The sequence below is a fragment of the Allobosea sp. OK403 genome, from assembly GCF_900113835.1.
Taxonomy (GTDB): Bacteria; Pseudomonadota; Alphaproteobacteria; order Rhizobiales; family Beijerinckiaceae; genus Allobosea.
In genome coordinates, this window is the sequence record NZ_FOQV01000007.1 from 120951 (window position 1) to 177477 (window position 56527).

Below are 56527 nucleotides of genomic sequence, written 5' to 3' on the forward strand. Positions count from 1 at the left end.
GCCGGAGGGCAATCGCTCGCTCGAGCAGATCCCGGTCAGGCTCACGACCGCGACCAGCGAAGGCGCGAGCTTCACCGGCAAGCTGCGCTTCGTCGATAACGGCATCGACGCCGCCAGCGGCACGGTGCGCGTGCGCGCCGTGCTCGACAATCCCGGCGGCAAGCTGATGCCGGGCCAGTTCGTCCGGGTCCAGATGGGGCAGGCCCGTTCCGAGCCGGCGCTGGTCATCAATGAGCGCGCCGTCGGCACCGACCAGAACAAGAAGTTCGTCTTCGTCGTCGGCGCCGACAGCAAGGCCGCCTGGCGCGAGGTCACTCTCGGCGCGTCGAATGACGGGCTGCGCATCGTCACCAGCGGCCTGAAGGCCGGCGAGCGGATTATCGTCAACGGCCTGCAGCGCATCCGGCCGGGAGCGACCGTCGCGCCCGAATCCGTGCCGATGGCCGAAAAGTCCGAACTGCGCGCGGCCAAGACCGAACTCGCCCAACGTTAGACCGCGACCACACACGCCACGTCGTCCCGGGTCTCCCTTCGGTCGCCCGGGACGACGACGCGTTTCGTCTCAAAGACATCCGCTCCAAAGGGGGGCGTGCCATGAACCTGTCCAAATTCTTCATCGACCGGCCGATCTTCGCCGGCGTCCTCTCTGTGCTGATCCTCGTCGCAGGCCTGCTCTCCCTGCGGGTCCTGCCGATCTCGGAATATCCCGAGGTCGTGCCGCCGACCATCGTGGTGCGCGCGCAATATCCAGGCGCCAACCCGCGGGTCATCGCCGAGACGGTGGCCACGCCGATCGAGGAGCAGATCAACGGCGTCGAAGGCATGCTCTACATGTCGAGCCAGGCGACGACCGACGGCGTGATGACGCTGAACGTCACCTTCAAGCTTGGCACCGACCCCGACAAGGCCCAGCAGCTCGTCCAGAACCGCGTCAGCCAGGCCGAGCCGCGGTTGCCGGAAGAGGTCCGCCGCCTCGGCGTGACCACGATCAAGAGCTCGCCTGACCTGACGATGGTGGTCCACATCACCTCGCCGAACGGCCGCTACGACATGACCTATCTGCGCAACTACGCCGTCCTCAACGTCAAGGACCGGCTGGCGCGCATCGACGGCGTCGGCCAGGTCCAGCTCTTCGGCTCGGGCGATTATTCGCTGCGCGTCTGGCTCGATCCGCAGAGGATGGCCGAGCACGGCCTTTCGCCGAGCGACGTCGTCAACGAGATCCGCGCCCAGAACGTCCAGGCCGCCGCCGGCGTCATCGGCTCCTCGCCGAACGCGCCCGGGCTCGACCTGCAGCTTTCGGTCAATGCGCAGGGCCGCCTCCAGAGCGAGGAGGAGTTCGGCGACATCATCATCAAGACCAGCGCGTCGGGCGCAGTGACGCGCTTGCGCGACGTCGCACGCATTGAACTCGGTGCGGCCGAATACGCGCTGCGCTCGCTGCTCAACGGCAAATCGGCCGTCGCAGTGCCGATCTTCCAGGCCCCGAACTCGAACGCCATCGCCATTGCCGACCATGTCCGGGAGGTGATGCAGGAGATCAAGCAGAACATGCCGGAGGGCGTGGACTACTCGATCGTCTACGACACCACCCAGTTCGTCCGGGCCTCGATCGAGGCCGTCGTCCATACGCTGCTGGAGGCGATCGCGCTCGTCGTGCTCGTCGTCATCGTCTTCCTGCAGACCTGGCGGGCCTCGATCATCCCGCTCGTCGCCGTGCCGATCTCGGTCATCGGCACCTTCGCGGTGATGTATCTCTTCGGCTTCTCGATCAATGCGCTCAGCCTCTTCGGCCTGGTGCTGGCGATCGGCATCGTCGTCGACGACGCCATCGTCGTGGTCGAGAATGTCGAGCGCAACATCGAGGGAGGCCTGGAGCCGCGCGAGGCGACCTACAAGGCGATGCGCGAGGTCTCCGGCCCGATCATCGCGATCGCGCTGGTGCTCGTCGCGGTCTTCGTGCCGCTGGCCTTCATCAGCGGCCTGACCGGCCAGTTCTACCGCCAGTTCGCGCTCACCATCGCAATCTCGACGGTGATCTCGGCGGTGAATTCGCTGACATTGTCGCCGGCGCTCGCCGCGCTGCTCTTGCGCTCGCACCATGCGCCCAAGGACCTGCTGACCCGCGTCATGGACGGCGTCTTCGGCTGGTTCTTCCGCGGCTTCAACCGCTTCTTCAACCGCTCCTCGCAGGCCTATGGCGGCGGCGTGAAGCGCATTCTCGGCCGCAAGACAGTGATGATGGTGGTCTATATCGGCCTGGTCGCGCTGACCGTCGGCCTGTTCCGCACCATCCCTGGCGGCTTCGTGCCCGGCCAGGACAAGCAGTACCTCGTCGGCTTCGCGCAGCTGCCTGACGCCGCGACGCTCGACCGCACGGAGGACGTCATCCGCCGCATGGACGAGATCGCCCTGAAGCATCCCGGCGTCGAGAACGCGATCTCCTTTCCCGGCCTCTCGATCAACGGCTTCACCAACTCCTCGAATGCCGGCATCGTCTTCGTCGGGCTGAAGTCGTTCGATCAGCGCAAGACGCCCGATCTCAATGGCGCCGCCATCGCCATGCAGCTCAACAAGGAGTTCGCCGGCATCAAGGAGGCGTTCATCGCCATGTTCCCGCCGCCGCCCGTCCAGGGGCTCGGCACCATCGGCGGCTTCAAGCTGCAGATCGAGGATCGTGCCGGCCTCGGCTACAAGGCGTTGGACGAGGCGACCAAGGCCTTCATGGCCAAGGCCGTGACGGCGCCTGAACTCGCGGGCATGTTCTCGAGCTTCCAGGTCAACGTCCCGCAGCTCTTCGCCGATATCGACCGCACCAAGGCGCGCCAGCTCGGCGTTGCCGTGACCGATGTCTTCGAGACGCTGCAGATCTATCTCGGCTCGTCCTATGTGAACGACTTCAACAAGTTCGGCCGCACCTACACCGTGCGCGTCCAGGCCGATGCGCCCTTCCGCGCCTATGCCGAGGATATCGGCAAGCTGAAGGTCCGCTCGAAATCGGGTGAGATGGTGCCGCTCAACGCCGTGCTGAACGTGCACAACGACACCGGGCCGGAACGCGCCATGCGCTATAATGGCTTCCTCAGCGCCGACATCAATGCCGGCGCCGCCCCGGGCTATTCCTCGGGGCAGGCCCAGGCCGCCGCCGAGCGCATCGCCAAGGAGACGCTGCCCAAGGGCTTCGCCTTCGAATGGACCGAGCTGACCTATCAGGAGATCCTGGCGGGCAACTCCGCCATGCTCGTCTTCCCGCTGGCGATCCTGCTCGTCTTCCTGGTGCTGGCGGCTCAGTATGAGAGCCTGACCCTGCCGATCGCGATCATCATGATCATCCCGATGGGCCTGCTCGCGGCGATGACCGGCGTCTGGTACACGGGCGGCGACAACAACGTCTTCACCCAGATCGGCCTCGTCGTTCTGGTTGGACTATCCGCCAAGAACGCGATCCTGATCGTCGAATTCGCTCGCGAACTGGAGTTCGAGGGCAGGACGCCGGTCCAGGCCTCGATCGAGGCGAGCCGCCTGCGTCTGCGGCCGATCCTGATGACCTCGCTTGCCTTCATCATGGGCGTGGTGCCGCTGGTGACGTCGACCGGCGCCGGAGCCGAGATGCGCCACGCCATGGGCGTCGCGGTCTTCGCCGGCATGATCGGCGTCACCGCCTTCGGCATCTTCCTGACGCCGGTGTTCTACGTGCTGATGCGCAAGTTGACCGGCAATAAGCCGCTGAAGCAGGTCGACCACCCGCCGGCCCAGAGGCTGGCCGAAGCAGCCTAAAGTCTCGAGCGGTCTCCGATCAAACTGGATCGGAAACCGCCCTAGCGCTTTGTTTTAACGCGTTTTCTTCACGCGAACCGGTGTCCACTTCGCTCGAAAACGCTCTTGAAAGACACAATCGCCGGAGCGTTTCCCGCTCCGGCGATTTTTCGTTCAGACGACGAGATCGAGCGGCGGCACCGGCTCGCCGCGCGAGACATGGGCCATATTGGCGAACATCCGCGTCACCGTCGGCGCGAAATTATCGGCGGCCATGGCGGCGAGATGCGGCGTCACGACGATGTTGTCGAGCGTCAGCAATTCGCTCTCGGCCGGCAGCGGCTCGACCGAGTAGACATCCATCGCCGCGCCGGCGATGTCCTTGGCGCGCAGCGCCACCACCAGGTCGGCCTCGTTGACGACGCCACCGCGCGCGACATTGATCAGCACGGCGGTCTTCTTCATCGCAGCCAAGGCAGCCTTGTCGATCAGATTGGTGGTCTCCGGCGTCAGCGGGCAATGCAGCGAGACGACGTCGGACTGGGCCAGAAGCTCGGCCATCGTGGCGTGCTTCACGCCGAGTGCGGCTTCCTCAGCGGCGCTGAGCGGCTGGCGCTTGGAATAGAGGATGGTGCAGCCGAAACCCTTGAGCAGCTTGGCGACATTCTTGCCGATGGCGCCAAAGCCGACGATGCCGACCGTCTTGCCCGAGAGCATGAAGGTCTCGCCCGGCAGATGTCCGGTGGCCCAATGCCCCTTCTTCAGCTCGGCATGGCCATAGCCGATATAGCGCAGCGCCGAGAGCATCAGTCCGAGCGTGAATTCGGCGACCGGAACGGCATTGCTGCCGGTGGTGCGGGCGACCTTGATGCCAAGCTCCTTCGCCGCGGCGACGTCGATATTATCGACGCCGACGCCCCATTTATGCAGCAGCTTCAGCTTCTTCGCCGCGCGCAGCACATCGGCGGAAACACCGACCTGGCCGGAGATGGCGTAGTCGGCCTCGGCGATGATCTCCTTCATGTGCTCGTCGCCGCGCGCCGTGCCGTGGGTCAGCACAAAACCGGGCGGCAGGAGGGCGCGCAGCTTCGTGGCGCGGTCGGGAGAGGTCATATCGAGCAGAACGATGGTTTCGGGCATGGTCAGGGATCCGGTCGCAGATGGGTCAGATGGTGAAGCGCACGCCGGCGCGAGCGAGCCCGCCGGAGATCGCGACGGGGGTGCCGTCGGCGCGCCAGCAGGCGGCGCCCGTCAGCGTGCCGTCGGGGTTGAAGGAGATGGCGTTCATGCCACCGGCGATGCGCGGCATGCGGACGATCCTGTGGCCGCGCGCCGTGAGCTCGTCGGCGACGCTGTCGGGGATCGCGGCCTCCAGTTCCAGCGCGCCGCCCTCGGTCCAGACGCGCGGCGCCTCGACCGCCTCCTGCAGGCTCATGCCGTGGTCGATCAGGTTGACGATCGCCTGCAGCGCCGAGGGGAAGATGCGCAGCGCGCCGGGCAGGCCGAGTGCGAAGGCGAGCTTGCCGTCGCGCAGCGCCATCATCGGCGCCATCGAGGTGAAGACGCGCTTGCCGGGCGCGATCGAGAGGGCGCGGCCGGGATGCGGGTCGAAGTTGAACATATAGTTGTTGGTCAGCATCCCAGTGCCGGGAATCTGCGTGCAGGCGCCGAAGAGGCCATTGATCGTCTGGGTCGAGGTGACGACATTGCCCTGGGCATCGGCGACCGTGACATGGGTCGTGTCGGCGGATTCGCCGCCCGAGAGCCCCGCGCTCCAGCTCTTGGCCTTGTCCATCGCGATCAGCGCACGCCGCTCGCTGGCATAGGCCTTGTCGATCAGGCGCTCGACCGGGACCTTGATGAAGGCGGGGTCGGCGGTGGCCACGGCCCGGTCGGCGAAGGCGATTTTCAAAGCTTCCGCCAGCAGGTGGACTGCATCCGCCGAGCCGAAGCCGAGCGAGCCGATGTCGTAGCCCTCGAGGATGTTGAGCATCTGCACGATATGCACGCCCGAGGAGGAGGGCGGCGGCGGGCCGACGATCTCGTAGTCGCGATAGGAGCCGCGCACCGGCTCGCGCGTCGCGACCTTGTAGGCGGCAAGGTCCGCCTGCTCGATCAGGCCGCCATTCGCCGCCATGAAATCGGTCAGCGCCTTGCCGAGCGGACCGTCATAGAGCGCAGCCGGTCCCTGCTTGGCGATCAGGCGCAGACTCTTGGCGTAGTCGGCCTGAACCAGCCGCGTGCCGGGCTCTATCGCCTTGTCTCCCACCAGCAGCAGCGCCGAAAGACCAGGATCGCGCGCGAGGTCGGCGACGTTGTCGCTGATGCAGTTGGAGAGATAGGGCGTCGTGACGAAGCCGCGTTCGGCCAGTGCGATCGCCGGCTGCAGCACCTCCTCGAGCGAGAGCGTGCCGAAGCGCGCCAGGGCCTCGCACCAGCCGGCGAGCGCGCCGGGAACCGCGACCGCCTTCGGCCCGACGACGTTGAGCCGGTCGCGCACGTCGCGCTGCCGGCCGACCTCGTCGGAGAGACAGTCATACATCTCGGCGCTCGCCTTGAGCGGCGCGGTCGAGAGACCGTCGAGCACGACATGGCGGCCATCGGCCATGCGGATATGCGCGACGCCGCCGCCGAGGATGCCGACCATCATCGGTTCGACGACGGTGAGCGCGAAGAGCGAGGCGACGGCGGCATCGATGGCATTGCCGCCGGCCAGCAGCATCTGCGAGCCAGCTGCCGAGGCCAGCGGATGGTTCGTCACCACCATGCCGCGCGAGCCGGTGGCGGGCTTCTTCTCGCAGGCGAAGGTCGCGACGCGCGGAACGGGAGGAGAGGAGGTCACGGTGTCGCCTCAGCCCTTCGCCGCGGCGATGGCGTCGAGCACCATCTTGGTCGCGCCGGAGAGATCGCCGAGCTTTTCGCCGGCCTTGACGCGGTCCTGGCTGCGCTCGCCGCGCTCTTGCCGGGCAAGCGCGGCGTCGGCGATCGCCTCGGCCTCGCCGCGCGGCAGCACCAGCACGCCCGATTCATCGGCCAGGATGACGTCGCCGGCCTTGACCGGAACATTGCCGCAGGAGATCGGCAGGTTCAGCGTGCCGCCGAGATTGTAGAGCCGTGTCGTGATCGGCGACATGCCCCGGCACCACATCGGGAAATCGCTGTCCTCGATCTCGGTCAGGTCGGTGCAGGGCCCGTCGACGATGCCGCCGATCGCGCCTGCGGCCTTGGCCGCGACCGTGACGCCGCCGCCCCAGCAGGCATGCTTGTCGTCGCCGAGCCGGTCAACGACGAGGATGTCGCCGGGCCGCAGCAGGCCGAGCGTGTGGTGCAGCAGCGTTGAATCCTGGCCGGGGATGGCGAGCGTCACGGCGGCGCCGGCGATGCGCTTGCCGCGCAGCAACGGCTGGATGCCGCGATCCATGAAGCCCCAATGCTGGGAATGGCCGATGGTCGCGGTTTCGACCTTCTGGAGCTTCTCGACGAGCGCGGCCGGCAGCTGCTCGGGCATGGGGGCGATGCGGTAATCGGGCATGATGTTCTCCTATTTTCCAACGGCGCGCGCGACGCCGACGAGACGTTCCACGATGACGACGACGATCAGCGTCGCGACGATCAGCAAGACGGACAGGGCCGCGACCAGCGGGTCGGTGCGGCCCTCGACATAGCGCACCATCTCGACCGGCAAGGTCGCGGCGCGCGGCCCCGACAGGAACAGCGAGATCACCGTTTCGTCGAAGGACAAGAGGAAGGACAGGCAGGCGCAGGCGATCAGCCCCGGCGTCGCCAGCGGCAGGGTCACGCGCCAAACCACGCGCCAGGGCTTTGCTCCAAGCGTCGCGGCAGCAGCCTCGATATCATCGGGCAAGGTCGAGAAGGCGGTCGTCATCATCCGGATCACGAAGGGTACGGTCACGGTCATGTGCCCGAGCACGAGGCCGGGCAGCGTCGCGGTCAAGCGCAGGGGCGTGAAGAACAAGAGCAGCGCGAGGCCCGTGATCAGGGTCGGCAACAGCAGCGGCGCGAGGAAGAAATTGGTCAATGCGCCGCGCCAGCGGAACTGCCCCTTGTTCAGCGCCAGCGCCGCGGGCACGCCGAGCGCCAGCGACAGCAGCGTGACCACGCAGGCGATCTGCACGCTGAGCCACAGCGCGTTCAGCAGCGGCTCATTATGCTCGAGCTGGTTGAACCAGCGCAGCGAATAGCCCGACGGCGGGAAAACGATGAAATTATCGGCGGAGAAGGCAAGCGCCACCACGATCGCGATCGGCGCCAGGATCAGCACATAGACGATTGCCGCAAGGCTGGAGAGAACGCGTCCGGCGCCGTTCATCGCTGCAATCCTCGCGCGGCGATGTTGGAGGCGACGAGCAGCAGGAGCAAAAGCACGAGCGTGTAGATCGCCAGCACCGAGGCCACCGGCCAATTGGTGTTGGTCGTCGCCTGCTCGAAGATCTCCGTCGCCAGCACGAAGACGCGCCCGCCGCCGAGCAACTTTGGCGTGATATAGGCCGACATCGAGAGCACGAAGCCCAGCCCCGCCGCCAGCGCCAGCGCCGGCAGGCTGAGCGGCAGCGTCACGCGCCAGAAGGTGCGTGCCGGCGAGGCGCCCAGGCTGCGCGAGGCCTCTTCCAGCGTCCGGTCGAGCTGGCCGAAGCCGGCGAGCAGCGCCAGGATCATATAGGGCATGATGCTCTCGGCCAGGCCGATGGTGACGCCGGTCCAGTTGAAGACGAGCTTGACCGGCGTCGAGATCAGGCCGAGCGACTGGGCCAGCGTGTTGACGAGGCCGCGATCGCCCAGGATCGCGAGCCAGCCGAAGACGCGCACCACCCCCGAGATCAGCATCGGCATGATAGCGATCACGGCGAGCAGCCCGCGAAAGCGCGAAGTGGTGCGGAACAGGAACAGCGCGACCGGGTAGGACAACGTCAGCGCGATCAGCGTCGCACTGAGCGAGAGCCAGAGCGAATTCAGCGTCAATTCGAAGGTGAAGCCGTCGCTGAAGACCTCCTGCGCGGTTTTCAGCGACCAGGCCTCGATCATTGCGCCGGTCGGGCCGGTCTCATTGAAGGCGTTCCGAAACAGGCCAAGCGTCGGCCAGGCATAGACCGCGAGCACGAACAGCGCCGCGGGCAGGACCAGCAGCTTCAGGCGCGCCGTGCCGGTCATGGCGTCTCGCGGGCAGACGGCCGGGCGAAGGGCAATGTGTCCCGCGCCTGCCAGATCACCGCGACCTCGGCGCCTTCCGGCAAGGCCGCCGTGCCCGACTGCGTCTCGATCGTGAGTTGTCCGCCTGCCCCCTCGAGCAGAACCTCGACATGGTCGCCGACGAAGACGCTGCGCAGCACGCGGCCGGTCACGCGCGCCATGCCATCCGCAACGGGTTCGGAGACAGGCACGATCCGCATGCGTTGCGGCCGGACGAACAGGTCGAACTCGCCGCTTGCCGGGGCCTTGACCGGCAGAGCCTGGCCCCAGAGCACGGCGCGGCCTTCCGCGTCGCGCGCCGCCGGCAGCGCATTGGCGCGGCCGACGAATTCGGCGACGAAGCGGGTTGCCGGGCGCTCATAGATATCCTCGGGCGAACCGATCTGCGCAATCCGCCCGCGATTCATCACCGCGATCCGGTCGCACATCGTCAACGCCTCGACCTGGTCATGCGTGACGAACAGGGTGGTGATCCCGAGCGAACGCTGAATCGAGCGGATCTCGTGGCGCATCGTGTCGCGCAGCTTGGCATCGAGATTGGAGAGGGATTCGTCGAGCAGGAGCACGGCGGGCCGGATCACCAAGGCGCGCGCCAGCGCCACGCGCTGCTGCTGTCCGCCCGAGAGTTCGCGCGGCCGCCGCCCGTCGAGGCCAGCCAGCCGCACCAGCGCGAGTGCTTCCGTGACCTGCCGCGCGATCTCCGCCTTGTTGACGCCGCGCTCCTCCAGCCCGAAGCCGACATTGCGCGCGACGGACAGATGCGGAAACAGCGCGTAGGACTGGAAGACATAGCCCATATTGCGCCGATGCGCCGGCAGCCGCGTGATCTCGGTGCCGTCGAGGCGGATCGCGCCGCGATCGGGATCGACCAGCCCCGCCAGCATGCGCAAGGTCGTGGTCTTGCCGCAGCCGGAGGGGCCGAGCAGCGCGACGGCCTCGCCTTGCTCGACGGAGAGCGAGACGTCATCGACAGCGACGGAATCGCGATAGCGCTTCTGCAGGCCGGAGAGTTCGAGATAGCTCATCGGGTGGTTCTGCTCACCGTGCCGCCGCGATCACCTCGCGCCGCCAGCGGTTGTTCCACTGGTCGCGCACCTTGAGCACGTCGTTCCAATCGAGCCCGATCATGCGGGCGCGGCTTTCCGGCGCGGCGGCGGTGCGGGCGATGGCCTTGGGGTCGATCGCGGCCTGGGCGTTGGTCGGCGCGTAGAACATGCGCTCGGTGAAGGCCTTCTGTGCGGCTTGCGACAGGGCGTAGTTGACGAAGGCAGCCGCGGCCGCGCGGTTCTTCGAGCCGGCGGTCAAGTTGATCGTGTTGATCTGGAAGACCGAGCCCTCCGGCGGCAACAAGGCGCCGATCTTGCCGCCGGTCTGGTCAGCATAGAGCTGCGAGCGCGCATTCCAGCCGGTGGCGACCTTCACCACGCCGTTGAGGATCAGCGAGTAGCCGTCGGGATTGGGCTCGAAAGTGTTCACGGAAGGCGCGAGTTCGCGCAGCTTCTTGATCGCGCCGTCGATCGATTTGCGATAGTCGCCGCCGGTCATCTTCTCGACCATCGCGGTCAGCGCCAGGCCCTGGATATTGGGCGGGGCCGAAATGGCGAGCTGGCCCTTGAGGTCAGGCCGCCAGAGATCGGCAAGCGTCGTGAGCGGAGGCTTGAGGTTCTGGGTGTCGTAGACCAGCACGAGGTGGTCGAAGGTGACGGCCGGGCCGTATTCGCCGCCGGCCGCCCGCGCCTCGGGCAGGAGCTCGTTCAGCACCGGGAATTCCGCTGGCGTCAGCTTCTCGAACAGGCCCTCGCTATTGCCGATGCTCGAGGTCGTCACGTCCATGATCGCGACGTCGATCTGCGGGTCGGCCTTCTGGGCGCGCACGCTGCCGACCATCTGGGCCGAGGTGCCGCCGGGCGCGAAGTTCACCTTGATGCCGGGAAAGGCCTGCTGGAACGGCTCGATCACGGTCTTGGTGTAGTTGTCCTGGAAGATGCCGCTATAGGACATCAGCGTGATCGAGCCGCTGAGGCCCTGCGCTCGGACGATCGCGGGGGCGGCGATGCTGGCAAGGCCGGCCTGGATGACGAGACGCCGTGTCGGCATGGGGACACCTCCTGCAGGATTGTTGGCCGGCGGCGCCGATGCGCCGCCGGTCCTCATCGAAAACGGGAGCTCAGGCTTCGATCTTGCTGGCGAAATGCGCGATGAAGCGGGCGCAGATCTCGGTCAGCTTCTCGGTCAGCGCTGCCCCGGTCTCGGCCGAGCACAGCTTGGGATCGCCCTTGGCGACGCCGAGATTGTAGACCTCGTCATATTCGTTGGGCATCGCCACTTCCGCGCCCTCGAAGCTTGCGGTGCCGAGCCCCGTGAAGGGCAGGTCGAGGATGGGGTCGCGCTTCAGCGGCTTGCCCTCCGGGATCAAATCCTTGCGGATCAGTTCGGGGAAGAGATGCAGGCCGATCGAGGTCAGCGGGTCGGCGCCATGGCCGGAGACGGCAGCTGCCTTCTCGGCGCCGACGATCGAAGGCAACAGGCCGTAGCCGATGCGCCAGAGATAGAGGCTCGGCAGCACGATCTGCTCGCGCAGATAGAGCTCGCGCGCGACCTCGCCGATCGGCCCGACATTGCCGCCATGGCCGTTGATGACGATGATGCGGGTCAGGCCGTTGCGATGCAGGCTATCGACCATTTCGGCGATGACGGTGGTCAGCGTCGCCTGCGAGATGGCGATGCCGCCGGTCATCGAGCCGAACCAGTCGGCGCCGCCGAAGGGCAGGACCGGGGCGACGAGCGTGCGCGTGCCGGCCTTGGTGGCGCGGATGGCGGCGAGCTCGGCGATCTTCTCGGCCAGCAGGTAATCGCCCATCGGCGCATGCGGGCCCTGATCCTCATGGCTGCCCATCGGCAGCAGGATCACGGGATTGGTCTTCAGGATCTCGCGGGCTTCGCCGCCGGAGATCGTGCCCATATGGACGAGCGGATCGGTCTTTGCAGCCATGGGTCAGGTTCCTGTGTCGAGGCTGGTGGTAAAGAGGTCGCGGCGGGATCAGCGTCCCGACGTGCGTGGATCGACAGCGTCGCGCAGCGCGTCGCAGAGCAGGTTCATCGCGAGGATCGTCAGCGTCAGCGCGGCGCAGGGCCAGACCAGGAGCAGCGGCGCCTGTTCCATGGTGGCGCGCGCGCCCCGGATCATCAGGCCCCATGACGGAGCCGGCGGCACGACGCCGAGACCCAGGAAGGACAGGCCGCTCTCGAGCACCACCGCGGCGGCGACCGCCAGTGACAACTGCACCAGGATCGGTCCGGCGATATTGGGCAGCACCGTGCGCAGCAGGATGTACCAGGTGCGCCCGCCGAGCGCGCGCGTCGCCTCGACATAGTCGCGCCCGCGCACCGAGAGCACTTCGGAATAGGTCACACGCGCGAAGCCGGGCAGATACAGCACGGAGAGGACGAGGATCAGCGTCGCCGCGCCCGGTCCGAGCAAGGTCACCACGAGCAGCGCCAGCAGCACGGGCGGGAAGCACAGGATGATGTCCATGCTGCGCACCGACAGGAAGGCGGCGGTGCCACGCGACCAGCCGCCGATCAGGCCGAGCACGACGCCGATCAGGCCCGCCGTCAGCGCCGAGGCGAAGGCGACGCCCAGGCTGGTGCGCGCACCCCAGATCAAGCGGGAGAGCACGTCGCGGCCGAATTCGTCGCGGCCGAGCCAGGAGGTCGCGGTCGGCGCGGCCAGTCGCCGGGCGATGTCCTGCCGCACCGGATCGGGCAGGCCGAGCACGGGCGCGGCGATGGCGATGAGGATGATCAGCGCGACGAAGGCGCCGGGGAACCAGAGACGCTTCATGGTGCGCTGACCCGGGGATCGAGGACGGCGTGGATCAGTTCCACGATCAGGTTGATCAGCAGGAACAGCACCGAGATCGTCAGGACGATGCCGACCACCATCGGGTAGTCGCGCGCCTCGACCGCGCGCAGCAGCGGCGTCGAGAGACCTGGCCAGTTGAAGACGTATTCGACCAGAACGGTGCCCCCCAGCAACGTGCCCATCTGCAGGCCGAGCACGGTGACGACCGGGTTCAGCGCGTTGCGCAGCACATGGACGAAGAGCACGCGGCCGGGCGCGAGGCCCTTGGCGCGCGCGGTGCGGACATAGTCATTGGCCAGCGCGTCGAGCATCGAGGCCCGCGTCATCCTGAACAGCACGGCCGCCAGGCCCTTGCCGATGGCGATCGCGGGCAAGGTCAGGAGCTTGAGATGCAGGACGGGGTCCTGCGTCAGCGGCGTGAAGCCGCCGGCCGGCATCAATCGCAGGGTCTGCGCGAACAGCAGCACGAGCAGCGTGCCGACCACGAAGACCGGTATCGCCAGCAGCAGCGCGGTGACGCCCGACGCGATCCGGTCGAACCGGCCGCCGCGATGCAGCGCTGCATAGACGCCGGCCGGAACGCCGATCGCGATTGCAAGCAGCGTTCCGGCGAAGATCAGTTCTAGCGTGCGTGGCAGCCTGAGCGCGATCTCGCTCAGCACCGGATAATCGTCGACGAGCGAAGTGCCGAGATCGCCCCGGAGCAAGCCGCCGAGAAAGCTGCCATATTGCACGAGGATGGGCTGGTTGAGCCCAAGCTTCTCGCGCAGTTCCGCGACGGTCGCAGGGTCGGGCGAGGTGCCGCCGGTCGAGAGCAGGAGCTCGGCGGGATCTCCGGGCACCATGTGCAGTGCCATGAAGACGATCGTCGCGACGATCCAGGCCAGGACCAGCGCGATCAGGATACGGTGTGCGAACCAGACAGCGCTCATCCGAAGAAGGTCTCTTCAAGCATGCCGCCGGACGACGTCGTCAGCGCGCCGGGCAGGTTGGTGAAGCCCTTGACGCCCTTGTCCATACCGTACCCCTGTTCACGCCAGGCAAGACCGACAAGCGGCACTTCCTCCAGCGCCGCGCGCTGCATCACCTTATAGATCTCGACGCGCTTGGCCTGGTCGAATTCGCCGCGGCCTTTCGCCAGTGCGGCGACAGTGCGCGGCGCATCGACCTTGAAGGAGCGGCCATGGGTCGGCGAGAGCGAGGTGTCGAGCACCACGGTCAGCCCGTCCGGGTCGTTGTTGTCGGCGGAGACGCCGTGGATCGCCATGTCGTACTGGCCGCGCGAGCCTCTGGAGACGCGGGTCGACCAGTCCGGCAGCTGCAGCTCGCACTGGATGCCGATCGCTGCAAGATGCTGCTGCACGACCTCGGCGGTATCCTTGTGCATGCCGAACTGGGCGGTTGCGAGCAGCGTCGTCTGGAAGCCGTTGGCATAGCCCGCTTCGCTCAGCAGCGCCTTGGCCCGGGCAGGGTCGTAGTTCCAGCCATGTGCCAGCTCCTTGTCGTACCAGGGCGTGCCCTCGACGATCGGCAGGCCTTCGAGCGGCTTGCCGCGGCCGAAGAAGGCGACCTTGACGATATCCTCGCGTTTGATGGCGTGGGCGACGGCGCGGCGCACGCGCGCATCGTTGAAGGGCGGCTTCGTACCGTTGAAGAGCACGTCCATGAACGGCCCTTCGACAGTATCGAGCTTGAGGCGTTGATCGGCCTCGACTGCGGCCATGGACTGCCACGGCACATATTCGATCATGTCGACATCGCCGGACTGCAGCGCGGCGTTGCGCAGATTCTCGTCGGCATAGACGATGAACTTGATGCCCTTCAGCTTGGGGAAGCCGGGCTTGTAGAACTTGTCGAAGGCCACGAGGCTGAGTGAGCTGCCGCGCTCCTGCCCGGCGAGCCGGAAGGGGCCGGCGCCGATCGGCTCATTCGCCGTCGAGTTCCGCCAGATGATGAAGGTGTTGTAGTTGGCAAACCAGGTCGGCAGCGTCGCCTGGGGTTCCTTGATGACGATGCGGATGCTGCGCGGGTCGGGGATTTCGACCCGCTCGATGCCCTGGAACTGGGAGCGCATATAGGCCGTCGATTTCTCGCCGGCAATCTGCTCGATCGACCACTTCACGTCCTCGGCGGTGACCGGCTCGCCATTATGGAACAGGCAGCCCTGGCGCAGTTTGAAGATCCAGGCGCCGTCCCCGTCGATCGCCCAGGACTCCGCCAGTTCGCCGCGCAATTCGCCCTTGCTGTCATAGGTGACTAGGCTGCGATGCGTCAGCATCTTGACCGTGCCGGCCGATGCGCCGGTCGAGACCCAGGGCTGGAGGTTGGGCGGAAAGGCCGAGAGGCCGAAGCGGAGAATGCCGTTGGCGCGCTGTGCCGCCGCAGGCCGGGAGAGCAGGGGCGATGCCAGCAGCGGAGCTGCGAGGCCTGCTCCAAGGACGGTGCGGCGGGAGATCGTCATGCGCTGATCCTGTGCTTCGGGCCGCATTCGGCGCCGGTTTCGGGCGTCGCCGCGCTGAGCAAGAAAAGCGCCATCATGGTGCGGTGTGCCCGGCAGCCTGAGCCGGCACATCCTGCGCCAGTCCAGGCTGCGCGCAAGCCTCTATTCGATCTTTCCGCTCGTCGTGCAATTTCATGATGCTTCATGTATACGTGGCGGATGTTTTGATGTCTACGACCTCGCTCGCTATGAAGCGCGGTCGCATGCTGCAAACGGATGGAAACATGAAGCCGCGCCAGGCGCAGCCATCGGACGCGAAGCCCGCCCGTGAGCGGGTCTATCTTTATGTCCGGGAAGAGATCCTGCGCGGACATTTCGCCGGCGGCTCCTTCATCGAGGAGGAGCAGATCTCGTCTGCGATGAAGGTATCGCGTACGCCCGTCCGCGAGGCCTTCCACCGGCTGGAGGCCGAGCGCTTCATCGACCTGCTGCCGCGCCGCGGGGCGCTCGTTCGGCAGGTCACGGCGCAGGAGCTCGTCGACCTCTACGAGACCAGGCGCATGATCGAGGGCTATGCCGTCGCCCGGATCTGCCAGCAGAAGATTCCAATTCCCGCCGAGATGGCGACGATCCTCGATCAGATGGACGCGATTTCCAACAGCGATCATTTCCCGCGCGTCGAGCTCAACCGGCGCTTCCATTTCACCATGGTCGGCGCGCTCGGCAACGAGGTGTTGTCCGAGCTCTATCAATCGCTCGGCTCCCGGCAGCAGCGTGTCGCGATGACGGCGATGAGCGTCGATCCCAACCGGGTCGATCGCATCCGGATCGAGCATCGCGCTTTGCTCGCGGCCCTGCAGGCGGGCGACGAGGCACAGGCGCGCGCGGTGCTGGAGCAGCATCTGCGCCCGATCGTCGGCGTCGTCTCGCGGCTGCCGGGTTATGGGCCGGGCGAGGGCGACTGAGATGCGCTGCAGCCTAGAGCAATGTCCGATCCAGGTGGATCGTTCAATTGCTCTAGCCCCTTGTTTGAACACGTTTTCTTCACGCGAACCGGTGTCCACTTCGCTTGAAAACGCTATCGAGGACCGATGCGATTGGAGCGCGTTCATGCGGCCCCCGCATAGGCCTCGATCGTCTCGAACAGTTTGCGTGAGACTACGACGCCATCGCGCGCCGTGCGCTGGCGTGCGCCATTGCGCCTCTCGCCGGGAAGCCGCGCGCCCTCCTGCCCGGTGATCGCGCCGAAGAGGCGCTCCAGCCGGTCCGATGCGCCGGCCTCCGTCAGCGCCCCGAAATCGATCGCGATGAAGCATTGGCCCGTGCGGGGCGAGCCGCCGAGATTATCGGCGAAGGAGGAAGCGTCGATCGAGAGATTGGCGCCGGTCAGCCAGGCGGCGAAGATCTCGACGATGAGGGCAAGCCCCGCGCCCTTATAGCCGCCTGCCGGCACCATGGTGCCGCCCGCCAGCGCCGCCTTCGGATCGGTCGTCGGGTTACCGTCCCTGTCGAGCGCCCAGCCGAGCGGGATTGGCTCATTGCGCTGCTGATGGACGACGATCTCGCTCTTGGCGACGACACTCGAAGACTGGTCGAGCACGAGCGGCTCGCGGCCGGCGCGGGGCACGGCGATAGCGATCGGGTTGGTGCCGAAGACCGGCCTTGTACCGCCCATCGGCGCGATCGAGGCCGGCGCATTGACGAAGCCGAGCGCCAGCAGGCCCTCCCGAGCGATGCGCTCGACATGGTAGCCGACGACGCCGCAATTATAGGAATTGGTCACCGCCAGCGCAGCGATGCCCTGGGCCTTTGCCGCCTCGCACAGCGCCGGCAGGCCGAAATCGATCGCCGGATGGGCGAAACCGCCCTTGGCGTCGACGCGCACCAGGCCGGGCTTGGGGCTGTCGAGCACCGGCCGTGCCCGGCCGTCGATCTTGCCGACCCTGGCATGCTCGCAATAGGTCGGCAGCCGGGCGAGGCCGTGGCTATGGATGCCCTCGGCCTCGGCTGCGACCACGGAGGCGGTGATCGCAGCTTCGTTGCGCGGGTCGACGCCGCAGGCGAGCAAGGCCCGCCGCGTCAGCGTTTCGACCTGCGCGAGGCTGAGCGGAACGCCGTCCGCTGGCTGATGAGCGCTCATGCCGCGGCTCCCTTCTCTGTCTCGACGCCGTAGAGCGCGGCCGCCTGTTGCGAGCTGACCATGCCGTCGGCGAGATCCTTGGCGAGGCGCTGCGGGTCGCGCTTCTGCGGGTCGCCGAAGCCGCCGCCGCCGGAGGTCTCGATGGTGACGATGTCGCCGGACGTCAGCGGAATGCCGGAGACTTTCGAGCGCAAAGAGAGCTGCGAGCCGTCAGCGCGGGTCACCGTGGTCCGGCTGAGTGAGCCGGGCTCGCCGCCCTGGATGCCATAGGGGGCGTGCCGGAAGCGCTCGAAATTGGTCGAGAGCGAGCCTTCCGCCGCATCGAGCCGCCATTCGCGCACCAGGCCCAGCCCGCCGCGGAACTGGCCGGCACCGCCCGAATCCGGGATCAGCCCGTATTTGGTGAAGGTCACCGGATATTTCGCCTCGACCATCTCGATCGGCGCATTGGTGTTGTTGTGCAGGCCGCAGGACAGGGCGCTGGCGCCGTCACCCCCGGCATGGCCGCCCCAGCCGCCGACCTCGATGTCGAAATAGACCTGGCGCTTGCCGGCCGGGTTGGTCGTCTGCAGCGCGTAGACATAGGAGATCGCGTAATAGGCCGCCGGGATGCGCTCGGGCACGATCTGCGCCAGCGCGCCGAATACGGCCGTTGCGATGCGGTGGTTGACGACCATGCGACCCGCGACCGGCGCGGGGAAGGCGGCGTTGACGACGCTGCCTTCGGGCAGCGTCACCGTCACCGCGCGGTAGCAGCCGGAATTGGCCGGAATGTCGCCGCCCAGCGCCGCGAGCAGCGCGTAATACACCGCCGAGCAGGTCATCGCCGGCGTATTGTTGACGGGGCCGCGGACCTGACGGCTGGAGCCTGCGAAGTCGAGCCCGATCGTCTCGCCGGTCTTGGTGATCTTGACCTGGAGCCGGATCGGTTCGTCAGACTGGCCGTCATCATCGACCAGCTCGACGAAGGAGGCCTCGCCATCCGGCAATGCCTTCAGCGCGGCCCGCATCATCCGCTCCGAGCCGTCGAGGATCGCGGCCATCGCCGCGGCGAGAGGGTCCGAGCCATATTTCTTCGCCATGCGCGCGACCGCGCGCTCGCCGATGCCGAGCGCCGCGATCTGGGCGTTGAGGTCGCCTCGGGTCTCGTCGGGCTGGCGGACATTGTGCAGCAGCATCTCGAAGACGCCGCTGTTCAGCACGCCCTTGTCGACGAGCCTGAGCGGCGGGATGCGGATGCCTTCATGGAAGACCTCGGTCGCGCCGGCATAATAGCTGCCGGCCGCGCCGCCGCCGACATCGACATGGTGGCAGAGCGTGCCGACGATGGCGACGCGCCTGCCATCGACGAAGACCGGCCGGAAGGTCTGGATATCGGGCAGATGCTGGCCGCCGGAATAGGGATCGTTGGTGACGATGACGTCACCGTCGTTCCATTGCTCGAGCGGGATGAAGCGGTCGAGGATCGTGCGCAGACAGTCCGACATCGAGTTGAGATGGACCGGAATCCGTGCGGATTGGGCGATGTTGTTGCCCTGCGCATCGAAGACGGCGGTGGAGAAATCGAGGATCTCGCGCACCACGGTCGAACGGCTGGTGCGCCAGATCGTGATGCTCATCTCCTCGGACGCGGCGACGAGCGCGTTGCGGATGACTTCGAGGCGGATCGGGTCGATGCCGTGCTGAAGATCGCTCATGGTTTCAGACCTCAATGGCTGGCGCTGCGGTCGGCGACGAGCGCGCCCGATGCATGGGTGAGGATCGTCCAGCCGGCCGGCAGATAGACCGAGGTATAGGGTTCCTCGACGATGGCGGGGCCGGCGAGGGGCTGGCTGCTGCTGACCGCGTCACGATCCCAGACCGGCGTCGCGGCCGCGCCATGGCGACCATGGACGGGCCGGCTGCGGGTCGAGGCCTCCGCTTGATGAAGGCCGCCGCGCGCCGGCACGGGTTTCGCCAACCCGCCAACCGCCTTCAGCCTGAGCGCCACGATCTCGACCGCGACCTGTGGCTCGTCATAGGAGAAGCGCTGGCGATGCAGGTCGTGGAAGGCCGCGGTCGCCTTGGCGACGCCGGCGGCCGAGAAATCCGCCCCGTCCAAAGCCACGCGCAGATCGAAGGCCTGGCCGGCATAGCGCAGATCGACGGCCCATTCGAAGCGCTGTGCTTCTGTGGCGACGCCGTCCTCTGCCAGCAAGGCCTGCGCCTCGACGATGAGGCGCTTCGCCTTGTCACTGAGCGACGGCGCGAGCTCGGAAAAGAGCCCGATCTGCGTGGCGCTGAGATCATGGGCGATGTCGGACCAGAGGATGCCCCAGGCCGAGAGCGTCGAGGCATGAGCCGGGAAGATCACGCGACTGATGCCGAGCTCTTCGGCGACCTCGCAGGCATGCACTCCGCCGGCGCCCCCAAAAGAGAGCAGCGCGAAATCCTCGGGATCCATGCCCTTCTCGAAGAGCGAGAGCCGCGTCGCGGTCGCGAGCGCTGAATTGGCGACATCAATGACGCCCGCCGCGACCTGATCGATCGAAAGATCGAGCCTGGCGGCGATCTCTTGCGCCGCCTTGCGCGCGGCCTCGCGGTCGAGCGGCATCGCTCCACCCATGAAGCTCGCCCCGTCGAGACGGCCGAGCAAGAGGTTGGCGTCGGTCACGGTCAGGCGGGTGCCACCTTTGCCGTAGCAGGCCGGGCCGGGGTCCGCGCCGGCCGAATGCGGGCCGATGCGCAGGCGATAGCCGTCATCGACCCAGGCGATCGAGCCGCCGCCGGCGCCGATGGTGCGCATCTCGATCATCGGCAGGCGCACCGGCAGGCCGTCGACCTCGCCTTCATTGACCATCGAGATCTGGCCGTCATGGACGACCGAGACGTCGAAGGAGGTGCCCCCCATGTCGACGGCGACGAGATTGGGCTCGGCGAGTTCGACCGAGAGCCGCCTAGCCGCGGCCGCGCCGCCGCTCGGTCCTGAGAGCAGCAATCGCGCCGGCTCGCGCCCGGCCTTGGCAAGGCCCGAAACGCCGCCATTCGACTGCACGAGATAGACCTGGGCCTCGGGGATCTCATCCCTGAGCCGTCCGGCGAGCCGGTCGGTGTAACCCTGCACGATCGGCACCAGCATGGCGTTGAGCGCCGTCGTCGACATGCGCTCATATTCGCGGATTTCCGGCGAGATGTCGCAGGCAAGCGTGATCGCCACATTCGGCAGCAGCTCGCCGAGAAGCGCGCCAATGCGCCGTTCATGCGTGGGATTAGCGTAGCCGTGCAGCAGGCAGACCGCGACCGACTTCACCTCGGCCCTGGCGAGCTCGGTCGCGATGCGGCGCACGCCATCCTCGTCGAGCGGCACGGTGACTTCGCCGGCTGCGTTGACGCGTTCGGTCACGCCGAAACAGAACCGGCGCGCGACCAGTGGTTCGGGTTGGGCAAAGGTGATCGCATAGACATCGGTGCGACCATGCCGGCCGATCTGCATGATGTCCTCGAAGCCCGCCGTGGTGACGATGGCGCCTAGTGGCAGCTTGCGTTCGAGCACGGCATTGGTCGCGATCGTGGTGCCGTGCAGCAGGTATTGCACCGCCTGCATCGGAAAGCCGAAGCGCTCGGAGGCCTGACGGATGCCGGTCAACAGGCCGATCGAGGGATCGGCCGGCGTGCTCGGCGTCTTGATCTGATGGATCGCGCCGGAGCTTGCATCGAGGATTTCGATGTCGGTGAAGGTGCCGCCGATGTCGACGGCGATGCGGATATCTTGCTGCATGAGGCAAAGCTCCGGTGCTCCCGCTCGCCAGGGCGAGCAGGTCATGTCTTGCGAAATGAAATTCGGTTCGGCCGTTCTAGCGGCCCGTCTCAGCGGAAATGGGGACCATCTGGCCTCCCTGGTCGCGCGGCTTCCATGTGTTTGAAACTCATATGCGCGTCACTTCACGAAGGTCTTGGCGAGGCCGGATGTCCGGTCGACCACAAGCACGACGAGCAAGGTGAGGATGACGAGCAGGACCGAGAGCGACGCGACCAGCGGATCGGCCTGCTGCTCGACATGGTGATACATCGCCACCGGCAGCGTCGAGATGCGTGGGCCGGTCATGAACAGCGACAGCACGACCTCGTCGAACGAGACCAGGAAGCAGAGCGCCGTCGTACCGATCAGCCCCGACTTCATCATCGGCAGGGTGATGCGGCGGAACACGGTGAAGGGCGAGGCGCCAAGCGTCGCTGCCGCCTCCTCGATCGGGATCGGCAGGGTCGCAAGCGCGGTCGCCAGCACCCGGATCGCATAGGGCAATGTCACCACGAGATGAGCGGCGACCAGCCCCTGGAAGGTCGCGAGCAGGCCATAGCGCGAGAACACGATCAGGATGGCGAGGCCAAGCACGATGGTCGGCAGCAGCAGCGGCGCGGTGAACAGCGCGCTCATCGCCTCCGAGCCGCGGGGCTTGAGCCGCACCAGCGCATAGGCCGCCGGCAAGCCGATCAGCAGGCTTAAGGTCGTCACCACGAAGGCGAGCAGCAGGCTCGTCCAGAAGGCCGAGGTCATCTTCCCATCAGCGAAGATCGCCGGATACCATTTCAGGCTCCAGCTCGAGGGCGGGAACATCATGTAGCTGTCGCCGGAAAACGAGATCGGCACGACGACGATCAATGGCGCCAGCAGGAACACGAACATCGTGAGCGCCATGAGCTTCAGGGTAAGCGAGACGGGACGTTCATCCATGATCAGCCTCCCTCACATGATCGCGCGCAGCGCGCGGGTATAGAGCACGAGCGCGCCGCCGAAGATGACGAGCACCAGGATCGAGAGCGTCGCCGCGAGCGGCCAGTTCAGCGTCACGATCGCCTGGTCGTAGATCTCGGTGGCGAGCAGGAAGACGCGGCCGCCGCCAAGCAGCTTCGGCGTGATGAAGGAGGAGACCGCGAGCACGAAGCAGAGCAGGCAGCCGAGCGCGATGCCCGGCAGCGTCAATGGCAGGATGATGCGGCGGAAGATCGTGAAAGGTGGCGCGCCTAATGTGGAGGCGGCTTCCTCGATGCGCGGATCGAGCCGGCCGAAGCCGGCGAGCAGCGCCAGGATCATATAGGGCATCAGGATCTCGGTGAGGCCGATGACGACGCCGGTCTTGTTGAACATCAAGCGCAGCGGCGCGATGCCGATGGCGGAGAGCGCGTTGTTGACGAGCCCGCTATCGGAGAGGATCGCGATCCAGCCATAGGTGCGCACCACCGCCGAGGTCAGCAATGGCGAGATCACCAGCACCAGCAGGATGGTCCGCCAGGTACCGCTGGAGCGGTGCAGGTAAAGTGCGATCGGGTAGGAGCAGACCAGGGTCAGCAGCGTGATGCCGAGGCTGACCGTGATGCTGTTCAGGATCAATTCGGCGTAGAACGTGTCCTTGAAGACGGTGAGCCAGGTCGCGAGCGTGTAGACCTCGCGCATCGCGCCGGTCGGCTCGACCTCGTAGAACGACATCCGCGCCAGATTCAGCACCGGCACGAGGAAGCCGAGCGCATTGATCAGCGCGATCGGCGCGATCAGCAGGACGACCAGTGCAAGGCCGCTCCTGCGCGCTTCCGAGACTGGCGCGGGGGGCGCGATGGCGGCAGCCGCGCTCACGCCGCTGTTCCGTAGACGAAGACATCCTGCCGGCGCCAGGACAGGGTCACGGCGGCGCCCGGTTGCAGCACGGTCTCGCCGCCGCGCGTCGCCAGCTCGACCGAGACGATCTGCCCGGCGACATCGACGTCGTATTGCAGGATATCGCCGGCGAAGATGGTGCGCGCGACGATGCCGGAAACGCGATGGTCGCCGGCTGTCGCATCCGCGCCCGCAGCCGAGAGCACGACGCGGTGCGGGCGGACCATGATCTCGACGGGGCCGGAAAGGCCAGCTTGCGCGGCGAAGCTTTCGCCGGCGAATTCGGCCACGCCGTCCCGGGCCGTGGCCTTCAGCCGGTTGCTGCGGCCGACGAAGCCGGCGACGAAGGCGGTCTTCGGCGTCTCGTAGAGATCGACCGGCGTGCCGACCTGTTCGAGTCGGCCCTGGTTCATGACCACGACCTTGTCGCACATGGTCAAGGCCTCGACCTGATCATGCGTCACGAAGATCGCGGTGATGCCGAGCCGCTTCTGGATGTCGCGGATTTCATTGCGCATCTCATCGCGCAATTTGGCGTCGAGATTGGAGAGCGGCTCGTCGAGCAGGAGGATCGAGGGGCGCACGACGAGTGCGCGCGCCAGCGCCACACGCTGCTGCTGGCCGCCCGAAAGCTGGCTCGGCCGGTGTTCCTCCTTGCCGGAGAGGTGCACGAGCGCGATCGCCTCCTTCACGCGCTGGGCGATCTCGTCTTTGCCGACCTTGCGCATCTCCAGCCCGAAAGCGACGTTCCTGGCCACGCTCATATGCGGAAACAACGCATAGCTCTGGAAGACGAGGCCCATGTCGCGGCGATGCGTCGGGACCTCTGTCAGATCCTGCCCGCCGACGACGATGCGGCCCGATGTCGCCGGCACCAGGCCGGCGATCATCCTGAGCGAAGTCGTCTTGCCGCAGCCGGAGGGGCCGAGGAAGGCGACGAGCTCGCCCTTGGGAACCTCGAGATCGAGATTGTCGACCGCCGCAAAGCCGCCATAGCTCTTGGTCAGCCCCTTGAGCGAGAGAAAGCCCTCGCCGGCTTGGCCGGCGGCCGGAGCGGTGATGCGGTCGGTCATGATCGTGCAAGCCCTTATCGTACAAGCCCTTCGGTTCGATCAGCGGCTCAGCGGAATCACCTTGCGGCGCCACTGGTCCATGATCGGCTCGCGGACCTTGGCGAGCGCGATCCAGTCAACCGGGATGACCTTGTCCATCGACTTGACGGCGGTGCGGGCGATCGCCGCCTCCGAAATCAGCGCCTTGGCGTTGGTCGGAGCGTAGAACATGCTCTCGGTGAAGGCTTTCTGCGCCTCGGGGCTCAGCGCATAGTCGATGAACTTGGCGGTGGCCTCCTTGCCCGGCCCACCGGCGACATGGTTGATCGTGTTGATCTGGAAGACGCTGCCTTCCTGCGGCAACACGGCCTTGAGCTTGCCATTGGAGCTATCGGCATTGACCTGCGCGCGCGCGTTCCAGCCGGCTCCGATAACCGCCTGTCCGGAGATGATGACCGGATAGACCTCCGGCTTGGGCTCCCAGGTCTGGACGTTGGGAGCGATCTCGCCCATCGCCGCGATGCCCTTGTCGACGCTGCGGAGATGGTTGAAGCCGCCGCGCGCCTTCTCCAGGATCAGGACGAGCGAGAGACCCTGGATATCGGGCATGCCGGGGATCGCGACCTTGCCGGCATATTTCTTGTCGGCGAGGTCCAGCCAGCTCGTGGGAGCCTCTTTCACGATGTCGGAATTGTAAATCATCACCAGGTTGTCGAAGGTCACCGCGACGCCGTCGACATCGGCGATGCGCGCGGCCGAGAACAGGTCGGCGACGTTGGGGCTGGTCTTCTCGTCGATCTTGACCAGCAGCTTCTCGTCGGTCGCGGCCTTCGAGACCGAGACGTCCATGATCGCGACGTCGGCCTGCGGCGCCGCCTTCTGGGCGCGCAGATTACCCAGCATCTGGGCCGAGTTCGGCATCGGGAAATATTCGATCTTGATGCCGGGATTGGCCTTCATGAACGGCTCGACCACAGCCTTGGTGTAGCGCTCCTGGAACAGGCCGGAATAGGCCATCAGCGTCACGGTCTGCTGGGCCATGGCGGAATGGGACGAAAGCCCTGCCGCGATGGCGGCGGCAATGGCGAATTTGGTCGAAATCTGCATGCGAAATCCCCTCTCTTGTGATGCGCGGGCGGTTATCCGCCCGTCGTCAGGCTGTTCAGTCGGTTCGTCCCTCAGGCTTTGGCGAGCTTGCCTTCAACAATGGCGGTCGCGCCGGAGATGTCGGGCAGTTTCTCGCCCTTGCGCAGGCGCTCCAGCAGCACGAGCTCCTGCTGCTGCATCTCGATCGCGCGGCGGGCATAGGCTTCTGCGGTCGCGGCCTTGAGCACGACGACGCCGCTTTCATCGCAGAGCACGGCGTCGCCGGGCTCGATCGTTTGGCCACCGACGCTGACCGGCACGTTGATCGCTCCCTCGGTGCCGAGGATCTTGGTGGTGATCGGCGAGGGGCCGCGGCACCACATCGGCATGTCGGTCTTGACGATCTCGGAGAAGTCGGTCGCCGGGCCATCGATCACGCCCGCCGTCACGCCTGCGAGTTTCATGGAATGGGTCACGACGCCGCCCCAGCAGGCATGCTTGGTATCGCCGCAGCGGTCGATGACGACGACATCGCCCGGCCGCACCATTTTGGTCAGGTAGTGCAGGGCAGTCGAGTCCGCATGCGGGATGCGGATGGTGACGGCAGTGCCGGCGACCCGCTTGGTCGGCAGGACCGCGCGAATTTCACGATCGACGAAGCCGGAATGCAGCACATGGCCGATGGTCGCGACTTCGCATTGCTCGAGCAGGGCGACGAGGTCGGCGGAGATCTGCGCCGGCATGGGATTGACGATGAACATGATGGGCTTTCCGCTTAGGCGACGACGTGGTGGTTGGCGACCGGCACGGCCGCGCGGACCTTGGCCGTGTAATCGAAATCGAGCCTTGCACTGGTCGTGCCGACGCCGTCGGAGGCCTGCGCGGCGATATGGCCCCAGGGATTGATCACCATGGAGTGGCCGTAGCAGGCGTTCTTGCCCTGGGCGTGGGTGCCGGTCTGGCCGGTCGCCAGGAACCAGGTCTGCGTCTCGCAGGCGCGCGCCCTCGCCAGCAACTCCCAATGGTCCTTGCCGGTCATCAGCGTGAAGGCGGCGGGCAGGACGATGATGTCGGCGCCGGCGTCGCGCAATTTGCGGAAGAGCTCGGGGAAGCGGATGTCGTAGCAGATGGCGCAGCCGACGGTGGTGTCGTCGACCTTGTAGGTGACGATGTCCTTGCCGCGAGAGACCATGTTGGATTCGCGGTAGCTGACGCCGCCCGGCGCATCGACGTCGAACAGATGGATCTTGCGGTAATGCGCGATCTGCTTTCCGTCCGGCCCGAACACGATCGTGGCGTTGAAATAGTCATCGCCGTCGCGCTCGCAGACGCTGCCGGCATGCAGCGTGATGCCATGCTTCTCGGCCAGGCCCGACATCAGGCGGTAGCTCTCGCCATTGGGGAAGGTCTCGGCGCTGTTGCGCATCGCCTCCGGGCTGCCGTCGAGGAAGGCATAGTATTCCGGCAGCACGACGAGATCGGGATTCTCCTCGGCGACGACCTTCTCGATCAGCGCCTTGGCCATTTTGAGGTTCGCGGATTTGTCATCCTGCGAGTTCATCTGGACGAGCGAGACTTTCACCGGCGTTCTCCCTGCAAAGGCCGTGAGCGTGACGCGTGACGAGGAAGCCCGGTTGCCGGGCGACGTCATGCTCCATTGCGGCCGTCTCGCAGCAGACCAAACGCGGGCAAGCGCGGCAAACGCGAAATTCTTGTTCGCCTCGACAAGAATTGCTTATGAGACCGGCATGGTCAGAACCTGCCGCATTTGCGGGCAAGGTCCCGCGCCGTCATGCCGAGCCGGGGGAGGTCGCGATCTCGACCGCCATGTCCGCGATCAGCGCCGGCAGGGCGTTGCCGGGATTATCGGCGAAGACGGCATGGAAATGCAGTGCCGGCAGCCGGGCGTCGACATCGAGCGTGCGGAGTTCGCCGCTGTCGAGGAACTCCTGCACCACGACCTGCGCCAGCGCCGCGACGCCGACGCCGTCGCGCAGCAGCCGCGTGACGGTGGCGAGCGAGTTGGCGTTGAAGATGCGCACCGCCCCCGCATCGAGCCCGGCGAGTTCGATCGCGCGCAAAATGGCCTGATGGGGTTGGGAGCCCTTGGAATGGGCGAAGATCGGATAGTCGCCGAAATCGGAGATCGCTAGCCGACCCGGTTTCAGGGCAAGGCGCGGCGAGCCAACCCACACGCATTCGAAGATGCACAGCTCGATGTTGCGGATATGGGGCGCCACCACGGGGCCCATGATCAGGCCGAGATCGATCTGGCCGTCCTGGATCTGGCGGGCGAGGTTGAGGCTGGTGTCGACGTTCAGGTCGATCGTGACATTGGGATAAGCGACCTTCACCCGCTCGATCAGCCGCGGCAGCCAGGCATAGACGATCGAGTCGATCGCCCCGATCATGACGGTGCCGCGCATCTGCCCGGTATCGGCGATCAGCCGCTCCAATTCGCCGACCATGCGCACGATCGCCTCGGCCTGGGGCAAGGCGCGCTGACCGTGCGAGGTCAGGCTGACGGTGCGCAGATCGCGCTCGAACAGGCGCACGCCGAGCTCGCGCTCCAAGGTGGCGATCCGGTTCGAGACGGCGGCCTGGGTCGTGCAAAGCTTGTCGGCCGCGACCGAGAAATTCCGCAATCGCGCGACCCAAACGAAGGTTTCGAGGAATTTGAGGTTCAAATCGGAGCCGCTTCGCGTGTGGGCGCGGCGCGAGCCTGCGCCGCCCGCCCTGACTTAGCCCCGTTTGCCCCTCGCCGGGAAGGACCAGCTAGAGCGTTTTCGAGCGAAGTGGAGGCCGGTTCGCGTGAAGAAAACGCGTCACAACAAATGTTAGGGCAATTGAACGATCCAGTCGGATCGTTCAATTGCCCTAACGGCGCCAGCTAGCGCCGCCGGTTTGCCGCGGCGGGATCGGACTGCCATGTCGCGGCGGACATGGTCGGCAGGTCGAAATAGTCGCGCGTCGTCGCATAGCCATGGCCGCCCATGCGGCCCACGGCGTCGAGCGCGGCGGGATCGACATAGAGCTTCTCGGCATTGATCGTATCCGCGCGGAAATGCGCATAGACCACCTCGCCCAGGATGATCTCGCGCGAATTGCCGATGCCGAGCGTGGTGTGGTGGCGGCATTCGAACGCCGCCGGTGCCTGGCCGATCCAGGGGCAGGGCACCTTGACGCCTGGCATGGCGGTAAGGCCGGCCTGAGCCAGCTCGTCGGTCCCGGATTCGAACGGCACGGCGCAGATATTCATGCCCTCGACCAGCGCGTCGGAGACGATGTTGACGGTGAAGGCGAGCGTCTCGCGGACATTGCGGCCGGTGTCCTTCTGTCCGCCGGTCGGCCGGTACTCGACGCCGAGCGCCAGGATAGCCGGATCGGCCGAGAGGCAGTTGAAGAACGAGAACGGCGCGGCGTTGACGACGCCTTGCGCATCGACCGTCGTCACCAGCGCGATCGGGCGCGGCACGACCGCGCCGATCAGGAGCTTGTAGCGCTCGCGCGGCGAAAGCTTCGCGAAATCGAAGGTGACGACCTGCGGGGCAGCCTCGATGGGCTTCGGCTCTGTCGACAGCTCGGTCACGGCGGGTTCAGTCCTTCGCTGAGGGCATAGGGGGCGAGCAGGTCGCGGATGTCGCGCTCGGCGCGCGGCGTCAGCAGGGCCCGCGTCACGACGGATTGCAGATGGTGGTCCATGAGATGGGCGGCGCGCGCGCCATCGCCCGCCCGCAAGGCCTCGATCAACTGGCGATGCTCCGAGACCGCGCATTCCGAGGAATGCGGCCGGCCATAGATCGCCAGGATCAGCGAGCAGCGCGACGAGGCCTCCTGGACATAGCGCAGCAGCAGGGCGTTGCCGGTCATCTCGGCGAGCTTGATGTGGAATTCGCCGGAAAGCCGGATCGATTCCGGTCCGTCCTGGCCATGCGCCTTCTCTTCCTGGCGGACATGGGCTTCGAGCTCGGCGGCCTGTGCGGCGGTCAACCGGCCGGCGAGATTCTCGGCGACAAGGCGCTCGAGCCCCCGGCGCACGTCGAAGACGTCGCGCGCCTCCTCCAGCGTCGGATAGGCGACGGAAGCGCCGCGATTGGGCTTGAGCTCGACCAGCCCCTCGATCGCGAGGCGACCGAGCGCCTCGCGCACCAGGGTGCGGCTGACCCCGAGCTGCTCGCCGATCGAATCCTCCGGCAGCTTCATGCCGGGCTTCAGCGCCTGTTCGATGATGGCGCGCCGGAGCGCTCTGTATACCGATTGCGCGCGCAATCCGGGTTGGCGGGAATCGGTCATCGTCGCCCGTTTCTGTCCTGGTTCAGCCCTCTGAGGCTCACTCCATGTCACGGGATTCGGCTCCGCTCCAGTTTTTCGCTTGTCTTCAATAATCGTATACAATACGACATCTAGATAGTATGCAAGATTGATTATCAATCACACACGACGTGCCGCGGAAAACGCCAATCTGGTTGATAAAACGGCATCGGCGAGGGGCAGCGGGCCGGGCGAGCGCCAAAGACGCGCGGCGGGCTCATCGAAAGGGAGAGTTTCGATGAAGAGAGCTTGGATGCTGGCGGCCATTGCCGCTTTCGCGCTGACCGGCGCGGCCGAGGCGAAGACGCTGAAATGGGGCGCGGCGCGCGAGATCGCTTCGCTCGACCCCTATTCCTATGGCGACACCTTCACGCTTTCGGTGCTGAACCATGTCTATGAGGGGCTGGTGCGCTACACCGGCGATCTCAAGATCGAACCGGCATTGGCGGAGTCCTGGGAGACGGTCTCACCGACGGTCTGGCGCTTCAAGCTCCGCCAGGGCGTGAAGTTCCACAACGGCAACCCGTTCACGGCTGACGACGTCGTCGCCTCGCTGGAGCGCGTCACCAACGATGCCTCGCCGCTCAAGGGCAATCTGCCGGCCTATAAATCCTCGAAAAAGATCGACGACTACACCGTCGAGATCGAGGTCAACGGCCCTTATCCGCTGCTGCTCAACGACCTCACCAACATCTTCATCTTCAACAAGGCCTGGCTCGTCGCCAACAACTCGCTGCTGCCGACCGATTCCGGCAAGGGCGTGAAGGGCTACGCCACCGACAATGCCAACGGCACCGGCCCCTTCATCGTCGAGAGCCGCCGCGCCGACGCCAAGACCGTCTACGTCAAGAACCCGAACTGGTGGGACAAGCCCCAGCACAACATCGACACGATCGAGTTCCTGCCGATCGCCTCGGCCTCGACCCGTGTCGCGGCGCTGCTCTCGGGCGAGATCGACTTCACCAATGTCGCGCCCTTGCAGGACCTGCCGCGCCTCTCGGCCTCGCCCGAGGTCAAGGTGCTGCAGACCAATGAGCTGCGCACCGTGATCTTCGCGCTCAATCTCAAGGACACGCTGTTCGAGAGCGATGTGAAGGATAAAAACCCGCTCAAGGATATCCGCGTTCGCGAGGCGCTCTACCGCGCCATCGACATCGACGCGGTCCAGAAGCGCGCCATGCGCGGCCTGTCGCGCAATACCGGCGCCCTGATCGCTCCGGCCATTCCCGGCTATGAGCCCTCGCAGGATGTGCGCCTGCCCTTCGATCTCGATGGCGCCAAGAAGCTGCTGGCGGCGGCAGGCTATCCCAACGGCTTCTCCTTCCAGATGAACTGCCAGAGCGATGGTCTCGTCAATGAGGAGGAGTTCTGCCAGGCGGTCGCCTCGATGTGGTCGCGCGCCGGCTTGCGGCCCAATCTGAGCCTCGGCCCGCGCAGTCAGCAGACGCCCAAGCGCGTCAAGGGCGAGTTCGACGTGATTTCCTTCGGCTGGGCCAATGAGCCGATGATCGACGCCTATTCGATCCTGATCCAGGTGATGCGCTCGAAGAGCGGCTCGGGCGGCGTGTTCAACTGGGGCAATTGGGGTGATCCGCGCATCGACGCGCTGATCGACAAGGCCGGCGTCGAACTCGACAACAGCAAGCGCATCCCGATGATGATGGAGGCGCTGAAGATCGCCAAGGCCGAGCATCTCTTCATTCCGCTGCACCAGCAGCCGATGGCCTGGGCGATGCGCAATACCGTGGCCGCGACCGTGCAAGCGTCCGACAACAAGCCGAGGCTGTGGCTGACGACGATGAAGTGAGGGCTCTCGTCTCCCTCCCACGTCATCCTGGACAAGCCGCGCAGCGGCGCAGCTCCGGGATCCATCGTAGAGCTCCGGAGCCCTCCGATGGATCCCGGCCACCCTTCGGGTGCCCAGGATGACGGCGGGAGGGTGGCGAGCGACCAGACTGTCCGATCCGACGGAACCTTCCGCCTCCCCACCGGAGACGCACCATGCCGGCCTTCCTCTTCAAGCGCCTCCTGAACGCGGCCGGCGTCATGCTTGCGGTCGCCTTCCTCGCCTTCCTGATCTTCCGCTTCGTCGGCGATCCCGTCGAACTGATGCTGAACGAGCAGGCGAGCCAGGCGCAGCGCGACGAATTGCGGATCAGGCTCGGGCTCGACAAGGGCTTCGTCCTGCAGTTCGCGACCTTCGTCGGCAATGCGCTGCACGGTGATTTCGGCATCTCCTACCGCAACCAGCAGGAGGTCTTCACGCTGATCTCCGAGCGCTTCCCCGCGACCTTCGAGCTGGTGCTGGTGGCGACGTTTCTCTCGCTCGCGGTCGGGATTCCGTTGGGCGTCTACACCGCCATCAAGCGCGACAGCTGGCTCGCCAAATTCCTGCAATTCGTCTCAGTTCTCGGCGTCTCCTTGCCGAGCTTCGCGCTCGGCATCCTGTTCATCCTGCTGTTTTCGGTGACGCTGCAATGGCTGCCGGCCTTCGGGCGCGGCCAGGTCGTGCAGATCGGCTGGTGGAGCACGGGCTTCCTCACCCCTTCCGGCCGGTTGGCGCTGATCCTGCCCGGCATCACGCTTTCGCTCTTCCAGATCACGCTGGTGATGCGGTTGGTCCGGGCCGAGATGCTGGAGACGATGCGCACCGATTTCATCCGCTTCGCCCGGGCGCGCGGGCTGACGCTGCGCGCCGTCCACTTCCGCCACGCTTTGCGCAATTGCCTGATGCCGGTGATCACCGTGACGGGCCTGCAGATCGGCAATCTGATCGCCTTCGCGCTGGTCACGGAGACGGTGTTCCAGTGGCCGGGCATGGGCCTGCTCTTTGTCCAGGCGGTGACCTTCGTCGATATCCCGGTGATGGCGGCCTATCTGATCGTGGTCTCCTTCATCTTCGTCTCGCTGAACACGCTGGTCGACCTGCTCTACGCCTATGTCGATCCGCGCCTGCGCGAGGATGCGATCTCGGGAGCCGCCAATGCCCGCTGAGTCTGCAAAGGCCCTGGAGGCCGCGAAGCCAGGCCGCCTGCGCCGCTTCCTCGACAGCGATATCGGCTGGAGCTTCAGGCGCACGCCGGCGGCCTGGCTCTCGGCGATCGTGCTCGTCCTGCTGATCGCCACGGCGCTGCTGGCCCCGCTGATCGCAGTCCAGAACCCGTACGACCTCTCGCAGATCTTCATCGACAAGGCCGAGATCCCGCCGATCTGGGCCAGGGATGGCGAATGGCCCTTCCTGCTCGGTACCGATCCGCAGGGGCGCGACGTGCTCTCCGCCATCCTCTACGGTACGCGCGTCTCGCTGATCATTGGGCTCGCCGCCGTCATCGTTTCGATGGCGCTGGGCGTCAGCATCGGGCTGGTCTCCGGCTACTATGGCGGGCGCATCGACAATCTGCTGATGCGGCTCGGCGATACCGTGCTCTCGATCCCGACGCTGCTGATGGCGATCCTGGTCAGCGCGATTTTCCGCGAGCTTTTGCCGCCGGCGCTGCGCGAGCCCTTCGCCGCCGTCGTGCTCGTCGTCTCGATCTCGCTGACCAACTGGGTGCAATATGCCCGCACGGTCCGCGCCTCGACCATGGTCGAGCGTCGCAAGGAGTATGTGCTCGCCGCCCGCATCATCAAGGTCGCGGCGACACGCATCATGGCCCGCCATATCCTGCCCAACACGCTCACCCCGGTGATGGTGGCGGCAACGCTGAATCTCGGCCTCGCCATCCTGTCGGAGGCGACGCTCTCCTTTCTGGGCGTCGGCATGCCGATCACCCAGCCCTCGCTGGGCACGCTGATCCGCATCGGCAACCAGTATCTCTTCTCCGGCTCCTGGTGGCTGGTCGTCTTCCCCTCGCTCCAGCTCGGACTGATCGTGCTCTCGGTCAATTTGCTCGGCGACTGGCTGCGCGACGCGCTGAACCCGAAGCTGCGGTGATGACGGAGCGGCGAGCTCGACCGTGACGCTTAAAAAAACAACGAGGAAACGCCTGAGATGACCGCCTCCCTACTTCTCCGCAATGTCCGTCCCTATGCCGGTGCCACCACCGATATCCTGATCGAGAATGGCCGCATCAGCCGGGTCGCGCAAGGTATCGAGGCCCCTGCCGGTGTGCCGGTCGAGGACGGTCGCGGCGAGATCGTCATCCCCGGCCTCGTCGAGGCGCATACCCATCTCGACAAGAGCCTCTGGGGCCTGCCCTGGTACAAGAACGAGGTCGGACCCAAGCTCCTCGACAAGATCGACAACGAGCGCGAGAACAAGAAGCGCCTGAACATCGACCCCTATCGCCAGTCGGCCCGGCAGAGCATCCAGTCCTCGCTGATGGGCTCGACCCATATCCGCAGCCATGTCGATGTCGACACCGAGCATGGCCTATGGGGTGTCGAGGGCGTGATGCGCACCCGCGACGAGTATCGCGACATCGTCGACATCGAGCTCGTCGCCTTCCCGCAATCGGGGCTGCTGCGCCGGCCGGGCACGCTGGAGCTGATGGACCAGGCGATGAAGGCCGGTTGCGAGATCGTCGGCGGGCTCGACCCTTGCGCCATCGACCGCGATCCCAAGGGCCATCTCGATGCCGTTTTCGCGCTCTGCCAAAAATATGGCAAGCCGCTCGACATCCACCTGCACGAGCCCGGCGAAATGGGGCTGTTCTCCTTCGACCTGATCGTCGAGCGGACGCGTGCGCTTGGCATGAAAGGCAAGGTCACGGTCAGCCACGCCTTCTGCCTCGGTGTCGATGCAGCGCTGGTCGATCCGCTGATCGCGCAGCTCGCCGAGCTCGACATCGCCATCATGACGACGGCGCCCGCCAGCCGCCCGGCTCCGCCGGTGCGCAAGCTGATCGAAGCCGGTGTGCGCGTCTGCTCCGGCAATGACGGCATCCGCGACACCTGGGGGCCCTATGGCAACGCCGACATGCTGGAGCGCGCCATGTTCGTTGGCCTGCGCAACAATTTCCGCCGCGACGACGAACTCAGGATGGCGCTCGATGTCTGCACCAGCGAGGGCGCCAAGGTGATGGAGATCGAAGGCTACGGGCTGACTGAGGGCAGCACTGCCGATGTCGTGATCCTGCCGGGCGAGACGGTCGCGGAGGCGATCGTCACCCGCTCTTCCAAGCGTCGCGTCGTCAAGCGCGGCAAGGTCGTCGCGCGCGATGGCGTCTCGATCAGGACCGCGCCGTGAGCTTGCGCGCCGACAGACGCCCGGAAGGGCGCATCCTGCTCACCGCGCGCTGGCTCGTCGGTCACGCGCAGGGGCGCCATCGCCTCTATGAGAACGGCGAGATCGTCTTCGAGGATGGCGAAGTCGTCTTCACCGGCCATGGTTTTCCCGGCGAGGTCGCGCGCCGCATCGACTACGGCAATGCGCTGATCGGGCCGGGCTTCGTCGATTGCGATGCGCTCTCGGACCTCGACACCACGATCCTGGCCTATGACAATCAGCCGGCCTGGAAGAAGGGCCGCGTCTGGCCGCGCTCCTATCTCGAAGCCGGCCCCTACGAGATGTATTCGCGCGAGGAGCTTGCCTTCCAGAAGAAGCACGCCTTCGCCACGCTGATCCGCAACGGCATCACCACCGCGCTGCCGATCGCCTCGTTGTTCTACCGCGCTTGGGGCGAGACGCCCGAGGAATTCCAGGATGCGGCGGAAGCGGCTGCCGGGCTTGGCCTGCGCGCCTATCTCGGCCCGGCCTATCGCACCGGCAATCAATTGGTCGAGGCCGATGGCCGCATCAGCACGCATTACGACGAGCCGCGCGGCCTGGCCGAGCTCGATGCCGCGATCGAGTTCTGCGAACGCAACGAAGGCGCGGCCGGCGGGCTGATCCGCACCATGCTGGCGCCGGATCGAATCGAGACGTCGACAGCCGAATTGCTGCGTCGCACGGCTGCTGCCGGGCGCGCCTTGAAGGTGCCGGTGCGCCTGCATTGCTGCCAGTCGAAGATCGAGTACGACCTCGTTCTGGCCCAGCATGGCATGAGTCCGCCGGAATGGCTGCAGAGCCTCGGCTTCCTCGACGAGCGTTCGCTCTTGCCGCACGGCACCTATGTCTCGGGCAGCCGCCATGTCGACCGCACCGGCCGCGACCTCGAGATCATTCGCGATGCCGGCGCCACGATCGTGCATTGCCCGCTGGTCTCGGGCCGGCACGGCAACGCCATCGATCATTTCGGCCGCTATCGCGAGATGGGCGTGAGGCTCGCCATGGGCACGGATACGAGCCCGCCCGACATGATCATGAACCTGCAGGTCGGCATGATCCTGGCTCGCACCATGGCCGGCAGCGTCCATGCAGTGCGCAGCGAGGATTATTACGACGCGGCCACCATCGGCGGGGCCGATGCGCTGGGCCGCCCCGATCTCGGCCGGCTCCAGCCGGGCGCGCGCGCCGACATCACCGTCTTCGATTTCGACCGCCCACATCTCGGCCAGGTCATCGACCCCATCCAGACCATGCTGCTCGCCGGTCATGGCCGCGATTTCGCGACGGTGATCATCGACGGACGCTTCGTGATGGAGGAGCGCGTGATCCCGGGCAGCAATGAGGCGGCGGACAAGCTCCGTGCTCAGAAGCAGTTCGAAGGCGTGATGGCGCGCTATCCGCAACGCACCCATGGTCACCCGCCTGTGAGCGAGATCTTCTCCTCGAGCTATCCGGTCGAACGTGCGGGAGGGACAACATGAGCGCCGTCGCTCCGCCGCTGCTTTCGGTACGCGATCTCCGCATCGTCTTCGATGGCCGTCATGGCCCGTTGACGGCGCTCGATGGCGTCTCCTTCGACATCGCGCCCGGCGAGATCCTCGGCGTGGTCGGCGAATCCGGCGCCGGCAAATCCTTGACCGGAACGGCGGTGATCGGCCTGCTCGATCCGCCGGGACGGATCAGCGGCGGCTCGATCCATCTCGACGGGCTGCGCATCGACAATCTCCCGCCCGAGCCGATGCGCAAGCTGCGTGGCCGCCAGATCGGCGCGATCTTCCAGGATCCGCTGACCTCGCTGCATCCCCTGCTGACCGTCGGCGACCAGCTCGTCGAGACGATCCTGACGCATCTCCCGGTCGGCAAGGCGCAGGCGCGCAAGCGCGCACTCGATCTCCTGAAGGAAGTCGGCATCCCAGCGGCAGAGACGCGCATCGACCAGTATCCGCACCAGTTTTCCGGCGGCATGCGCCAGCGCGTCGTGATCGCACTCGCGCTTTGCGCCGAGCCGAAGCTGATCATTGCCGACGAGCCGACCACGGCGCTCGACGTCTCGATCCAGGCGCAGATCACCACGCTGCTGAAGCGCCTCTGCCGCGAGCACGGCACGGCGATCATGCTGGTGACGCATGATATGGGGGTCATTGCCGAGACGGCTGATCGGGTTGCCGTGATGTATGCTGGGCGCATCGTCGAGATCGGCCCGGTCGCGGAGGTCACGCGCCGGCCGCATCACCCCTATACCGCCGGTCTGATGGCCTCGATCCCGAGTGTCCACACCCGCAATGCCGTCCTCAACCAGATCGACGGCGCGATGCCGCGTCTGAACGCCATTCCCGAAGGCTGCTCCTTCAATCCCCGCTGCGGGTTCGCAACCGGGTTCTGCCGCGAGCATAAGCCCGGCCTGCCGGTCTCGGCCCATGCCGCCGCCTGTCATTTCCCGCTGATGGAGCCGGCGCATGCGTGAGAGCGGCCCCATCCTCACCGTCTCCAACGCCTCTTGCCGCTTCGATGTCTCGGCGCCGGCTTTGTCGCGCCTGCTGACGCGCGAGCCGCGCCGTATCCTGCGCGCGGTCGAGACCGTCTCCTTCACCGTCGAGCGCGGCACGACCTTCAGCATCGTCGGTGAATCCGGTTGCGGGAAATCGACGCTGGCGCGCATGGTGGTGGGCCTGCAGCGGCCGACCGAAGGTGCGCTGCATTTCTCCGACATCGCCCGCATCGACGGCACGATCGGCCCGCCGCGGGTGCAGATGATTTTTCAGGACCCTTACGCTTCGTTGAACCCGCGCTGGCGTGTCGGCGACATCATCGCCGAGCCGATCCGTGAATTGAAGCTGCGCCAGGACGAGGCGGCGATCACGCAGCGCGTCGGCGACCTCCTGGAGATCGTCGGCTTGTCGCGTACCGATGCTTCCCGCTATCCGCATGCCTTCTCCGGCGGCCAGCGCCAGCGCATCTCGATTGCGCGCGCGCTCGCGACCGAGGCCGATTTCCTGGTCTGCGACGAACCGACCTCGGCGCTCGACGTCTCCGTGCAGGCGCAGATCCTCAACCTGATGGTCCGGCTCCAGAAGGAGTTCGGGCTGACCTATCTCTTCATCAGCCACAATCTCTCGGTTGTGCGGCACATGTCGGATCAGCTCGCGATCATGTATCTCGGCCGCTTCGTCGAGACGGGGCCGGCAGACGAGGTCTTCGGCAACCCGCGCCACCCCTATACGCGTTTGCTGCTCGAGACGATTCCCGATGTCGAGAAGCCCAATCGCGCGCGCCGGCCGATGTCGGGCGAGGTGCCGAGCCCGATCGCGCCGCCGCCCGGCTGCGCCTTCCATCCGCGCTGCGCCATGGCGGCCGATATCTGCCGGGTCGAACGGCCCCCTTTGCGCGCTGTGGCGGCTGGCGCGCTGGCTTGCCATTTCGGCTGATTGCGACGGCTCGAGGCGACACTCATAGCCGAGATGCGCGCCAGGCGGCTGCGCGAGCCCCAGGATATCGTGTAGTCCGTTGTCTGGCGGTGCGGCATCCTGCGCGGCATTCGCGCAAGGCTCCGTCACGATGAAGAACGGCTCTGTCACGATAAAGGACGCCGCCATGTCATTTCGCCCCGATATCGGCACGATGCCGGACGAGTTGCGCGAGCGTCTGGCGCCCGGTGGCGTGCTGCGCGCCGGCATCAACCTGTCGAATTTCCTGCTGGTGTCGAGCCGCACGCCGGATGGCGGCCCCGCCGGCGTCTCCCCCGACATGGCTCGTGCGCTCGCCGATATTCTTGGCGTCGCGTTGCGCTATGTGACCTATGAATCGCCGGGCCTGCTGGCCGATGCTGCGGGGCGCGATGAATGGGATATCGGCCTGATCGGGGCCGAGCCGCAGCGCGCGGAGGTGATCAGCTTCACGCCGGCCTATGCCGCGATCGAGGCGACCTATCTCGTGCCAGCGCAATCGCGTTTCCAGAGTCCGGCCGAGGTCGATGCGGCAGGCGTCCGGATCGCCGTCACCGGCCGCACCGCCTATGGCCTCTGGCTCGACCGCAACATCGTCCATGCCGAGTTAGTGCGCTCGACGACGATGGACGAGGCATTGGCGGATTTCAGCGACAAGAAGCTCGATGCGCTCGCGGGCTTGCGGCCGCGGCTCAACAGCGATGTGGCGCGGACACCTGGTACACGCATCCTCGACGGCCGGTTCATGGCGGTTCAGCAGGCGATCGGCGTCCCGAAGGCGACGGGCGATGCGGTCGCCTACCTCACGAAATTCGTCGAGGCGGCCAGAAGCTCGGGCCTCATTGCCGACCTCATCCGCAAGCACGGCGTCGAAGGTCTCAGCGTCGCCTGAGCCCTGGCGCATCCGCCTTCAACCTGAAGCGCAAGCCACTTCCATGAGAAAGCCACGTCCATGAAGATGTCCGAGATCGCCTTTTCCACGGTCGACTGGTCGCAGGTCGAGCCGACCCGCCACGCCGGCGAGGAGGGCGAGGCGACCTGGCGCACGCGCTTCTTCGGGCCGCAGGACAATCAGATCCGCGTCCGTATCGTCGAATATTCGCCGGGCTATGTCGCCGACCATTGGTGCAGCAAGGGCCACGTCATCCTCTGCCTCGAAGGCGAGCTGGAGACGACGCTGGAGGATGGCCGCGTCTCGGTGCTGACGCCGGGCATGAGCTATCAGGTCGCCGACGGCGCCGAAGCGCATCGCTCGCGCACGACGAAGGGTGCCAAGCTCTTCATCGTTGACTGACAGCGCTCAGCGGCTGTTTGGAAACCTCCCGAGCCCTCATCCCGAGGAGCGCTCCGCAGGATGAGGGCTGGAGTTTCCATACGGGCTCTCAGCGCTCGGCCAGGATGCGCGCATTGGCCCGCACCGAGGCTTCGCTGACGCGGATGCCGAGCCCCGGCCCGTCCGGCACCACGACATGTCCGTTGCGGTTGGCGACGCGCTCCTCCAGCACGTCCTCGGTCAAGACATGGTGGGGCATGTAGAACTCGCAGCCGAGCGAGATGCCGGGCGTCGCGGCGATGAGCTGCGTGCCGGCGGCAAGCCCGATGCCGCCCTCCCAGAGCGTGCCGCCATAGCCCGGCAGCCCGGCCTGATCGGCGATCGCCATGATGGCCTGCGCCTTGAGGAGGCCGCCCGCCTTCATCAGCTTGACCGAGATTGCATTCGCGGCCTTGAGGCGGATCACCTCGTTGAGATCGCGGGCGTCGAAACAGCTTTCATCGGCCAGGATCGGCGTGTCCAGCGCCACCACGAAGGCGGCCATCGCGTCGAGATTGTCGCGCGGAACCGGCTGCTCGATGAAGGTCGGCGCGAACGCGTCGACATCGCGCAGAATCTTGATCGCGCCGAAAGGCTGCAGCGCCTGATTATAGTCGAGCCGGAGGTCGATCGCGTCGCCGAATTCGGAGCGCATCGCTTCGAGATGGGCGAGATCCTCCTTATGCGGCTTCACGCCGGTCTTGACCTTGTAGATCACGTTGCCGGCCGGGACCATGGCGCGCATCCGCTCGAGATCGGCGGCAAAATCCGGATCGGCGATCGAGAAGGAGAGCGGGATCGTGTCGCGCACCCGCCCGCCGAGCAGGTCGGCGACCGAAAGGCCCGACGCCTTGCCGACGATGTCCAGGAGCGCCATCTCGATCGCGACCTTGGCCTCGGCATGGCCAACCAGCGCGCGGTCGAGCAGGGCCATCGTCTCGCGCACGCGCTTGACGGGGCGGCCCATCAGCACCGGGCGCAGATAGACGTCGATCGCCGCCAGCGCAGCTTCCGCCGTGCCTGTGAAGACCTCCCAGGGGGCGGCTTCGCCCCAGCCCACCACGCCGTCGCTTGCGGTCAACTCGACGAGGACGCGCTTGACCGTGCCCTTGACGTTCCCGACGCCCTGGAGCCGGGCCATCTTGATCGGGCTTTCGATGAAAAAGAGCCTGATCCTTTCGAGGACCGCTCCGCTCTTGTCGACGACGGCCTGGTTGATGATGTCCTGGCTCATGCGAGCCCTCCATTGACGTGTATGATCTGGCCGGTGACGTAGGACGCAGCCGGCGAGGCGAGGAAGGCGATCATGGCCGCGACCTCCTCGGGCAGGCCGCGCCGCCCGAGTGGAATGATCGCTTCCATGCGGGCGATCGCCTCGAGGCTTAGCTTGCTGCCTCGGCCTTCGTCCTTGCGGATCAGCCCGGGCGCAACGGCGTTGACGGTGATGGCATCAGTGGCGAGTTCATGCGCCATCAGCTTCACCACCGTCTCCAGCGCGGCGCGGCTCACAGCGGTTGCGGCGAAGGGCTGGAGATCGGTGCGCAGGGCGTGAGCGACGAAGGACGAGGTGGCGACGATCCGGCCGCTGCCGCTGGCTTTCAGCAGCGGGCGCGCCGCGCGGGCCATGCGCATGAGGGCGGCGACGGATTCGTCCATGGCTTGCCCGATCTCGCTCTCGGGCAGATCCATGATGCCGGCTCTGCGGGCATGGCCGGCGACCGCGACCAGCCCGTCGAGTCTCCCAAAGCCATCGGCTGCCAGCGTCACGATCTGGTCGCAGGTCGTCTTCGCCGCCATGTCGCCAAGGATGGTCTCGACCTTGGCTCCGGCCGTGCGAGCCGTCTCGGCAACTGCGTCGAGCCCGGTGCGATTGCTGCCGGTATGTATGATGAGGCCGATACCGGGTCCGGCGAGCAATTGCGCGGTCGCCCGGCCGATTCCGCTCGCCGCACCGGTGACGAGATAGACACGATCGAGGCCGGGCATCACAGCGCCTTTTCAGCCGGGGCTTGAGCTGCGCCGCCGCGATGGAAATGGCCAAGGAAGGCCTGTGTCGCCGGCTCGCGCGGCGCGTCGATCACTTGCCGTGCCGGTCCTTCCTCGACGACCACGCCGTCGCGCATGAAGATGACGCGGTCTGCGACCTCGCGGGCGAAGGCGATCTCATGGGTGACGATCACCATCGTCATGCCTTCCGAGGCCAGCTTCTGCATCACGCCCAGGACCTCGCCGACGAGCTCGGGGTCGAGCGCCGAGGTCGCCTCGTCGAACAGCATCACCTCCGGCTCCATGGCGAGTGCGCGGGCAATGGCGACGCGCTGCTTCTGCCCACCCGACAGGCGGCTGGGATATTCGTCGACCTTGTCGGCGAGCCCGACCTTGGCGAGCAATGCCAGCGCCTGCTCGCGCGCCTGTGCCTTGGGCTTCCCACGGACGGTGATCGGCGCTTCCATGACGTTGCCGAGCGCCGTCATATGCGGAAACAGGTTGAAGTGCTGGAACACCATGCCGGTGTTGGTGCGGAAGCGGGCGAGTTCCTTCGTCTTCGGCGGCTTGCTGCCGACACCGAAGGCGAAGCTGTCCTCTCCGACCCGAACGCGTCCGCCATCGGGTGTCACCAGCAGGTTGATGCAGCGCAGCAGGGTCGATTTGCCGGAGCCGGAGGGGCCGATCAGCGCGACCACGCTCCCGGCCGCGACCTTCAGGTTGATGTCCTTGAGGACGACGAGCTCGCCGAATTGCTTGCGCAGCGCGGCGACCTCGATCTTGGGTGTCTCGATCTTGGGCGTCTCGATCGTGGATGTGGTGTCCATCGCCTGGCCTCAATCGCTCGTGGACAGCTTCTTCTCGCCCTGGCGCACAATGATCGTGAGCGGGAAGAGAAGCACGAAATAGGCGATCGCCACGGCGCTGTAGACCTCAAGCGGCCGGTAGCTGTCATGCGCCGCGATCTGGCCCTGATAGAGCAGGTCCGGCACGGCCAGCACCGAGACCAGCGAGGTGTTCTTGAACTGGATGATCGACTGGTTCATCAGCGGCGGGATCATACGCTTCAGCGCCTGCGGCAGGATGATCCGGCGCATCGACTGGAACGGGGTCATGCCGAGCGCGGCGGCCGCTTCCGGCTGGCCGGGGTCGATCGAGACGATGCCGCCGCGGATGATCTCGGCATAGAAGGAGCCGCCATAAAGCGAGAGCGCCAGGATCGAGGCCGTGACGGCCGAGATCTCGATGCCGCTCAGGATCGGCAGGGCGTAGTAGAACCAGACGAGTTGCACCAGCACGGGCGTGCAGCGGAAGACCTCGATATAGGCGAGCGCGAGCCAGCGCAGCGGGGCGAAGGGCGAGAGTTTCGCGAGCGCTCCGACAAGCCCGATGAGCAGCCCGAGCACGACGATGGCCACGGTGAAGCCGACCGTGACCCACAAGCCGTTCAGGAACAGCCAGCGATAGCTCCAGAGCGAGCCGAAATCCCATTGATACATGGCGAGGTCCAGGAAGAACGATGACCGTGACGGCTGTCACGCTATCCGGAGAACCGCGCCGTCATCCCCGGCGACCGCAGCTCGATCCGGGATCCATGCCGGAGCCTCGGCGGAATGGGCTCAGGCATGGGTCCCGGGTCTTCGCTTCGCTACGCCCGGGACGACGCTTCGGTTCGGTTGGATGCCTTGCCAGGCAAGGCCGAGCGCTCCGCCTTCAGAGCTGGACGCCGGCGGGCATGTCGGCTTCGGTGACGCCGACCGACTCCATGTTCTTGATGATCACGCTGCGGATCAGGCCGAGCCCGCGATTGAACTCGAGCCAGGTGTTGACATATTTGGGCCAGGTCTGGTCGGCCTCGCGGCGGAAGCCGGCATTCGAGGTCGTGGCGAAGACCGGGGTCGGCACCACGAGCTCGCCGAGCGCCGGGTTCTTCTTGAGCATGGTCAGCGACAGCATCATCACGATGCATTGCGCGTCGGCGCGGCCGGTCATGATGGCAGCGGCGGCGTCGTCGACGCTCTTGAAGCGCGAGATCTGCGCCTTCGAGCAGAGCCGTGTCGCGACCTGGTCCTGAGAGGAGCCGGCATCGACCGTGATCTTGAGGGCGGGGTTGTTGAAATCGTCCCAGGTCTTCTTGCCCAGGCCCTTCTTGGTGATCATCGTGAAGGCGTTGTTGAACACCGGCACCGAGAAATCGACCACCAGCGCGCGCTTGGGCGTCGGGTTGAGGCCGAAGAAGATGTCGATCTTGTTCGCCTGCAGGTCGAGGACGGAATTGCCCCAGGTCGTCTCGAGGATCTCGAGCTCGACTTCGAGCTCCTCGGCCAGCGCCTTCGACAGGTCGATATAGAAGCCGCCCCACTGACCGGTCACGATGTCCTTGTTGTAATAGGGGGCCGCTCCCGCCACCGCGCCGATACGCAGCTTCTTGGTCCGGCGGATGCGTTCGAAGGCGGTCTCGCCTCCGGCCGCCGGCGCCTGGGCCGCAGCTGGCGAGACGATGCCGGCAGCCGCTATCCCGACGGCCGCGGCGCCGATGGCGGTGGCGATATCCCTGCGCGAAACCATGGTGATCCCCTCACTCTGATGACCGGCCAGCCGGGGCGCGATCGACATCTCGTCGTCTTTACTCTGCCGGAAGATCGCCACGATCAAGCGCCTTCTGCGTGCATGGCACCGCAGATATGCGCGCTTCCGTGACGAATTGGCCGGGCAAGATGCGATCCGTGCAGCTTTGCCGGCAAGGGCGGCGGCTCGGATGCAGAAGGCAATGACTGCTTCTGATTTGTGCGAATGCCCAATCGTTCGGCGGTCTGCCGGTTTTTCTGGACAATGCACCCGCGAAAATCGCGACGCCGCTGGCGAGCATGCACCGCTGCGATGGCTGGTCGGCGTTTGGCACGCCCCTTGTAGGGCGCATGCCCAACCAGGAGGCAGGATTGCGCGGTTCCGATCTCGAACTCGTTCAGGTCACCAAGCGCTATGGCGCAACGGTTGCCGTCGACGCGATCAATCTGCGCGTCAAGGCCGGCACCTATTGCTGCCTGCTCGGCCCCTCCGGTTGCGGCAAATCCTCGACCTTGCGGATGATCGCCGGCCATGAGGCGGTGAGCGAAGGCGACATCATCCTGGGCCCGACCAATGTCACCGATCTGCCGCCGGCCAGGCGCGGCACGGCGATGATGTTCCAGAGCTATGCGCTGTTCCCGCATCTCTCCTGCGTCGACAATGTCGCCTTCTCCTTGAAGATGCGTGGCGTCGCGAAGGCAGAGCGCCGAGCGGAGGCGATGCGCCTGCTCGAACTCGTCGCGATGGAGCGCTATGCCGAGCGCCTGCCGGCGCAGCTCTCCGGCGGCCAGCAGCAGCGCGTCGCGCTCGCCCGCGCCCTGATCACCAAGCCGCAGATCCTGCTGCTCGACGAGCCGCTTTCGGCGCTCGATCCGTTCCTGCGCATCAAGATGCGGGCCGAACTGAAGAAGCTGCAGAAGGAGCTCGGCATCACCTTCATCCACGTCACCCATGGCGAGGACGAGGCGATGGCGCTGGCCGATCTGATGGTGGTGATGAACCAGGGCCTGATCGAGCAGGCGGGCACGCCGCGCGCGGTCTTCAATGCGCCGGCGACCGCCTTCATCGCCCGTTTCATCGGCGGCCACAACATCGTCTCCGATGCCGCCGGCGCGATTGCGGTCCGCACCGACAAGCTGCGCCTGACCAAGGCCGTGAACGGTGCGGCCCGTACCGCCGTGGTCAGCGATGTCGAATATCAGGGCTCCTATGTCCAGATCGGACTGGCGGCGGATTTCGCCACGGAATTGACCGCCAATCTGAGCGAAGCCGCCTTCGACGCCGAGCCGTTCAATCCCGGCGATACCGTCGCCGTGAGCTGGCGCGAGGCCGACATCCACCGGCTTGGCGCCGCCACCTGACAACATGACCGACCAGCAAGATCGATGAGCAAGATCGATGAGGAGGAGAGAGTGATGGGTAAGGCGAAGGATATGAAAGGCGTCTCGCGGCGCACGCTGCTGAAGGGCGCTGGCGCTGCCGCTGGCGTTGCCGCCGGTTCAGGCGCGATCACCGGCTTCCCTGCGGTCTGGTCGCAGGAGCCTAAGGTGCTGCGCTATCTCGGTACGGCCGTGAACCAGGCCGACGACATCACCAAGAAGGTCAAGGCTGATACCGGCATCACCATCGAATACATCTCGGCGACGACCGACGACGTGACCAAGCGCGTCATCACCCAGCCGAATTCCTTCGACGTGCTCGACACCGAATATTTCAGCCTGAAGAAGCTCGTGCCGTCGGGCAACATCCTCGGCATGGACGCCCGCAAGATCAAGGAGTTCGACAACATCACGCCGGTCTTCACCAAGGGGCAATTGCCCAATGGCAAGGTCATCGGCGACCAGGGCACCGCGCCCAAGAAGGTGATGTTCGTCGAGGGCGCGAACTCGACCAAATTCGCGTCTGGCGTCACGCAATGGGTGACGCTGATCCCGACCGTCTACAACGCCGACACGCTCGGCATCCGCCCCGATCTGATCAAGCGCCCGATCGAGAGCTGGAAGGAACTGCTGAACCCGGAATTCAAGGGCAAGGCCTCGATCCTCAATATCCCCTCGATCGGCATCATGGATGCGGCGATGGTGGTCGAGGCGGCCGGGCTCTACAAATATCCCGACAAGGGCAATATGACCCGCGCCGAGATCGACCTCACCATGAAGGTCCTGACCGAGGCGAAGAAGAGCGGCCAGTTCCGCGCCTTCTGGAAGGACTTCAACGAGAGCGTCAACCTGATGGCCTCGGGCGAGACAGTGATCCAGTCGATGTGGTCGCCGGCCGTCACGGCGGTGCGCACCAAGGGTATCGCCTGCACCTTCCAGCCGCTGAAGGAGGGCTATCGCTCCTGGGCCTCGGGCTTCTGCCTGTCGAAATCGGTCACGGGCCGCAAGGCCGAGCTCGCCTATGAGTTCGTCAACTGGTTCCTGTCCGGCTGGGCCGGCGCCTATCTCAACCGGCAGGGCTATTATTCCGCCGTTCTCTCCACCGCCAAGGCCAATATGGAGCCCTATGAATGGGCCTATTGGATGGAGGGCAAGGCTGCCGAGAAGGACATCAAGGCGCCCGACGGCTCGCTATTGGAAAAGGCCGGCGCCACGCGCGACGGCGGCTCTTATGACGACCGCATGGGCAATGTCGCCTGCTGGAACGCGGTGATGGACGAGAACGACTATATGGTCCGCAAATGGAACGAGTTCATCGCGGCGTGATGTGAACGCGCCTCTGCACATCATCGATCGATTGACGACACCCGCGCCGTCATCCTGGACAAGCCGCGCAGCGGCGCAGATCCGGGATCCATCGTAGAGCGCCTGAGCCCTACGATGGATCCCGGGACGACCTGTGGTCGCCCAGGATGACGGCGCGGTTTGACGATAGATGTTAGGCCCTGAACGGACCGAAAAGCCCCACCCATGCCAGCGACGAAAACCGCCTACGCGCCGCCGGCCTGGCTCCAGGCCTTGCCTTTCGCCGGCGTCTTCGCGCTGTTCTTCGTCATTCCCTTGCTCTTCGTCGTGATGGTCTCGTTCTGGGACTACAACGATTACTCGATCATCCCGAGCTTCACGACGCGCTCCTATGTCGAGACCTTCGAGGGCTGCTACGACCAGCTGCCGGAGCTCTGCACCATCCTGAAAACCTATCTCTCGACGGTGAAGTTCTGCCTGATCGTCTGGGCGATCACGCTGGTGATCGGCTTCACCATCGCCTATTTTCTCGCCTTCCACGTCCAGTCCGTGACGATGCAGATGACGCTCGCGCTCATCTGCACGATTCCCTTCTGGACCTCGAACGTCATCCGGATGATCTCCTGGGTGCCGCTGCTGGGCCGCAACGGGCTGGTCAACAGCGCGCTGATGAAGGCGGGCCTGATCAATCAGCCGATCGAGTGGCTCCTGTTTTCACAATTCTCGGTGGTGCTCGCCTTCGTGCACCTGTTCACCTTCTTCATGGTGATCCCGATCTTCAATTCGATGGCGCGCATCGACAAGCGCCTGCTCGAGGCTGCCTATGATGCCGGCGCCAGCGGCTGGCAGACGCTCTGGAACGTGGTCATTCCGCTGGCCAAGCCCGGCATCGTCATCGGCTCGATCTTCGTCGTCACCATCGTGATGGGTGATTTCATCACGGTCGGCGTGATGGGCGGACAGCAGATCGCCTCGGCCGGCAAGATCATCGAGACGCGGCTGAATGCGCTGCAATTCCCGCCGGCGGCTGCCAATGCGGTGATCCTGCTCGCGATCACGCTCCTGATCATCACGGCGCTGAACCGCTTCGTCGATATCCGCAAGGAGCTGTGAACGTGACGATGTCACTCGGAAACACTGCGTCATCCTGGGCGAGCGAAGCTCGTCCCGGGATCCATCATAGAGCACTGACGGCGCTCTATAATGGATCCCGGAGCTGCGCTGCTTCGCAGCTTGTCCAGGATGACGCCGCGTTTCCGCACAAGATCGTCGAGCTCTAGCCATGCGCGAGGGCCGTCCCGCTTCCTTCTACTGGCTCGCCGCCTTCTTCGGGCTGTTCGTGCTGTTCCTCTACGGGCCGATGATCGCGATCTTCGCGCTCTCTTTCCAAGGGCCGACCGGCGGCATGACCTTTCCGATGAACGGGGTCTCGCTGCACTGGTTCGGCAAGCTCTGGAGCGGCGGCGGCATCGTCGACATCAAATCGGCATTCTGGCGCTCGCTCCAGCTCGGTTTGACGGTGATGCTGATCACCATGGTCTTCTCGGTTCTGGCGGGGCTTGCCTTCCGCAAGCGCTTCAAGGGCCAGAACCTGCTGTTCTACGTCACCATCGCCAGCCTGATCGTGCCCTCGATCGTGACATCGCTCGGCATTGCCCTGCAATTTCGCCTCTTCGACGAGGCGGTGAAGGCCTATGCGCCGGGCTTCATCGCCGAAAGCTACACCACCGCCATGGACATCTTCACCTCCGGCCTCGGCGCGCATCTGACCTGGGCCTTGCCCTTCGGCCTGCTGATCATGTTCGCGATCTTCAACCGCTTCGACGGCCGGCTGGAGGAAGCGGCGCGCGATCTCGGTGCTACGCCCTGGCAGAGCTTCCGACATGTCATCCTGCCGGTGATCCTGCCCTCGCTGATCGGCGTCGGGCTCTTCGGTTTCACCTTGTCCTGGGACGAAATCGCGCGCTCCTCGCAGGCGATCGGCGAGAAGAACACGCTGCCGCTCGAACTCCAGGCGCTGACCTCGACCGTGACGACGCCGGAGATCTATGCGCTCGGCACCGTCACGACCGGCGTGTCTTTCCTGGTGATCGGCCTGGCGCTCGCTGCGATCCTGAGCCTGCGGGCGCGCCAGGCGCGGCGCGGCTCGGATGCCGGCAAGGGCATGGTCTAGCTGGTATCAATACCATCCAGGCCGTCATTGCGAGCGTAGCGAAGCAATCCAGGGGGACGTCGAGCTCTGCCGCCCCTGGATTGCTTCCTCGCTTCGCTCCTCGCAATGACGGTGTGGTTCAGGCTAAAATCACCCCCCAAGAGCATCGCTCTTGCGAAAAACCGGCACCCACTTTTACGCATCCTGCTCTAGGCTGGCGGGCGCGTTGTGAAGCCGAGCGCCGCCTCCAGGCGCGCGGCGATAGCGAGCAGATAGCCGTCCTCATGCCAGCGCCCGACGAGCTGCAGCCCGATCGGCAAACCGCCCTCGGAGAGACCGCAAGGCATTGACAGGGCCGGATGCCCCGTCAGGTTGAAGGGGAAGGTATAAGGATACCAGGCGCCGCGGATCGTGCCGGCGTCGCGCCCCGCGATCGCGATGCGGCCGAGCGGATCGAGACCGACCGGCAGGGCCGGAGCCGACAGCGTCGGTGAGGCGATGAGGTCGAAGCGGGACAGGATGTCCTGGATTTGCGAGAAGCAGTTCGTGCGCGCGAACTGCGCCTCGCAGAGATCGGCGGCGCTGTAGGCGCGCCCGGCCTCGATCGTGGCGATAAGCGTCGGGTCGAGTTTTTCGGGCGAGCGCGCCGCATGGCCACCCAAACGCGCCAGCAGCAGCGAGCGCAGCAGCACCAGGAAATGCGGTTCGAGCGAGACGAGATCGAGCTCGATCGGCTCGACGATCATGCCGAGCGCCTCGGCCTGCTTCATCGCGGCGAGAACGGAGTTCTCGACCTCCGGATCGAGAACATTGCCGCAGCGCAGCAGGAAGCCGATGCGCGGGCGCTCGGCCTCGCCCAGCACGCGGTGCGGCAGGGCTCCGACCTGGCCGTAAGGGTCGCGCCGGTCGGGCCCGACCAGCACCTCGAACATCAGCCGCGTATCCGCGACGTCGCGCGCCATCGGCCCGACATAGGAGTTGGCTCCGAACAGATCGGGCGCCTGCAGGTTCGGGATCGCGCCGAGCGTCGCCTTGAGCCCGACGACGCCGCAGCAGGCTGCCGGAATCCGGATCGAGCCGCCGCCATCGGAGCCGAGTGCCAGCGGGCCCATCCCGGCCGCGACCGCGACCGCCGCGCCGCCCGACGAACCGCCGCAGCTATGGGCATGGCTCCAGGGGTTGAGCGTGCGCCCGAAGAACGGTCCTTCGGTGAAGGGCTTGTGCCCGAATTCCGGTGTCGTCGTCTTGCCGATCAGGATCGCGCCCGCTGCCCGTGCCCGGGCGACCGCAACGGCATCGGAGGAGGGCAGCGTGTCGGCGAACAGGGCAGATCCCTGCGTGGTGGCGACGCCCTCCGTATTGGTCAGGTCCTTGACCGAGAAGGGAATGCCGTGGAGCGCGCCGAGCGGTGCGCCGTTCATGATCGCGGCCTCGGCCGCTTTCGCCTCGCTGCGCGCCCGCTTGGTGCAAACCGCCATGAAGGCGTTGAGCTCCCGGCGCTCCTCGATCCGGGCGAGCGCGGCCTCGACCGCGTCGACCGGGGACACCTCGCGCGCACGAATAGCGGCAGCGAGCTTGATGGCGGACAGGTCGGTGATGGCGGTCATGCTCGTGCTCCGTCAGATCATCCAGCGGCCGCCATCGATCAGCAGCGTCTGGCCGGTGACATAGCGGGCGTCCTCGCTGGCGAGGAATGCGACGCAGCCCGCGACATCCTCGGGCTCGGCGATGAAGCCGGCCGGCGTCGTCGCCTTGATCTTTTCGATCACGGCAGGCGTCAGCCGGTCATGGGCGCGGGTGCGGATCGCGCCTGGCGCCACCGCATTGACCGTGACGCGATGGGCCGCAAGTTCCCGCGCCAAGGCGCGGGTGAAACCGATGATGCCCATCTTGGCAGCGGCATAATCGGTCAGGCCGGCGTCGCCGACGAAGGCCGCATCGCTCGACATGTTGACAATCCGCCCGCCGCGCTCGCGCATCGCCGGCACGACGAGGCGCGACATCCGCATCGCGGTGAACAGCGAGACCTCCAGCACGAAGCGCCAGACCTCCTCATCCGATTCATGGAATTGGGCGGCGCGCTCGCGCCCGCTTTGGCCGACATTGTTGAACAGGATGTCGACCGGACCGAAGCTTGAGACAGCGCGCGCATGGAAGTCGGCGAGCACGGCAGCGTCGGTGCAGTCGCCCGCCACTGTGAGCAACTGTTCTGCGGGCACGTCCCTGAAGCTCTCCGCGAAACCCTCGCTTTCGCGGTCAATCACGGCGACGCGCGCGCCTTCGGCGAGGAAGCGCCGGGCGGTGGCCGCGCCGATGCCGTGGGCCGCGCCGGTGATCGCCACGACCTTGCCGGAAAAGCGGCCTGCGCTGGCGGTCATGAGCTGCTCCTCAATGACAAGATCTGTTCCTCAGTGAAAAGTGCGGCCGCCATCGACGGCGATCGCCGTGCCGGTGACGTAGGAGGATTCAGCTGAGGTCAGCCACAGGATCGCGGCGGCGATCTCATCGGGCGCGGCGATGCGCTGGAGCGCGTAGCGGGAGCGCACGGCCTCATAGGCCGCCTGCGGATCGGGCGATGTATCGATGCCGGAGCGGAAGAGTTCGGTCTCGACCGCGCCGGGGCAGACCGTGTTGACGCGGATACCGAATTCCGCCGCCTCCATGGCGAGCGCCTTGGACGCCATCTGCAAACCGGCTTTCGACGCGCAATAGGCGGTGCGGTGCTTCAATGGCGAGAGGCCGGCGCCCGACGAAACATTGACGATGGTGCCGCCACCAGCCGTCTTGAGATGAGGGTAAGCCGCCTGCATCACCAGCATCGGCCCGGTCAGGTTGACGGCGAGCACGCGGCTCCAGTCGGCGAGCGCCATCGCCTCGATATCCGCGACAAGATCGATGCCGGCGGCATTGACGATGCCGTCGAGCCCGCCGAGCGCGGCGGCGCTCTCAGCCACGGCAGCCGCTACGGAAGCCGGATCGACGACATCGGTCTTGGCCGGATGGAGCTGGCTGCGGTTGAAACGCCCGGCCAAAGCCGTCAGCGCTGCCTCATCCCGGTCGAGCGCCGCAACGCGCGCGCCTTCGCCGATGAAGCGCTCCGTCGTCGCAAGCCCGATGCCCTTGGCGGCGCCGGTGATCAGGATGCGCCGGCCCTTGAGCGCGCCGCTCATCGCCTGGCCTCCGCCCGCGCCGTCTCCAGACCGGGCCGCATATCGTCGACCATCTCGTCGCAGCGTCCGATCCAGACATCCTTATGCTTCAGCGCATGCTCGATCAGCCCTTCCAGCACCTTGATGCGCGAGGGCTGGCCGATCATTTCGGGATGCATGCCGATCATCATCATCCGGTCCTCGGCATAGAGCACATCGAACTCGCTCTTCCAGGCTTCGAGCAGCGCGGAAGGGGCCTGCATGGTGCGGCCGGGCAGCACGATCGAGTACTGGAAGAAGGGTGCGTCATCGAGCACCCAGCGGAAGGGCAGTTCGACGATCTTGGTCTCTTTGCCCTCGACCTCATGCAGATAGGGCGAGTCGTCGTCGAAGAAATTGGAGGAGTAGTCGAAGCCGTATTCGACCAGCATCGGCATGGTGATCGGGCTGATCTCGGCGGCGGGCGAGCGCCAGCCGCGCGGAGCTTTGCCGCTGATGCGCAGGATCGACTGAAATGCCTTCTCCATCTCCTCGCGCTCTTCGTCGGGCGTGAGGCTCAAAATCCATTTGTGGCTGTAGCTATGGTGGGCGAGCTCATGGCCGCGCTTCAGGATCTCCTCGATCAGCCCCTCGCGCTGGTCGATGATCAGCCCGGGCACGAAGAAGGTCGCCTTGACGCCGTAGCGGTCGAGCAGATCGAGCACGCGGCCCGTGCCGACCTTCCAGCCATAGGCGCCCTGCGACATCAGGATCGGGCGGTTGGCATAGGCCGGGTCGCGCCCGGTCCACATCGTCTCGGCGTCGAGATCGAAGGTCAGGAAGAGCGGGAAACCCTTGCTGGTGAGAGGCATGGTCTTTTCAACTCGTGTTCAGACGAAACGGTGGAAGCCGAAGCGGCGCTCGGCGATGAGCAGGATGATGCCGGTCGCGGCGATGAGCAGCGTCGAGACGGCGGCGACGCTCGGATCGATCCCCATCTCGACCGAGGAGAAGATCAGCACCGGCAGCGTCGTCTGGTTGGCGCTGATCAGGAAGATCGTCACCGGGACATTGTCGAGCGAGGTGATGAAGGCGAAGAGCGCGCCGGCGACGAGGCCCGGCAGGATCAGCGGCAAGGTCACGAGCCGGAAGGCCTCGAAGCCATTCGCGCCGAGCACGCGCGCGGCCTCCTCGACGGCAAGGTCGAGGCCCGAAAGGCTCGCCAGTGCCGAGCGCACGATATAGGGCACGGTGATGACGACATGCGCCATCAGCAGGCCGAACAGGCTGCCGCGCAGGCCGGTCAGGCTGTAATATTGCAGCAGCGCGACGCCGATCACGACCGCCGGCAGGACGAGCGGGGCCATCAGCACGGAGGTGATCGCCTCCGATCCCGGCAGTGCCTTGCGGAACAGCGCATAGGCGGCCGCGACCCCGAGCACGAGCGAGATCGCCGTCGAGCCGCAAGCCAGGATCAGGCTCATCCGGATCGCCGAGAGATAGCTCGGGTCGCTCAGCACCTTGCCGAACCAGGCGAGCGTCAGCCCCCGTGGCGGGATGGTGAGATAGGAGGTCGTGCTGAAGGCGGCCAGCACGACGACGATCACCGGAATCTGCAGGAAGACGATGACGGCGAGGGCCGCCATGGTCACGGCCGAGCCCGGGCGATCGTCGCTGTCGCTCGCGCTCGTCATGCCATGCCCGCCCAGCGCTTGGTCAGCCGGCTCGACAGCCAGATCACGCCGATCGCCATCGCGGTCAGGGCGAAGGAGAGCGCCGAGCCGCTCGGCCAGTCGAGAAGCTGCATGTACTCGTCATAGATCAGCGTCGCCATGACCTTGTAGGTCGGCCCGCCCAGCATGCGCGGCGTCACCAAGGCGCTGATCGTCAGCACGAAGACCAGGATCGAGCCGGCGAGAATGCCCGGCGCCGAGAGCGGCAGCGTCACCGCGGCGAAGACGTGCAGGCGGCTGGAGCCCAGCGTCCCGGCGGCCGCCTCGACATCGCGTGGTACGTTGCGGATCGCCGCGACCAGCATCAGCACCATGAAGGGCAGGTAGATATGGGTCAGCCCGATCATCAATCCGGTCAGGTTGAACATTAGCTTCAACGGCGTGGCGATCAGCCCAAGCTGGATCAGCAGGTTGTTGACCAGCCCGCGATTGGACAGCAGCGCGATCCAGCCGAAGGAGCGCACCACCAGGTTGAGCATCATCGGGAAGATCACGAGCAGGATCAGCGGCACGCGCCAGCGCTCCGGCCCACGCGCGATCAGGAAGGCGAGGGGATAGCCGAGCAGCAGGCAAGCCAGCGTGACGAAGAGCCCGAGCCCCAGCGTGCGCCAGATCACCTCGCGATAGTAATCATCGGTGACGATGCGGGTGTAGTTCTCCAGTGTCCAGACGCCCGGCGCGATGCCCGTTCCTGGCGCATATTCGCGGAAGCTCGTCGGCAGCATCATCAGCACGGGCAGCAGGAAGAAGCCCGTCAGCACCAGCGCCAGCGGCGCCAGCAGCATCAGCCCGTGCCGGGGCGCGATCACGCGGCCGCTCCCTCTGAGGCCATCGCGAAGATGGAGCCTGCATCGATCACGAGCGACACCGGCGTGCCGGGATCGAGTGCCGAATCCGGGCCGCTGGATGAGGTTTCGGCGATCAGCTCGATGCCCTCAGTGAGCCTGACGACATATTGCACCCGCGCGCCGCTGAAGGAGCGCAGCGCGACCGTGCCGGCAAGCGCATCGGGCTCGGGCTGACCGCTGCGCAGCCGGATCGCCTCCTGGCGAATGACCACATCGACCTTGGCGCCCACGGCCGCGTCGATATGGGCCGCCTGCAGGATGAGACCAGTGCCCAGCCGCAGGCTGCCGCCCTGGCCGTCGCGCGTTGCGACCGTACCCTGGAGCCGGTTCGGCTTGCCGATGAAGCTCGCGACGAAGCCGGTGGCGGGCCGGTGATAGATGTCCTCCGGCGTTGCGAATTGCTGCATCACGCCCCTCGCCATCACGCAGACGCGGTCCGACATGGACAGCGCTTCGCCCTGGTCGTGGGTGACGAAGAGCGTGGTGATGCCAAGCCCGCGCTGCAGGCGCTTCAATTCGATCTGCATCTCGTCGCGCAATTGCGCGTCGAGATTGGAGAGCGGTTCGTCAAAGAGCAGCACGCGCGGCTGCGGCGCGATGGCGCGTGCGATCGCGACGCGCTGCTGCTGGCCGCCCGAGAGCTGGCGCGGAAAACGCTCGCCATAGGCGTCCAGCCTGACGCGGGCAAGCGCCTCCTTGACCCGCCGGCCGAGCTCTGCGCCGGAGACCTTGCGGCGGCGCAGGCCGAAAGCGACGTTCTCGAAGACGGTGAGATGAGGAAACAGCGCATAGGACTGGAAGACCAGCCCGAGGCCGCGCTTGTTGGGCGGCAGCGCCGTGACGTCGTCGGAGCCGATCAGGATGCGGCCGCGGCTTGGTGCCACGAGCCCTGCGACCATGCGCAGGATCGTCGTCTTGCCGCAGCCGGACGGTCCCAGCAGCGAGACGAATTCGCCCTCTGCAATGGTGAGCGAGACCTCCCTGACGACTTCGGCTTCGCCATAGGACTTGCCCAGCCGCTCGAAGCTCAGCGCGCTCACCGGCTGCTCTCCTCTGCCCGCGCCAAGCTCAGCGCGCCACCTCGCGCTGCCAGCGGCGCGTCCAGTTGGCGGAGTTCTTGGCGACGATTTCGGGATCGACGAACCAGGCCTTCTCCAGGCTCTCCCCATTGGGGACGATCTTCTGGAGCTTGTCGGAGAGCTTCACCTTGGTGTTGACCGCGCCGATATAGGCCCGCTCCGAGAAGCAGCCCTGGCCTTCGGCCGAAAGGATCTGGTCGAGGAATTTATGCGCCAGCTCCGATTTGGCCGTGCCCTTGGGGATGATCACGGCCGGCAGGATGCCGACGGCGCCCTCCTTGGGATAGGCGACGGCAAGCGACAGGCCCTTGTCGATGGCGACGCCGGCGCGGTCGGGATACCAGGGCGCGATTGCGATCTCCTCGCGCTCGAACAGCGAGAGCAACTGGTCGGCCTGGGTGTAGAGCACGGCCGAGCCCTTCGCGATCGGCTTGATCGCCTCGATGCCGGGATCGATGTTCTCCAGTGTGCCGCCCTTGAGCTTGTTCAGCGCCAGCAGGTAATGCAGGCCCGACGTGCCGCTGATATCGCCGATCGCGTACTTGCCTGTGTAGGCCGGGTCGGCGAGGTCGAGCCAGGAGGTCGGCGGCGTCTTGACCAGCTTTGGATTGTAGACGAGTGCGGTCGCGCTCACCATCGCGACGACATAGGCGTCGTCCTTGCCCCAGGCCGAGGCGATGACGTCGCCGGCGTTCTTGAGCTTCTTGCGGTCGATGATCTCGTTGAGCTTCTCGCCCTGGGTCTGGGCGGCCAGCGAGTTGTCGATATAGACGATGTCCATATCGGGCTTGCCGGCGGTCGCGCGGATCGCGGCGGCGAATTGCGATGAATTGCCGAGCTTGAGCGAGACGGTGGCCCCCGTCGCCTTCTCGAAGGCGGCGACATGGCAGGCCTTGAC

Annotated in this window: 52 protein-coding genes (2 of these 52 only partly in view); 16 read left to right on the plus strand and 36 right to left on the minus strand. The window is 66.1% G+C overall.

Features of this window, described 5'->3' with window-relative positions; genetic code table 11:
• Together BMZ97_RS21435 and BMZ97_RS21440 are read left to right on the plus strand one after the other, a co-directional pair.
• Nucleotides 1–493, plus strand: partial view of an efflux RND transporter periplasmic adaptor subunit gene (locus BMZ97_RS21435; protein ID WP_092174398.1) — the final stretch only. Its footprint begins 713 nt before the window's first position; the window shows 493 of its 1206 coding nt (coding positions 714–1206); its start codon lies off the left edge, out of view; the stop codon is at nucleotides 491–493.
• 101 nt (nucleotides 494–594) lie between these two features.
• Nucleotides 595–3777: an efflux RND transporter permease subunit gene (locus BMZ97_RS21440; RefSeq protein ID WP_092174401.1), complete on the plus strand. Its 3183-nt coding sequence runs from the start codon at nucleotides 595–597 to the stop codon at nucleotides 3775–3777.
• Nucleotides 3778–3930: 153 nt separating this feature from the next.
• On the opposite strand, the gene BMZ97_RS21445 is transcribed toward BMZ97_RS21440, so the two are convergent.
• From BMZ97_RS21445 to BMZ97_RS21495, 11 genes are all read right to left on the minus strand, one after another.
• The gene (locus tag BMZ97_RS21445) at nucleotides 3931–4896 is read right to left on the minus strand and encodes a 2-hydroxyacid dehydrogenase (RefSeq protein ID WP_092174403.1); all 966 of its coding nucleotides are present in this window, start codon (nucleotides 4894–4896) and stop codon (nucleotides 3931–3933) included.
• 25 nt (nucleotides 4897–4921) lie between these two features.
• A complete protein-coding gene (gene ggt / locus BMZ97_RS21450; protein WP_092174737.1) occupies nucleotides 4922–6523 on the minus strand; it encodes a gamma-glutamyltransferase in 1602 nt (533 codons plus the stop codon).
• Nucleotides 6524–6607: 84 nt separating this feature from the next.
• A complete protein-coding gene (locus BMZ97_RS21455) occupies nucleotides 6608–7288 on the minus strand; it encodes an RraA family protein (protein ID WP_092174406.1) in 681 nt (226 codons plus the stop codon).
• A gap of 9 nt (nucleotides 7289–7297) precedes the next feature.
• Nucleotides 7298–8086, minus strand: a complete 789-nt coding sequence (locus BMZ97_RS21460) for an ABC transporter permease (RefSeq protein ID WP_092174409.1) — start codon at nucleotides 8084–8086, stop codon at nucleotides 7298–7300.
• Nucleotides 8083–8925, minus strand: coding sequence for an ABC transporter permease (locus BMZ97_RS21465; RefSeq protein ID WP_092174412.1), 843 nt, complete (start codon nucleotides 8923–8925; stop codon nucleotides 8083–8085). The genes BMZ97_RS21460 and BMZ97_RS21465 overlap by 4 nt, the downstream gene beginning before the upstream one ends.
• Complete coding sequence (locus tag BMZ97_RS21470; protein ID WP_092174414.1) at nucleotides 8922–9989, minus strand: ABC transporter ATP-binding protein; 1068 nt, start codon at nucleotides 9987–9989, stop codon at nucleotides 8922–8924. The genes BMZ97_RS21465 and BMZ97_RS21470 overlap by 4 nt, the downstream gene beginning before the upstream one ends.
• Before the next feature lie 13 nt (nucleotides 9990–10002).
• Nucleotides 10003–11061 (minus strand): extracellular solute-binding protein, encoded by a 1059-nt coding sequence (locus BMZ97_RS21475; RefSeq protein ID WP_092174417.1) that lies wholly within the window; start codon nucleotides 11059–11061, stop codon nucleotides 10003–10005.
• A 70-nt stretch (nucleotides 11062–11131) separates the two neighbouring features.
• Nucleotides 11132–11956, minus strand: coding sequence for a creatininase family protein (locus BMZ97_RS21480; protein ID WP_069689461.1), 825 nt, complete (start codon nucleotides 11954–11956; stop codon nucleotides 11132–11134).
• A gap of 48 nt (nucleotides 11957–12004) precedes the next feature.
• Nucleotides 12005–12808: an ABC transporter permease gene (locus BMZ97_RS21485; RefSeq protein ID WP_092174421.1), complete on the minus strand. Its 804-nt coding sequence runs from the start codon at nucleotides 12806–12808 to the stop codon at nucleotides 12005–12007.
• Complete coding sequence (locus tag BMZ97_RS21490) at nucleotides 12805–13761, minus strand: ABC transporter permease (protein WP_092174424.1); 957 nt, start codon at nucleotides 13759–13761, stop codon at nucleotides 12805–12807. The genes BMZ97_RS21485 and BMZ97_RS21490 overlap by 4 nt, the downstream gene beginning before the upstream one ends.
• The gene (locus BMZ97_RS21495) at nucleotides 13758–15290 is read right to left on the minus strand and encodes an ABC transporter substrate-binding protein (RefSeq protein WP_092174427.1); all 1533 of its coding nucleotides are present in this window, start codon (nucleotides 15288–15290) and stop codon (nucleotides 13758–13760) included. The genes BMZ97_RS21490 and BMZ97_RS21495 overlap by 4 nt, the downstream gene beginning before the upstream one ends.
• A gap of 263 nt (nucleotides 15291–15553) precedes the next feature.
• Between BMZ97_RS21495 and BMZ97_RS21500 the strand changes: the two genes are divergently transcribed.
• Entirely contained in the window at nucleotides 15554–16234 is a 681-nt protein-coding gene (locus tag BMZ97_RS21500; protein WP_092174740.1) for a GntR family transcriptional regulator, read from the plus strand.
• A gap of 143 nt (nucleotides 16235–16377) precedes the next feature.
• Here BMZ97_RS21500 and BMZ97_RS21505 read toward each other — a convergent pair whose 3' ends face one another.
• The 12 genes from BMZ97_RS21505 to BMZ97_RS21560 form a co-directional block, all read right to left on the minus strand.
• The gene (locus BMZ97_RS21505) at nucleotides 16378–17409 is read right to left on the minus strand and encodes an Ldh family oxidoreductase (RefSeq protein WP_092174429.1); all 1032 of its coding nucleotides are present in this window, start codon (nucleotides 17407–17409) and stop codon (nucleotides 16378–16380) included.
• Nucleotides 17406–19106: a hydantoinase B/oxoprolinase family protein gene (locus BMZ97_RS21510; RefSeq protein WP_092174432.1), complete on the minus strand. Its 1701-nt coding sequence runs from the start codon at nucleotides 19104–19106 to the stop codon at nucleotides 17406–17408. The genes BMZ97_RS21505 and BMZ97_RS21510 overlap by 4 nt, the downstream gene beginning before the upstream one ends.
• An 11-nt stretch (nucleotides 19107–19117) precedes the next feature.
• Complete coding sequence (locus tag BMZ97_RS21515) at nucleotides 19118–21166, minus strand: hydantoinase/oxoprolinase family protein (RefSeq protein ID WP_092174434.1); 2049 nt, start codon at nucleotides 21164–21166, stop codon at nucleotides 19118–19120.
• A 159-nt stretch (nucleotides 21167–21325) separates the two neighbouring features.
• Entirely contained in the window at nucleotides 21326–22120 is a 795-nt protein-coding gene (locus BMZ97_RS21520) for an ABC transporter permease (RefSeq protein ID WP_092174437.1), read from the minus strand.
• 12 nt (nucleotides 22121–22132) lie between these two features.
• Nucleotides 22133–22999 carry an ABC transporter permease gene (locus BMZ97_RS21525; RefSeq protein ID WP_244546544.1) on the minus strand — a complete coding sequence of 289 codons (867 nt, stop codon included), beginning with the start codon at nucleotides 22997–22999 and terminating at the stop codon, nucleotides 22133–22135.
• A 14-nt stretch (nucleotides 23000–23013) separates the two neighbouring features.
• On the minus strand, nucleotides 23014–24111 hold the full coding sequence (locus BMZ97_RS21530) for an ABC transporter ATP-binding protein (RefSeq protein ID WP_092174440.1): 1098 nt from the start codon (nucleotides 24109–24111) through the stop codon (nucleotides 23014–23016).
• Between the two features lie 39 nt (nucleotides 24112–24150).
• On the minus strand, nucleotides 24151–25197 hold the full coding sequence (locus BMZ97_RS21535; protein ID WP_092174442.1) for an ABC transporter substrate-binding protein: 1047 nt from the start codon (nucleotides 25195–25197) through the stop codon (nucleotides 24151–24153).
• A 71-nt stretch (nucleotides 25198–25268) separates the two neighbouring features.
• Nucleotides 25269–25937 (minus strand): RraA family protein, encoded by a 669-nt coding sequence (locus tag BMZ97_RS21540; RefSeq protein WP_092174445.1) that lies wholly within the window; start codon nucleotides 25935–25937, stop codon nucleotides 25269–25271.
• Nucleotides 25938–25951: 14 nt separating this feature from the next.
• Complete coding sequence (locus BMZ97_RS21545; RefSeq protein WP_092174447.1) at nucleotides 25952–26758, minus strand: carbon-nitrogen hydrolase family protein; 807 nt, start codon at nucleotides 26756–26758, stop codon at nucleotides 25952–25954.
• A gap of 208 nt (nucleotides 26759–26966) precedes the next feature.
• Nucleotides 26967–27863: a LysR family transcriptional regulator gene (locus BMZ97_RS21550; protein WP_092174450.1), complete on the minus strand. Its 897-nt coding sequence runs from the start codon at nucleotides 27861–27863 to the stop codon at nucleotides 26967–26969.
• Nucleotides 27864–28066: 203 nt separating this feature from the next.
• Nucleotides 28067–28765 (minus strand): flavin reductase family protein, encoded by a 699-nt coding sequence (locus BMZ97_RS21555; RefSeq protein WP_244546530.1) that lies wholly within the window; start codon nucleotides 28763–28765, stop codon nucleotides 28067–28069.
• Entirely contained in the window at nucleotides 28762–29469 is a 708-nt protein-coding gene (locus BMZ97_RS21560; protein WP_092174452.1) for a GntR family transcriptional regulator, read from the minus strand. Before BMZ97_RS21560 ends, BMZ97_RS21555 begins: the two co-directional genes overlap by 4 nt.
• 256 nt (nucleotides 29470–29725) lie before the next feature.
• Here BMZ97_RS21560 and BMZ97_RS21565 point away from each other — a divergent pair, with 256 nt between their 5' ends.
• From BMZ97_RS21565 to BMZ97_RS21605, 9 genes are all read left to right on the plus strand, one after another.
• A complete protein-coding gene (locus BMZ97_RS21565; RefSeq protein ID WP_092174455.1) occupies nucleotides 29726–31294 on the plus strand; it encodes an ABC transporter substrate-binding protein in 1569 nt (522 codons plus the stop codon).
• Between the two features lie 194 nt (nucleotides 31295–31488).
• Entirely contained in the window at nucleotides 31489–32481 is a 993-nt protein-coding gene (locus BMZ97_RS21570; protein ID WP_092174458.1) for an ABC transporter permease, read from the plus strand.
• Nucleotides 32471–33421: an ABC transporter permease gene (locus BMZ97_RS21575; protein ID WP_092174461.1), complete on the plus strand. Its 951-nt coding sequence runs from the start codon at nucleotides 32471–32473 to the stop codon at nucleotides 33419–33421. Before BMZ97_RS21570 ends, BMZ97_RS21575 begins: the two co-directional genes overlap by 11 nt.
• Nucleotides 33422–33478: 57 nt before the next feature.
• Complete coding sequence (locus BMZ97_RS21580; protein ID WP_092174464.1) at nucleotides 33479–34675, plus strand: amidohydrolase family protein; 1197 nt, start codon at nucleotides 33479–33481, stop codon at nucleotides 34673–34675.
• Nucleotides 34672–36177: an amidohydrolase family protein gene (locus tag BMZ97_RS21585; RefSeq protein ID WP_244546531.1), complete on the plus strand. Its 1506-nt coding sequence runs from the start codon at nucleotides 34672–34674 to the stop codon at nucleotides 36175–36177. Before BMZ97_RS21580 ends, BMZ97_RS21585 begins: the two co-directional genes overlap by 4 nt.
• The gene (locus BMZ97_RS21590; RefSeq protein WP_092174468.1) at nucleotides 36174–37160 is read left to right on the plus strand and encodes an ABC transporter ATP-binding protein; all 987 of its coding nucleotides are present in this window, start codon (nucleotides 36174–36176) and stop codon (nucleotides 37158–37160) included. Before BMZ97_RS21585 ends, BMZ97_RS21590 begins: the two co-directional genes overlap by 4 nt.
• Nucleotides 37153–38121: an ABC transporter ATP-binding protein gene (locus tag BMZ97_RS21595; protein WP_092174471.1), complete on the plus strand. Its 969-nt coding sequence runs from the start codon at nucleotides 37153–37155 to the stop codon at nucleotides 38119–38121. The genes BMZ97_RS21590 and BMZ97_RS21595 overlap by 8 nt, the downstream gene beginning before the upstream one ends.
• Nucleotides 38122–38287: 166 nt before the next feature.
• Nucleotides 38288–39031 carry a transporter substrate-binding domain-containing protein gene (locus BMZ97_RS21600; RefSeq protein ID WP_210188300.1) on the plus strand — a complete coding sequence of 248 codons (744 nt, stop codon included), beginning with the start codon at nucleotides 38288–38290 and terminating at the stop codon, nucleotides 39029–39031.
• Nucleotides 39032–39091: 60 nt separating this feature from the next.
• Nucleotides 39092–39433: a DHCW motif cupin fold protein gene (locus BMZ97_RS21605; RefSeq protein ID WP_069689482.1), complete on the plus strand. Its 342-nt coding sequence runs from the start codon at nucleotides 39092–39094 to the stop codon at nucleotides 39431–39433.
• A gap of 88 nt (nucleotides 39434–39521) precedes the next feature.
• Here BMZ97_RS21605 and BMZ97_RS21610 read toward each other — a convergent pair whose 3' ends face one another.
• The 5 genes from BMZ97_RS21610 to BMZ97_RS21630 form a co-directional block, all read right to left on the minus strand.
• Nucleotides 39522–40685: an enolase C-terminal domain-like protein gene (locus BMZ97_RS21610; protein WP_092174473.1), complete on the minus strand. Its 1164-nt coding sequence runs from the start codon at nucleotides 40683–40685 to the stop codon at nucleotides 39522–39524.
• The gene (locus BMZ97_RS21615) at nucleotides 40682–41437 is read right to left on the minus strand and encodes an SDR family NAD(P)-dependent oxidoreductase (protein ID WP_092174476.1); all 756 of its coding nucleotides are present in this window, start codon (nucleotides 41435–41437) and stop codon (nucleotides 40682–40684) included. Before BMZ97_RS21615 ends, BMZ97_RS21610 begins: the two co-directional genes overlap by 4 nt.
• Nucleotides 41437–42264: an amino acid ABC transporter ATP-binding protein gene (locus tag BMZ97_RS21620; protein ID WP_092174478.1), complete on the minus strand. Its 828-nt coding sequence runs from the start codon at nucleotides 42262–42264 to the stop codon at nucleotides 41437–41439. Before BMZ97_RS21620 ends, BMZ97_RS21615 begins: the two co-directional genes overlap by 1 nt.
• A gap of 9 nt (nucleotides 42265–42273) precedes the next feature.
• The gene (locus BMZ97_RS21625) at nucleotides 42274–42936 is read right to left on the minus strand and encodes an amino acid ABC transporter permease (RefSeq protein ID WP_092174481.1); all 663 of its coding nucleotides are present in this window, start codon (nucleotides 42934–42936) and stop codon (nucleotides 42274–42276) included.
• 214 nt (nucleotides 42937–43150) lie between these two features.
• Entirely contained in the window at nucleotides 43151–44005 is an 855-nt protein-coding gene (locus tag BMZ97_RS21630; protein ID WP_092174756.1) for a transporter substrate-binding domain-containing protein, read from the minus strand.
• 371 nt (nucleotides 44006–44376) lie between these two features.
• Between BMZ97_RS21630 and BMZ97_RS21635 the strand changes: the two genes are divergently transcribed.
• The 4 genes from BMZ97_RS21635 to BMZ97_RS21650 all read left to right on the plus strand — a co-directional run bounded on the left by BMZ97_RS21635 (nucleotide 44377) and on the right by BMZ97_RS21650 (nucleotide 48862).
• A complete protein-coding gene (locus BMZ97_RS21635; protein ID WP_244546532.1) occupies nucleotides 44377–45366 on the plus strand; it encodes an ABC transporter ATP-binding protein in 990 nt (329 codons plus the stop codon).
• Nucleotides 45367–45420: 54 nt separating this feature from the next.
• Nucleotides 45421–46710 (plus strand): ABC transporter substrate-binding protein, encoded by a 1290-nt coding sequence (locus BMZ97_RS21640; protein WP_092174487.1) that lies wholly within the window; start codon nucleotides 45421–45423, stop codon nucleotides 46708–46710.
• A gap of 204 nt (nucleotides 46711–46914) precedes the next feature.
• Nucleotides 46915–47802 carry an ABC transporter permease gene (locus BMZ97_RS21645; RefSeq protein WP_092174489.1) on the plus strand — a complete coding sequence of 296 codons (888 nt, stop codon included), beginning with the start codon at nucleotides 46915–46917 and terminating at the stop codon, nucleotides 47800–47802.
• A gap of 169 nt (nucleotides 47803–47971) precedes the next feature.
• A complete protein-coding gene (locus tag BMZ97_RS21650) occupies nucleotides 47972–48862 on the plus strand; it encodes an ABC transporter permease (protein WP_092174493.1) in 891 nt (296 codons plus the stop codon).
• Between the two features lie 188 nt (nucleotides 48863–49050).
• Here the strand turns inward: BMZ97_RS21650 and BMZ97_RS21655 are convergent, their stop codons facing one another.
• The 8 genes in view from BMZ97_RS21655 to BMZ97_RS21690 are tightly spaced (at most 30 nt apart) and all read right to left on the minus strand, a layout consistent with a single transcriptional unit that may run on beyond the window.
• The gene (locus BMZ97_RS21655) at nucleotides 49051–50448 is read right to left on the minus strand and encodes an amidase (RefSeq protein WP_092174496.1); all 1398 of its coding nucleotides are present in this window, start codon (nucleotides 50446–50448) and stop codon (nucleotides 49051–49053) included.
• A 12-nt stretch (nucleotides 50449–50460) separates the two neighbouring features.
• Complete coding sequence (locus BMZ97_RS21660) at nucleotides 50461–51219, minus strand: SDR family NAD(P)-dependent oxidoreductase (RefSeq protein ID WP_092174498.1); 759 nt, start codon at nucleotides 51217–51219, stop codon at nucleotides 50461–50463.
• Between the two features lie 30 nt (nucleotides 51220–51249).
• On the minus strand, nucleotides 51250–52011 hold the full coding sequence (locus BMZ97_RS21665) for an SDR family NAD(P)-dependent oxidoreductase (RefSeq protein WP_092174501.1): 762 nt from the start codon (nucleotides 52009–52011) through the stop codon (nucleotides 51250–51252).
• Nucleotides 52008–52841 (minus strand): polysaccharide deacetylase family protein, encoded by an 834-nt coding sequence (locus BMZ97_RS21670; protein ID WP_092174504.1) that lies wholly within the window; start codon nucleotides 52839–52841, stop codon nucleotides 52008–52010. The genes BMZ97_RS21665 and BMZ97_RS21670 overlap by 4 nt, the downstream gene beginning before the upstream one ends.
• Nucleotides 52842–52859: 18 nt before the next feature.
• Nucleotides 52860–53663, minus strand: a complete 804-nt coding sequence (locus BMZ97_RS21675; protein ID WP_092174506.1) for an ABC transporter permease — start codon at nucleotides 53661–53663, stop codon at nucleotides 52860–52862.
• Nucleotides 53660–54511 (minus strand): ABC transporter permease, encoded by an 852-nt coding sequence (locus tag BMZ97_RS21680; RefSeq protein WP_210188301.1) that lies wholly within the window; start codon nucleotides 54509–54511, stop codon nucleotides 53660–53662. Before BMZ97_RS21680 ends, BMZ97_RS21675 begins: the two co-directional genes overlap by 4 nt.
• Nucleotides 54508–55590: an ABC transporter ATP-binding protein gene (locus BMZ97_RS21685; RefSeq protein WP_092174509.1), complete on the minus strand. Its 1083-nt coding sequence runs from the start codon at nucleotides 55588–55590 to the stop codon at nucleotides 54508–54510. The genes BMZ97_RS21680 and BMZ97_RS21685 overlap by 4 nt, the downstream gene beginning before the upstream one ends.
• Nucleotides 55591–55618: 28 nt before the next feature.
• Nucleotides 55619–56527, minus strand: partial view of an ABC transporter substrate-binding protein gene (locus BMZ97_RS21690; RefSeq protein WP_092174511.1) — the 3' portion only. It continues 123 nt past the right edge of the window; 909 of the gene's 1032 nt are visible here — the last part of the coding sequence; the start codon falls outside the window, past its right edge; its stop codon occupies nucleotides 55619–55621.

What these genes read in the sequence shown, in the direction of transcription:
- BMZ97_RS21440 (WP_092174401.1), top strand. Translation starts at nt 595, where the DNA reads ATGAACCTGTCCAAATTCTTCATCGACCGGCCGATCTTCGCCGGCGTC.
- BMZ97_RS21445 (WP_092174403.1), bottom strand. Translation starts at nt 4,896, where the DNA reads ATGCCCGAAACCATCGTTCTGCTCGATATGACCTCTCCCGACCGCGCC.
- ggt (WP_092174737.1), bottom strand. Translation starts at nt 6,523, where the DNA reads ATGGTGGTGACGAACCATCCGCTGGCCTCGGCAGCTGGCTCGCAGATG.
- BMZ97_RS21455 (WP_092174406.1), bottom strand. Translation starts at nt 7,288, where the DNA reads ATGCCCGATTACCGCATCGCCCCCATGCCCGAGCAGCTGCCGGCCGCG.
- BMZ97_RS21460 (WP_092174409.1), bottom strand. Translation starts at nt 8,086, where the DNA reads ATGAACGGCGCCGGACGCGTTCTCTCCAGCCTTGCGGCAATCGTCTAT.
- BMZ97_RS21465 (WP_092174412.1), bottom strand. Translation starts at nt 8,925, where the DNA reads ATGACCGGCACGGCGCGCCTGAAGCTGCTGGTCCTGCCCGCGGCGCTG.
- BMZ97_RS21470 (WP_092174414.1), bottom strand. Translation starts at nt 9,989, where the DNA reads ATGAGCTATCTCGAACTCTCCGGCCTGCAGAAGCGCTATCGCGATTCC.
- BMZ97_RS21475 (WP_092174417.1), bottom strand. Translation starts at nt 11,061, where the DNA reads ATGCCGACACGGCGTCTCGTCATCCAGGCCGGCCTTGCCAGCATCGCC.
- BMZ97_RS21480 (WP_069689461.1), bottom strand. Translation starts at nt 11,956, where the DNA reads ATGGCTGCAAAGACCGATCCGCTCGTCCATATGGGCACGATCTCCGGC.
- BMZ97_RS21485 (WP_092174421.1), bottom strand. Translation starts at nt 12,808, where the DNA reads ATGAAGCGTCTCTGGTTCCCCGGCGCCTTCGTCGCGCTGATCATCCTC.
- BMZ97_RS21490 (WP_092174424.1), bottom strand. Translation starts at nt 13,761, where the DNA reads ATGAGCGCTGTCTGGTTCGCACACCGTATCCTGATCGCGCTGGTCCTG.
- BMZ97_RS21495 (WP_092174427.1), bottom strand. Translation starts at nt 15,290, where the DNA reads ATGACGATCTCCCGCCGCACCGTCCTTGGAGCAGGCCTCGCAGCTCCG.
- BMZ97_RS21500 (WP_092174740.1), top strand. Translation starts at nt 15,554, where the DNA reads ATGAAGCCGCGCCAGGCGCAGCCATCGGACGCGAAGCCCGCCCGTGAG.
- BMZ97_RS21505 (WP_092174429.1), bottom strand. Translation starts at nt 17,409, where the DNA reads ATGAGCGCTCATCAGCCAGCGGACGGCGTTCCGCTCAGCCTCGCGCAG.
- BMZ97_RS21510 (WP_092174432.1), bottom strand. Translation starts at nt 19,106, where the DNA reads ATGAGCGATCTTCAGCACGGCATCGACCCGATCCGCCTCGAAGTCATC.
- BMZ97_RS21515 (WP_092174434.1), bottom strand. Translation starts at nt 21,166, where the DNA reads ATGCAGCAAGATATCCGCATCGCCGTCGACATCGGCGGCACCTTCACC.
- BMZ97_RS21520 (WP_092174437.1), bottom strand. Translation starts at nt 22,120, where the DNA reads ATGGATGAACGTCCCGTCTCGCTTACCCTGAAGCTCATGGCGCTCACG.
- BMZ97_RS21530 (WP_092174440.1), bottom strand. Translation starts at nt 24,111, where the DNA reads ATGACCGACCGCATCACCGCTCCGGCCGCCGGCCAAGCCGGCGAGGGC.
- BMZ97_RS21535 (WP_092174442.1), bottom strand. Translation starts at nt 25,197, where the DNA reads ATGCAGATTTCGACCAAATTCGCCATTGCCGCCGCCATCGCGGCAGGG.
- BMZ97_RS21540 (WP_092174445.1), bottom strand. Translation starts at nt 25,937, where the DNA reads ATGTTCATCGTCAATCCCATGCCGGCGCAGATCTCCGCCGACCTCGTC.
- BMZ97_RS21560 (WP_092174452.1), bottom strand. Translation starts at nt 29,469, where the DNA reads ATGACCGATTCCCGCCAACCCGGATTGCGCGCGCAATCGGTATACAGA.
- BMZ97_RS21565 (WP_092174455.1), top strand. Translation starts at nt 29,726, where the DNA reads ATGAAGAGAGCTTGGATGCTGGCGGCCATTGCCGCTTTCGCGCTGACC.
- BMZ97_RS21570 (WP_092174458.1), top strand. Translation starts at nt 31,489, where the DNA reads ATGCCGGCCTTCCTCTTCAAGCGCCTCCTGAACGCGGCCGGCGTCATG.
- BMZ97_RS21575 (WP_092174461.1), top strand. Translation starts at nt 32,471, where the DNA reads ATGCCCGCTGAGTCTGCAAAGGCCCTGGAGGCCGCGAAGCCAGGCCGC.
- BMZ97_RS21580 (WP_092174464.1), top strand. Translation starts at nt 33,479, where the DNA reads ATGACCGCCTCCCTACTTCTCCGCAATGTCCGTCCCTATGCCGGTGCC.
- BMZ97_RS21590 (WP_092174468.1), top strand. Translation starts at nt 36,174, where the DNA reads ATGAGCGCCGTCGCTCCGCCGCTGCTTTCGGTACGCGATCTCCGCATC.
- BMZ97_RS21595 (WP_092174471.1), top strand. Translation starts at nt 37,153, where the DNA reads ATGCGTGAGAGCGGCCCCATCCTCACCGTCTCCAACGCCTCTTGCCGC.
- BMZ97_RS21600 (WP_210188300.1), top strand. Translation starts at nt 38,288, where the DNA reads ATGTCATTTCGCCCCGATATCGGCACGATGCCGGACGAGTTGCGCGAG.
- BMZ97_RS21605 (WP_069689482.1), top strand. Translation starts at nt 39,092, where the DNA reads ATGAAGATGTCCGAGATCGCCTTTTCCACGGTCGACTGGTCGCAGGTC.
- BMZ97_RS21610 (WP_092174473.1), bottom strand. Translation starts at nt 40,685, where the DNA reads ATGAGCCAGGACATCATCAACCAGGCCGTCGTCGACAAGAGCGGAGCG.
- BMZ97_RS21615 (WP_092174476.1), bottom strand. Translation starts at nt 41,437, where the DNA reads ATGCCCGGCCTCGATCGTGTCTATCTCGTCACCGGTGCGGCGAGCGGA.
- BMZ97_RS21620 (WP_092174478.1), bottom strand. Translation starts at nt 42,264, where the DNA reads ATGGACACCACATCCACGATCGAGACGCCCAAGATCGAGACACCCAAG.
- BMZ97_RS21625 (WP_092174481.1), bottom strand. Translation starts at nt 42,936, where the DNA reads ATGTATCAATGGGATTTCGGCTCGCTCTGGAGCTATCGCTGGCTGTTC.
- BMZ97_RS21630 (WP_092174756.1), bottom strand. Translation starts at nt 44,005, where the DNA reads ATGGTTTCGCGCAGGGATATCGCCACCGCCATCGGCGCCGCGGCCGTC.
- BMZ97_RS21640 (WP_092174487.1), top strand. Translation starts at nt 45,421, where the DNA reads ATGGGTAAGGCGAAGGATATGAAAGGCGTCTCGCGGCGCACGCTGCTG.
- BMZ97_RS21645 (WP_092174489.1), top strand. Translation starts at nt 46,915, where the DNA reads ATGCCAGCGACGAAAACCGCCTACGCGCCGCCGGCCTGGCTCCAGGCC.
- BMZ97_RS21650 (WP_092174493.1), top strand. Translation starts at nt 47,972, where the DNA reads ATGCGCGAGGGCCGTCCCGCTTCCTTCTACTGGCTCGCCGCCTTCTTC.
- BMZ97_RS21655 (WP_092174496.1), bottom strand. Translation starts at nt 50,448, where the DNA reads ATGACCGCCATCACCGACCTGTCCGCCATCAAGCTCGCTGCCGCTATT.
- BMZ97_RS21660 (WP_092174498.1), bottom strand. Translation starts at nt 51,219, where the DNA reads ATGACCGCCAGCGCAGGCCGCTTTTCCGGCAAGGTCGTGGCGATCACC.
- BMZ97_RS21665 (WP_092174501.1), bottom strand. Translation starts at nt 52,011, where the DNA reads ATGAGCGGCGCGCTCAAGGGCCGGCGCATCCTGATCACCGGCGCCGCC.
- BMZ97_RS21670 (WP_092174504.1), bottom strand. Translation starts at nt 52,841, where the DNA reads ATGCCTCTCACCAGCAAGGGTTTCCCGCTCTTCCTGACCTTCGATCTC.
- BMZ97_RS21675 (WP_092174506.1), bottom strand. Translation starts at nt 53,663, where the DNA reads ATGACGAGCGCGAGCGACAGCGACGATCGCCCGGGCTCGGCCGTGACC.